53 protein-coding genes (2 of these 53 only partly in view) are annotated in these 56971 nt (G+C 68.8%); 31 read left to right on the forward strand and 22 right to left on the reverse strand.

The window, feature by feature from the left end; all coding sequences use genetic code 11:
* The 4 genes in view from OXM58_06375 to OXM58_06390 are tightly spaced (at most 47 nt apart) and all read left to right on the forward strand, a layout consistent with a single transcriptional unit that may run on beyond the window.
* Positions 1-960: the 3' portion of an ABC transporter ATP-binding protein gene (locus OXM58_06375; GenBank protein MDE0147980.1), read on the forward strand. Its footprint begins 939 nt before the window's first position; 960 of the gene's 1899 nt are visible here — the last part of the coding sequence; its start codon lies beyond the left edge, outside the window; the stop codon is at positions 958-960.
* On the forward strand, positions 957-2891 hold the full coding sequence (locus tag OXM58_06380; GenBank protein MDE0147981.1) for an ABC transporter substrate-binding protein: 1935 nt from the start codon (positions 957-959) through the stop codon (positions 2889-2891). Before OXM58_06375 ends, OXM58_06380 begins: the two co-directional genes overlap by 4 nt.
* A 47-nt stretch (positions 2892-2938) precedes the next feature.
* Positions 2939-3937, forward strand: coding sequence for an ABC transporter permease (locus tag OXM58_06385; protein ID MDE0147982.1), 999 nt, complete (start codon positions 2939-2941; stop codon positions 3935-3937).
* Positions 3934-5112, forward strand: coding sequence for an ABC transporter permease (locus OXM58_06390; protein ID MDE0147983.1), 1179 nt, complete (start codon positions 3934-3936; stop codon positions 5110-5112). Before OXM58_06385 ends, OXM58_06390 begins: the two co-directional genes overlap by 4 nt.
* Positions 5113-5128: 16 nt before the next feature.
* Here OXM58_06390 and OXM58_06395 read toward each other — a convergent pair whose 3' ends face one another.
* The 4 genes from OXM58_06395 to OXM58_06410 all read right to left on the reverse strand — a co-directional run bounded on the left by OXM58_06395 (position 5129) and on the right by OXM58_06410 (position 9149).
* A complete protein-coding gene (locus OXM58_06395; protein MDE0147984.1) occupies positions 5129-6538 on the reverse strand; it encodes an adenylate/guanylate cyclase domain-containing protein in 1410 nt (469 codons plus the stop codon).
* A gap of 155 nt (positions 6539-6693) precedes the next feature.
* Entirely contained in the window at positions 6694-7545 is an 852-nt protein-coding gene (locus OXM58_06400) for an MBL fold metallo-hydrolase (GenBank protein MDE0147985.1), read from the reverse strand.
* A gap of 58 nt (positions 7546-7603) precedes the next feature.
* The gene (locus OXM58_06405; GenBank protein ID MDE0147986.1) at positions 7604-8308 is read right to left on the reverse strand and encodes a response regulator transcription factor; all 705 of its coding nucleotides are present in this window, start codon (positions 8306-8308) and stop codon (positions 7604-7606) included.
* 157 nt (positions 8309-8465) lie between these two features.
* On the reverse strand, positions 8466-9149 hold the full coding sequence (locus OXM58_06410) for a YggS family pyridoxal phosphate-dependent enzyme (protein ID MDE0147987.1): 684 nt from the start codon (positions 9147-9149) through the stop codon (positions 8466-8468).
* Between the two features lie 130 nt (positions 9150-9279).
* Here OXM58_06410 and OXM58_06415 point away from each other — a divergent pair, with 130 nt between their 5' ends.
* From OXM58_06415 to OXM58_06430, 4 genes are all read left to right on the forward strand, one after another.
* On the forward strand, positions 9280-9831 hold the full coding sequence (locus OXM58_06415; protein MDE0147988.1) for a DUF3576 domain-containing protein: 552 nt from the start codon (positions 9280-9282) through the stop codon (positions 9829-9831).
* 70 nt (positions 9832-9901) lie between these two features.
* Positions 9902-12499, forward strand: coding sequence for a leucine--tRNA ligase (gene leuS, locus OXM58_06420; protein ID MDE0147989.1), 2598 nt, complete (start codon positions 9902-9904; stop codon positions 12497-12499).
* Positions 12500-12548: 49 nt separating this feature from the next.
* Positions 12549-13097 (forward strand): LPS assembly lipoprotein LptE, encoded by a 549-nt coding sequence (lptE, locus tag OXM58_06425; protein ID MDE0147990.1) that lies wholly within the window; start codon positions 12549-12551, stop codon positions 13095-13097.
* A 20-nt stretch (positions 13098-13117) separates the two neighbouring features.
* On the forward strand, positions 13118-14188 hold the full coding sequence (locus OXM58_06430) for a hypothetical protein (protein MDE0147991.1): 1071 nt from the start codon (positions 13118-13120) through the stop codon (positions 14186-14188).
* 20 nt (positions 14189-14208) lie between these two features.
* On the opposite strand, the gene OXM58_06435 is transcribed toward OXM58_06430, so the two are convergent.
* From OXM58_06435 to OXM58_06455, 5 genes are all read right to left on the reverse strand, one after another.
* A complete protein-coding gene (locus OXM58_06435) occupies positions 14209-15144 on the reverse strand; it encodes a ParB/RepB/Spo0J family partition protein (GenBank protein ID MDE0147992.1) in 936 nt (311 codons plus the stop codon).
* Positions 15141-15953 carry a ParA family protein gene (locus OXM58_06440; GenBank protein ID MDE0147993.1) on the reverse strand — a complete coding sequence of 271 codons (813 nt, stop codon included), beginning with the start codon at positions 15951-15953 and terminating at the stop codon, positions 15141-15143. Before OXM58_06440 ends, OXM58_06435 begins: the two co-directional genes overlap by 4 nt.
* 49 nt (positions 15954-16002) lie before the next feature.
* A complete protein-coding gene (rsmG, locus tag OXM58_06445; GenBank protein MDE0147994.1) occupies positions 16003-16650 on the reverse strand; it encodes a 16S rRNA (guanine(527)-N(7))-methyltransferase RsmG in 648 nt (215 codons plus the stop codon).
* A gap of 37 nt (positions 16651-16687) precedes the next feature.
* Positions 16688-18718 carry a tRNA uridine-5-carboxymethylaminomethyl(34) synthesis enzyme MnmG gene (gene mnmG / locus OXM58_06450; GenBank protein ID MDE0147995.1) on the reverse strand — a complete coding sequence of 677 codons (2031 nt, stop codon included), beginning with the start codon at positions 18716-18718 and terminating at the stop codon, positions 16688-16690.
* A 770-nt stretch (positions 18719-19488) separates the two neighbouring features.
* A complete protein-coding gene (locus OXM58_06455) occupies positions 19489-20685 on the reverse strand; it encodes a terminase small subunit (protein ID MDE0147996.1) in 1197 nt (398 codons plus the stop codon).
* A gap of 417 nt (positions 20686-21102) precedes the next feature.
* On the opposite strand from OXM58_06455, the gene OXM58_06460 reads away from it, so the two are divergent.
* Complete coding sequence (locus tag OXM58_06460) at positions 21103-21945, forward strand: hypothetical protein (protein ID MDE0147997.1); 843 nt, start codon at positions 21103-21105, stop codon at positions 21943-21945.
* 22 nt (positions 21946-21967) lie between these two features.
* Here the strand turns inward: OXM58_06460 and mnmE are convergent, their stop codons facing one another.
* Positions 21968-23290: a tRNA uridine-5-carboxymethylaminomethyl(34) synthesis GTPase MnmE gene (mnmE, locus tag OXM58_06465; GenBank protein ID MDE0147998.1), complete on the reverse strand. Its 1323-nt coding sequence runs from the start codon at positions 23288-23290 to the stop codon at positions 21968-21970.
* 266 nt (positions 23291-23556) lie between these two features.
* On the opposite strand from mnmE, the gene OXM58_06470 reads away from it, so the two are divergent.
* The 5 genes from OXM58_06470 (at position 23557) to OXM58_06490 (ending at position 28981) form a co-directional block, all read left to right on the forward strand.
* Positions 23557-25617, forward strand: a complete 2061-nt coding sequence (locus OXM58_06470; protein ID MDE0147999.1) for a thioredoxin domain-containing protein — start codon at positions 23557-23559, stop codon at positions 25615-25617.
* 73 nt (positions 25618-25690) lie between these two features.
* Positions 25691-26266 (forward strand): methylated-DNA--[protein]-cysteine S-methyltransferase, encoded by a 576-nt coding sequence (locus tag OXM58_06475; protein ID MDE0148000.1) that lies wholly within the window; start codon positions 25691-25693, stop codon positions 26264-26266.
* A 109-nt stretch (positions 26267-26375) separates the two neighbouring features.
* Positions 26376-27068, forward strand: coding sequence for a dienelactone hydrolase family protein (locus OXM58_06480; GenBank protein ID MDE0148001.1), 693 nt, complete (start codon positions 26376-26378; stop codon positions 27066-27068).
* Positions 27069-27145: 77 nt separating this feature from the next.
* The gene (locus OXM58_06485; GenBank protein MDE0148002.1) at positions 27146-28123 is read left to right on the forward strand and encodes a quinone oxidoreductase; all 978 of its coding nucleotides are present in this window, start codon (positions 27146-27148) and stop codon (positions 28121-28123) included.
* A gap of 60 nt (positions 28124-28183) precedes the next feature.
* Entirely contained in the window at positions 28184-28981 is a 798-nt protein-coding gene (locus OXM58_06490; protein MDE0148003.1) for a hypothetical protein, read from the forward strand.
* Between the two features lie 299 nt (positions 28982-29280).
* On the opposite strand, the gene rho is transcribed toward OXM58_06490, so the two are convergent.
* From rho to hemE, 4 genes are all read right to left on the reverse strand, one after another.
* On the reverse strand, positions 29281-30546 hold the full coding sequence (gene rho, locus OXM58_06495; GenBank protein ID MDE0148004.1) for a transcription termination factor Rho: 1266 nt from the start codon (positions 30544-30546) through the stop codon (positions 29281-29283).
* Positions 30547-30852: 306 nt separating this feature from the next.
* Positions 30853-31281, reverse strand: coding sequence for a protoporphyrinogen oxidase HemJ (gene hemJ, locus OXM58_06500; GenBank protein ID MDE0148005.1), 429 nt, complete (start codon positions 31279-31281; stop codon positions 30853-30855).
* A gap of 11 nt (positions 31282-31292) precedes the next feature.
* The gene (hemH, locus tag OXM58_06505; GenBank protein MDE0148006.1) at positions 31293-32339 is read right to left on the reverse strand and encodes a ferrochelatase; all 1047 of its coding nucleotides are present in this window, start codon (positions 32337-32339) and stop codon (positions 31293-31295) included.
* Positions 32336-33364, reverse strand: coding sequence for a uroporphyrinogen decarboxylase (gene hemE, locus OXM58_06510; protein MDE0148007.1), 1029 nt, complete (start codon positions 33362-33364; stop codon positions 32336-32338). The genes hemH and hemE overlap by 4 nt, the downstream gene beginning before the upstream one ends.
* 493 nt (positions 33365-33857) lie before the next feature.
* Between hemE and OXM58_06515 the strand changes: the two genes are divergently transcribed.
* The 5 genes from OXM58_06515 to dnaQ are packed head-to-tail and all read left to right on the forward strand — an operon-like array spanning position 33858 to position 37619.
* Positions 33858-34757: a kinase/pyrophosphorylase gene (locus OXM58_06515; protein MDE0148008.1), complete on the forward strand. Its 900-nt coding sequence runs from the start codon at positions 33858-33860 to the stop codon at positions 34755-34757.
* On the forward strand, positions 34750-35391 hold the full coding sequence (locus OXM58_06520) for a Maf family protein (GenBank protein MDE0148009.1): 642 nt from the start codon (positions 34750-34752) through the stop codon (positions 35389-35391). Before OXM58_06515 ends, OXM58_06520 begins: the two co-directional genes overlap by 8 nt.
* Before the next feature lie 5 nt (positions 35392-35396).
* Complete coding sequence (locus OXM58_06525) at positions 35397-36284, forward strand: shikimate dehydrogenase (protein ID MDE0148010.1); 888 nt, start codon at positions 35397-35399, stop codon at positions 36282-36284.
* On the forward strand, positions 36284-36940 hold the full coding sequence (coaE, locus tag OXM58_06530) for a dephospho-CoA kinase (GenBank protein ID MDE0148011.1): 657 nt from the start codon (positions 36284-36286) through the stop codon (positions 36938-36940). The genes OXM58_06525 and coaE overlap by 1 nt, the downstream gene beginning before the upstream one ends.
* On the forward strand, positions 36933-37619 hold the full coding sequence (gene dnaQ, locus OXM58_06535; GenBank protein MDE0148012.1) for a DNA polymerase III subunit epsilon: 687 nt from the start codon (positions 36933-36935) through the stop codon (positions 37617-37619). Before coaE ends, dnaQ begins: the two co-directional genes overlap by 8 nt.
* Positions 37620-37939: 320 nt before the next feature.
* On the opposite strand, the gene secB is transcribed toward dnaQ, so the two are convergent.
* Positions 37940-38413, reverse strand: coding sequence for a protein-export chaperone SecB (secB, locus tag OXM58_06540; protein ID MDE0148013.1), 474 nt, complete (start codon positions 38411-38413; stop codon positions 37940-37942).
* 161 nt (positions 38414-38574) lie between these two features.
* Positions 38575-39078, reverse strand: a complete 504-nt coding sequence (locus OXM58_06545; GenBank protein MDE0148014.1) for an FxsA family protein — start codon at positions 39076-39078, stop codon at positions 38575-38577.
* A gap of 285 nt (positions 39079-39363) precedes the next feature.
* Here OXM58_06545 and OXM58_06550 point away from each other — a divergent pair, with 285 nt between their 5' ends.
* The 5 genes from OXM58_06550 (at position 39364) to OXM58_06570 (ending at position 43738) form a co-directional block, all read left to right on the forward strand.
* Entirely contained in the window at positions 39364-40035 is a 672-nt protein-coding gene (locus OXM58_06550) for a Tim44/TimA family putative adaptor protein (protein ID MDE0148015.1), read from the forward strand.
* Between the two features lie 95 nt (positions 40036-40130).
* On the forward strand, positions 40131-40931 hold the full coding sequence (locus OXM58_06555; protein ID MDE0148016.1) for a (Fe-S)-binding protein: 801 nt from the start codon (positions 40131-40133) through the stop codon (positions 40929-40931).
* Complete coding sequence (locus OXM58_06560) at positions 40928-42367, forward strand: LutB/LldF family L-lactate oxidation iron-sulfur protein (protein MDE0148017.1); 1440 nt, start codon at positions 40928-40930, stop codon at positions 42365-42367. The genes OXM58_06555 and OXM58_06560 overlap by 4 nt, the downstream gene beginning before the upstream one ends.
* A complete protein-coding gene (locus tag OXM58_06565; protein ID MDE0148018.1) occupies positions 42364-43050 on the forward strand; it encodes an LUD domain-containing protein in 687 nt (228 codons plus the stop codon). Before OXM58_06560 ends, OXM58_06565 begins: the two co-directional genes overlap by 4 nt.
* Positions 43031-43738 (forward strand): Smr/MutS family protein, encoded by a 708-nt coding sequence (locus tag OXM58_06570; protein MDE0148019.1) that lies wholly within the window; start codon positions 43031-43033, stop codon positions 43736-43738. The genes OXM58_06565 and OXM58_06570 overlap by 20 nt, the downstream gene beginning before the upstream one ends.
* Before the next feature lie 215 nt (positions 43739-43953).
* Here OXM58_06570 and hslU read toward each other — a convergent pair whose 3' ends face one another.
* Positions 43954-45282 carry an ATP-dependent protease ATPase subunit HslU gene (hslU, locus tag OXM58_06575; protein ID MDE0148020.1) on the reverse strand — a complete coding sequence of 443 codons (1329 nt, stop codon included), beginning with the start codon at positions 45280-45282 and terminating at the stop codon, positions 43954-43956.
* Positions 45279-45827 carry an ATP-dependent protease subunit HslV gene (gene hslV / locus OXM58_06580; GenBank protein ID MDE0148021.1) on the reverse strand — a complete coding sequence of 183 codons (549 nt, stop codon included), beginning with the start codon at positions 45825-45827 and terminating at the stop codon, positions 45279-45281. Before hslV ends, hslU begins: the two co-directional genes overlap by 4 nt.
* Before the next feature lie 191 nt (positions 45828-46018).
* Here hslV and hisB point away from each other — a divergent pair, with 191 nt between their 5' ends.
* The 6 genes from hisB to OXM58_06610 all read left to right on the forward strand — a co-directional run bounded on the left by hisB (position 46019) and on the right by OXM58_06610 (position 50773).
* Positions 46019-46663, forward strand: coding sequence for an imidazoleglycerol-phosphate dehydratase HisB (gene hisB / locus OXM58_06585; GenBank protein MDE0148022.1), 645 nt, complete (start codon positions 46019-46021; stop codon positions 46661-46663).
* A 24-nt stretch (positions 46664-46687) separates the two neighbouring features.
* A complete protein-coding gene (gene hisH / locus OXM58_06590; GenBank protein ID MDE0148023.1) occupies positions 46688-47377 on the forward strand; it encodes an imidazole glycerol phosphate synthase subunit HisH in 690 nt (229 codons plus the stop codon).
* Between the two features lie 125 nt (positions 47378-47502).
* Positions 47503-48084 carry a GNAT family N-acetyltransferase gene (locus OXM58_06595; protein MDE0148024.1) on the forward strand — a complete coding sequence of 194 codons (582 nt, stop codon included), beginning with the start codon at positions 47503-47505 and terminating at the stop codon, positions 48082-48084.
* Positions 48081-48809, forward strand: a complete 729-nt coding sequence (hisA, locus tag OXM58_06600) for a 1-(5-phosphoribosyl)-5-[(5-phosphoribosylamino)methylideneamino]imidazole-4-carboxamide isomerase (protein MDE0148025.1) — start codon at positions 48081-48083, stop codon at positions 48807-48809. Before OXM58_06595 ends, hisA begins: the two co-directional genes overlap by 4 nt.
* A 225-nt stretch (positions 48810-49034) precedes the next feature.
* Complete coding sequence (locus tag OXM58_06605) at positions 49035-49481, forward strand: DUF2147 domain-containing protein (protein MDE0148026.1); 447 nt, start codon at positions 49035-49037, stop codon at positions 49479-49481.
* The gene (locus tag OXM58_06610; protein MDE0148027.1) at positions 49478-50773 is read left to right on the forward strand and encodes an MFS transporter; all 1296 of its coding nucleotides are present in this window, start codon (positions 49478-49480) and stop codon (positions 50771-50773) included. Before OXM58_06605 ends, OXM58_06610 begins: the two co-directional genes overlap by 4 nt.
* A 9-nt stretch (positions 50774-50782) precedes the next feature.
* Here OXM58_06610 and purH read toward each other — a convergent pair whose 3' ends face one another.
* Positions 50783-52360 carry a bifunctional phosphoribosylaminoimidazolecarboxamide formyltransferase/IMP cyclohydrolase gene (purH, locus tag OXM58_06615; protein MDE0148028.1) on the reverse strand — a complete coding sequence of 526 codons (1578 nt, stop codon included), beginning with the start codon at positions 52358-52360 and terminating at the stop codon, positions 50783-50785.
* Positions 52361-52763: 403 nt separating this feature from the next.
* Between purH and OXM58_06620 the strand changes: the two genes are divergently transcribed.
* Positions 52764-54029 (forward strand): nucleotide sugar dehydrogenase, encoded by a 1266-nt coding sequence (locus tag OXM58_06620; protein MDE0148029.1) that lies wholly within the window; start codon positions 52764-52766, stop codon positions 54027-54029.
* 57 nt (positions 54030-54086) lie between these two features.
* Here OXM58_06620 and OXM58_06625 read toward each other — a convergent pair whose 3' ends face one another.
* From OXM58_06625 to OXM58_06635, 3 genes are all read right to left on the reverse strand, one after another.
* Positions 54087-55733 (reverse strand): heparinase II/III family protein, encoded by a 1647-nt coding sequence (locus OXM58_06625; GenBank protein ID MDE0148030.1) that lies wholly within the window; start codon positions 55731-55733, stop codon positions 54087-54089.
* 16 nt (positions 55734-55749) lie between these two features.
* The gene (rpe, locus tag OXM58_06630; protein MDE0148031.1) at positions 55750-56412 is read right to left on the reverse strand and encodes a ribulose-phosphate 3-epimerase; all 663 of its coding nucleotides are present in this window, start codon (positions 56410-56412) and stop codon (positions 55750-55752) included.
* A 129-nt stretch (positions 56413-56541) separates the two neighbouring features.
* Positions 56542-56971, reverse strand: the final stretch of a protein-coding gene (locus tag OXM58_06635; GenBank protein ID MDE0148032.1) for an MFS transporter. 893 nt of this gene lie beyond the right edge of the window; 430 of the gene's 1323 nt are visible here — the last part of the coding sequence; its start codon lies off the right edge, out of view — the gene reads right to left on this strand; the stop codon is at positions 56542-56544.

Genomic DNA, 56971 nt, shown 5'->3' on the forward strand with positions numbered 1-56971 from the left:
GACCTGGTCAAGAGCTACCGCATCCGCAAGGGCGGCAGGGCGGCGGCGGTGCGCGCGGTCGACCGCGTGAGTTTCGAAGTCCGTCATGGCGAATGCCTGGGCCTGGTCGGCGAGAGCGGCTGCGGCAAGACAACCCTGAGCAAGACGATCATGCGCGCCCTGACACCGGATTCGGGCCGGGTCGTCTACAACAAGGGCGGCGAATGGCGGGACGTGTTGACCCTGAAGGGCGAAGCGCTGAACGAATACCGCCGGGACGTGCAGTTCATCTTTCAGGACCCGTTCAGTTCGCTCAACCCGCGCATGACGGTGTTCGATATCGTCAGCGAGCCTTTGAAAATTCACCGCATCGGCGACGCCGGACACCGGCGGGAATTGATCGCCGAACTGTTGCGCCGGGTCGGCCTCGATCCGCGCTTCCTGAACCGCTATCCGCATTCCTTCTCGGGCGGCCAGCGCCAGCGCATCGGCATCGCGCGCGCCCTTGCGCTCAAGCCCGAACTGCTGATCTGCGACGAGCCGGTTTCGGCGCTGGACGTTTCGATCCAGGCGCAAATCCTGAACCTGTTGCGCGACTTGCAGACGGAGCTTGGCCTGACCTACCTGTTCATTTCACACAACCTGGCGGTCGTGAACTATGTCGCCGACCGGATCGCCGTCATGTGCGCCGGCCGCATCGTCGAAGTCGCCCGGGGCGAGACACTGTTCCGCAACCCGGTGCATCCCTATACCAGGGCGCTGGTCGCGGCCGTGCCGGAACCCGACCTGAACCACCAGCTGGATTTCGCCGCCCTGATGGAAGGCAAGGCCTCCCTCCCCGAAGCCTGGCCGGAGCCGTTTGCGCTGCGCGGCCCCGAACAGGCTGAAGTCTTCCACGATGTCGGCGGCGGGCACCTCGTGCGCGCCTGGGAGAACGCCGTGCTGGACACCGGCAGCGACCGGGCGCAGGCAGGCCGATGACGCTGTATCAGCGATGGATTGCCGGTGCGGCGCTGGCGGCGACAAGCCTGGCCGGCGCCGGCAGCGCGGCCCGGGCACAGCCCTATATCGAGCCGCCCTGGCTCAAGCCAAAAATTGCAACAGGCGTCCTAGCGCCGATCGCGCTGCGATTGCCGGCGACGCCGTCGGTCGTATCCTATGCCGGCACGGCGAAAGAGCCGGGCCGTTACGGCGGCTCGCTGACCATGCTGATGGCACGGGCCAAGGATACCCGGATGGCTGTGGTCTATGGTTACGCCCGTCTGGTGGCCTATGACGCCGAATACCGGCTGAAGCCCGATATCCTGGAGCGGTTCGAGGTGAAGGACGGCCGGACCTTCACCTTCACCCTGCGCAAGGGCCATCGCTGGTCGGACGGCGCGCCCTTCACCACCGACGACTTCCGCTATTGGTGGGAAGATGTCGTTCACAACAGGGTGCTGTCGCGATTCGGCGTGCCCCAGGCCTTGCTGGTCGACGGCCGGAAGCCGAAGGTCGAGTTTCCCGACCGTTACACCGTTCGCTACAGCTGGACGAAGCCGAACCCCTATTTCCTGCCCGCGCTGGCCGGGCCGCGGCCGCTCTATCTGTACATGCCGCGCCACTATATGCAGCGCTTCCACATCGATTACGCAGAGAAGAAATTTCTCCGCAAAATGACGAGGAACGGCCTGAAGCCGGACGGCTGGGCCAAGTTCCACCGCAAGCGCGGCCGGATGTACCGGTTCCAGAACCCGGCGCTGCCGACATTGCAGCCCTGGATCCCGACCACCGCGCCGCCGGCGGACCGTTATGTCTTCGTCCGCAATCCCTATTTCCACCGGATCGACCGCAATGGCCGCCAGCTGCCCTATATTGACCGGCTGGTCTTCATCATCGCCGACAGCAAGATCGTCGCCGCCAAGGCCGGGGTCGGCGAGACCGACCTGCAGGGCCGCTATCTGCGCTTTACCGACTTCACCTTCCTCAAGCGCGGCGAAGCGCGGGGCAAGCACAGGGTCTATCAATGGCAGACCGCCGTCGGCGCCCAGATTGCGCTCTATCCGAACCTGAACCACAAGGATCCGGTGTGGCGCGGATTGTTCGGCGATGTCCGCTTCCGCCGTGCGCTTTCCCTCGGCATCGACCGGCGGGAGATCAACAGGGTGATGTATTACGGGCTCGCCGCCGAGGGCGGCGATACCGTGTTGCCGAGCAGTCCGCTGTTCCGGCCGGAATACCGCAACGCCTGGGCACGCTTCGATCCCGACCGGGCGAATGCCCTGCTGGACGAGATCGGCCTGATCCATCGCGACGGCGAGGGCTATCGCCTGCTGCCCGACGGACGGCCGCTCGAAATCATCGTCGAGGCGGCTTCGGAGGGCAGCGAATATACCGACGCGATGCGCCTGATACAGGATTCCTGGCGCCGTATCGGCGTCCGCCTGTTCCAGAAAAACACGCGGCGCGAAATGTTCCGCCGCCGCGTCTACGCGGGCCTGACCCATATCGCGATGTGGACGGGGATGGATTACGCCGACGTCCGGGCAGACACGCCGCCGCTGGCGTTGGCGCCGACTGACCAGGTCCAGCTCCAGTGGTCTCAATGGGGCCTCCATTATGCGAGCAAGGGCCGGTCGGGGCAGAAGCCGACCGATCCCGGCGCACTCCGGCTGATCGAGCTGCTGCGCCGGTGGGAGGCCGCCGGCTCGATGGCGCAACGGCGCAGTATCTGGCACCGGATGCTGAAGATTTCCGCGGACCGGGTCTATTCGATCGGCCTGGTCGGCGGCGTGATCCAGCCGGTCGTCGTGAACGTAAGCCTGCGCAACGTGCCGAAAACCGGGGTCTGGGCCTGGAACCCCGGGGCCCATCTGGGCATCTATCGGCCCGATACGTTCTGGTTCGCCAAGCCGTCCGGGGCGACCCGCTGACGATGCCGCACCGTCGCTCCGCCCGCCCGCGCTGACCGGCAAGGCCGATGCTCCGCTATATCGCCCATCGCCTGCTGATCATGGTGCCGACCCTGATCGCGATCAGCTTCATCGTGTTCGTCGTCATCCAGCTTCCGCCCGGCGACTATCTGACGACACTGATCGAAGAGCTCCGGGAACTGGGCGAGCCGGCCGACCTGAAACAGATCGAGGCGCTGCGCGAGGAATACGGCCTCGACCAGCCCTTCCTGGTCCAGTATGTCCAGTGGGTCTTCGGGCTGGTCCAGGGCGATCTCGGTTATTCCTTCGAATACGAGCAGCCGGTGGCCGACGTGGTGGGCGACCGGTTGTGGCTCTCCTTTATCGTCTCGGTCGCGACCATCATTTTCACCTGGATCGTCGCCTTCCCGATCGGCGTCTACTCGGCGACCCACCAGTACAGCTGGGCCGACAATTCCCTCACCTTCATCGGCTTCCTGGGGCTGGCGACGCCGAATTTCCTGCTCGCCCTAGTCATGGTCTATTTCGCCAACGTCTGGTTCGGAACCGAGATCGGCGGCCTGATGGACGAGCGGTATATCGGCCAGCCGTGGGGTTGGGGGAAGATCGTCTCGGTCCTCGAGCATCTGTGGATCCCGGTCATCGTGATCGGCACGTCCGGCACCGCCGGTATGATCCGCCGCCTGCGCGCCAACCTGCTGGACGAGCTTCAGAAGCAGTATGTCGTGACCGGCCGGGCCAAGGGCCTGCCGCCGTTCCGGCTACTGGTCAAATATCCGCTGCGCATGTCGCTCAACCCGTTCATCTCGGATATCGGCGACCTGCTGCCCCAGGTGATTTCGGGCGCCGTCATCGTGTCGGTGGTGCTCAACCTGCCGACCACCGGCAAGATGCTCTATGAAGCGCTGCTCAGCCAGGACATGTATCTGGCCGGCTCCTTCCTGATGTTCCTCGCCCTGCTGACCGTGCTCGGCGTGCTGGTCTCCGATCTGGCGCTGGCCCTGCTCGATCCACGGATCCGGCTCCAGGGCCGGGCGGAAAAATGACCGGGCGCACCGCCTCGTCGCCGGGCCCGGCCAACGAACGGTTCGTTTCCGAAGCGCCGTTCAATCCGCATTCCATCGAGGCCCTGACCCCGGAACAGGAGCGCTATTACCTGGCGGGCCAGTGGAAGCTGATGTGGTGGAAGCTGCGCCGCCACAAGATCGCGGTGTTCTGCGGCGGTCTTCTGCTGTTCATGTATGTGTGCGCCATGGTTGCCGAACTGCTGGTCCCCTACAACATGGCGGCGCGGCACACCGGTTTCATCTATGCGCCGCCGCAGGCCGTGCGGCTGTTCCACGAAGGACGATTCGTCGGGCCGTTTGTCTACGGGCTGAACTACCAGCTCGATCGCGACACGCTGCAGCGGATTTATACGGTCGATCATTCAAAAATATATCCGATCCGCTTCCTGTGCCGCAGCGAGGCCTACCGGTTCTGGGGCCTGATCGAGATGGATGTCCGCCTGTTCTGCGCCGCGAGGGGCGGCACCCTGTTCCTGCTCGGAACGGACCGGATGGGGCGCGACATGTTCTCCCGCCTAGCGATCGGTTCGCGAATATCGCTAACCATCGGCTTTGTCGGCGTCGCGATCAGCTTTCTCCTCGGCATCGTCATCGGCGGGCTGGCCGGATATTACGGCGGTTGGGTCGATTCGATCGTCCAGCGCGTCATCGAGGTGCTGCGGTCCTTCCCGGTGCTGCCGCTGTGGATGGCGTTGTCCGCCGCGCTGCCAGTCACCTGGTCGCCCCTGTGGATCTATTTCGGTATTACCCTGATCCTCGGCCTGCTGGACTGGACCGGCCTGGCCCGCGCCGTGCGGTCCAAGCTGTTCGCCCTGCGGGAAGAGGACTTCGCGACGGCTGCGCAATTGATGGGCGCCAGCCCGAGCCGGATCATCGGGCGGCATCTGCTGCCCAGCTTCACCAGCCACCTGATTGCCTCTGCAACCCTCTCAATCCCGGCGATGATCCTCGGCGAAACGGCGTTGAGTTTCCTGGGCCTCGGCCTGAAGCCGCCGATCACAAGCTGGGGCGTGCTATTGTCGGAGGCGCAGAATATCAACGTTGTCGCGCTTTACCCCTGGTTGATGCTTCCGGTGGTGCCGGTCATCGTCACGGTGCTGACGTTCAATTTCCTCGGCGACGGCTTGCGGGACGCCGCCGACCCCTACAAGTGACGCCGGCCGGCCGGAATCAGTCGGCGGTGAGGTAGAGTAGATCGACCGGCCCGGAAACGCCGGCAACATCGGAAGCCGCGGCACGCCGGTATCGCCGGGATGTCCGGAAGCCCTGGCGGACCGCGCAATCCATGGTCTCCACCGTCATAACGATACTGGCATTCAGGCTCTTGCCATGCTTGTCAAGCTTGGCCGCCAGGTTCACGGGATCGCCGATCACCGTGTATTCAAGGCGGCTCGCGTCGCCGACCGCACCGAAGACGACAGGCCCCGCGGTCACCGCGACAGCCACCGGCAGCGCCGGTTTGCCCGCCGCCCGGCGCGCCGCGGTCCACTGAACGGCAGCGTCGGCAACGGCTTCGGCGGCCCACAGAGCATCGGCCGCGTAGGTCGCCGCCGGCAGCGCGGCGCCGAAGGTTGCGAGAATTCCGTCGCCCATGAATTTGTCGATCGACCCGTGGTGTCTCTGGATCTCCGGCACCAGACGGGACTGGTACTCGGTCAGAATCTCGATCACCTCGTTGGCCGGCAACGTCGCCGCCCGGTCTGTGAATCCGCGGATATCGGTTGTCAGGATGGCGGCGTCGCGCTGCTGGCCCTCGCCGGCACGAATTTCTTCCTGTGCCTGGACGATCTGGTCCGCGATTTCGGGGCTGAAGAAGCGCGCCAGCGACGCGGCCGCCGCATGCTCCTCCGCGCCGCGTACCAGAGTCCGGCGGGCGCGCATGATGGCGACCGCCAGAATCGCGGTGACCAGCGCGATGGTGATGATCTTGTCGAATTCGGCGCCCAGCAAAATCCGGTTCGTCGTCAGGTATTCGACGTAGTCCCGGGTAACGGCGGACATGCCGCCGGTATAGAAAATCGCGTAACCGATCATGAACATCCAGCCTGCGGCTGCCGCGCAGCCGGCCAGCAAGACGTAGCGCGAATCGAACCGGAGCGCGCGGATCGAGATGAACAGGAACACATAGAGCAGCGTTGGCGCCTTCAGATAGAAGGCGGGCGGCTGGTTATAGTCGATGTGAAACGACCAGATGATACCCAGCAGCAACAGCATATCCGCCACGACGGAGAGGGCGAGGAACCAGGCGGGGAGCCTGATCCGGTAGGACAGGGTGAGTCGCAGAAGGGTAAACAGGAAATAGGCCAGCAGCGCCCAGCCGATCGGTCGTTCAAAAACTGCGGTTTCGTGGGTTTTCGGCGACAACAGGAACAGCACGCCCAGGCCGACGATCACGGAGAGCTGGATCCAGCCGATCAGGCGCTCGCTGGCGTCGCGCTGGCGATCGATCGCTTCGCGGATGCGCGGAGCGACGTCGGCTTCGCCGCGGCCCCTCAGTTGCGCAGTTGCCGATCGGACCGCGGCAACGGCCCGCGATATCGGGCTCTGCGGCGCTTCCTGTCGATCCCATGAATGCTGCATACGCATTGAATCCAGTATGCTCTCTGAATTGGACGAGGGATACATCCCGGATTCCGTCCGGGCGGTACGCGCCAAGGGGTCGATTCCCGCCTCTGTTTCTCGTCTCCCCTGGGGAATTCGATCCCGACACTCTCCCCCGGCGCAGCACCGTCGCGCTACGGGTGCAGCACCAGTCCTTCGCGGGCGACGACCGTCGACGCAAAGACACCCTGCGCCTCGTCTGCTATCCGGTCCATATCGTCGTCGGTATGTTCCGGCGCATGGTGAAATATGACGTAGCGGCCGACACCGCCGCGCCGGGCGAGCGCAGCGCCGGCCTCCCATGTCGAATGGCCCCACCCCTTGAAGGCCGGGTATTCCGCCGCCGTGTAGGTCGCGTCGTAGACGAAGAGGTCGGTGCCTTCGATCAGGCCGAGAATGTTGGTGTCGATTTCGCCTTCGACATGTTCGGTATCCGTGACATAGCAGATCGACCGGCCGCCCCATTCGATCCGGTAGCCGGTCGCGCCGTTGGGGTGGTTGAGCGGCGCGGTAAGGATGGAAACGCCCGGGCGCAGGTTAAGCCGGTCGCCGGCGCGGAATTCCTCGAAGCTGATTTCCGCGCCTACAGCCTCCAGCGGCACCGGGAAGATCGGCGCCTCGATCAAGCGAAGAAACACGTCGCGCAGGCGGACATCGTTGTCCCACAGGTGACCGGCATGGATGCGCAACCGGTTGCCGGTCTTGAACAGCGGGATGAAGAAGGGCATCCCCGCGATGTGGTCGATATGGGTATGGGTCAGCAGAATGTCGGTATCGACCGTCCCCGCAGCATCCAGCTCCGCCCCCAGAGCGCGCAGACCGGTGCCTGCATCCAGAATGAACAGGTGGCCCGCACAGCGGATTTCGAGGCAAGACGTGTTGCCCCCGTAGCGGGCGTACTCGGCGCCTGGACAGGCGACCGTGCCGCGGACGCCGCGGAAGCGGACGAAAAAGTCTTCGCGGCTCGTGGCGCTTGCTGCGCTCATCGGTGCATGCGTTCTTTCGCGGGCCGGCGCCGGTTTCGGCAAACCACCGGGCCGCCGCTCAGGGGGCCAGCCGGTACCCGCCCGGCTCGGTCACCAGAATTTCGGCCTGGCCCGGGTTCTTTTCGATTTTCTGGCGCAACCGGTACACGTGGGTCTCCAGCGTATGGGTGGTGACGTTGGCATTGTATCCCCACACGTCGGTCAACAGCGTCTCGCGCGACACCGTTTCTCCGTTGGCGCGATAAAGGAATTTGAGAATCGCCGTTTCCTTTTCGGTGAGTCTCACCTTCTGCCCCGTCTCATCGGCAACCAGAAGCTTCATCGCCGGCCTGAACGTGTAGTGGCCGATCGTAAAGACCGCGTCCTCGCTCGCCTCGTGCTGCCGCACATGGGCCCGGAGCCGCGCAAGCAGCACGCCGAGCCGGAACGGTTTGGTGACATAGTCGTTGGCGCCGGCGTCCAAGCCCAGAATGGCGTCGGCGTCGCTGTCGGCGCCGGTCAGCATGATGATGGGCGCCTTGACCCCGTTGCGGCGCAACAGGCGGCATAATTCGCGGCCGTCCATGTCGGGCAGGCGAACGTCCAGCAACACGGCATCGTACCGCGCATCCTTGACCCTGCTCAGCGCCTCCTCCGCGCTGACCGCAACATCGGTCGCAAATTCCTCGTGCAGCCGGAATTGTTCAACCAGCGATTCCCGGAAGTCGGTATCGTCATCGACCAGGAGAAGTTGCTTACCGGGACCGGGCTGGCGTTTGTTCACTGGCTAGGCCTGCAAATTCCGCTTATCGATCAGGTACGGGCGACCGCAGCCGCGCCGATGAATATCGGTTAACAAGATAGGCACGGAACCCCCTTCTGCACAATAAATTCCGGCGATATTGCGACCCCATTTGCCGACGTACTTCATATGGGAGGCACTACGCGGGGGCCGCCGGGCGCGGCGCCATTCTGGGACCGAAAATGGCGGTGCCGATGCGGACATGGGTTGCGCCCTGTTCGACAGCGGCGCCGTAATCGGCGCTCATGCCCATGCTGAGGCACGGCAAGGCCTGCACCCGGGCGAGATTGGCCAGAAGAGCGAAATGGGGCCCAGGCTCCTGGTCGACCGGAGGCAGGCACATCAGGCCGGTGACGGACAGACCCAGGCCGCGGCAATGCGCGACGAACGACTCCGTTTCGCCTGGCTCGACGCCGCCCTTTTGCGGCTCTTCTCCGGTATTGACCTGAACGTAACAGCCGATCCGACGGTTCTGCCGCGCCTGTTCCCGGGCGATCGCCGCTGCGAGCCTCGGCCGGTCGACCGTTTCGATCGTATCGAACAGCGCCACAGCGTCAGCGGCCTTGTTGGTTTGCAGGTGGCCGATCATGTGGAGCCGTATGTCTGGAAAGCGGCATTTCAGTTCGGGCCACTTGCCCTGCGCTTCCTGGACGCGGTTCTCGCCGAACAGCCGGTGGCCGGCATCCAGAACCGGCCGAATGGCCTCAGGACTCCACGCCTTCGTCACGGCAACCAGGGACACCGCGTCGGCGGGCCGCCCGGCCTGCCGGCACGATTCGCGGATCGCGTTCAGGACGTCGACGAGATTTTCTCGAGCGCTCATCTTCCGGTTAGCTTGAAGCCGCCGGCTCCATAGTCAAGCGTGCAGCCGGAACGGTCCGGCATGGCGCCCGGACCGGACTTTGCCGCAAGTCGCGATATCGGATATACCGAGTGCGCCGCCGACCGCTGGATTGGCCGGCGGCGGCGATTTCCACCGCTTGAAAGTGAACGCCATGATCGGACGCGGCACCCGTACCGAACCGAAAATTGCGGACAGGCCGGGGTTTTTGCCTGTGCGCCGCCTTTGCCCGGCCGCAGCCGTCGCCACGCTGTCTCTGGCCCTGCTTCTGACCGGGTGCGCCAAGGAGGAGCCGCGGACGGGCACTGCCGTGAATATTTTCGAGCGATACGCGCACGCCCGGGCGATCCGCCCCAACCCGGATCTGTGGGTCGCGGCCGATAACCAGCTCGGTTTCGTCCGGAAGAGAATGTCCGATCCGTTCGGCGGGGTGCTGGCGACGGACTGGTACAGGCCAAAAGATGCGCCGGGCGAACGGCTGCGCGTGACGATCAACATTCTCGGCCCGGACCTTGAGGCCAGGAATCTGCGGATCGCCGTCATCAGACAGGTGCGACGCGGCGGAGTCTGGCGCAACCGGCCGGTCAGCGCGTCCACTGTCGCCACGTTGCATACGACGATCATGCGGGCCGCGCGTTTCCGCGCTGCCGCAAAGGGCACCTGATTCGGCAGCATTCGCGGCGGCAGCAGTGGACGGGCCCGCCGGAAGGCCGACAAGCGGAGTTTCGCCGAAAATGGCGCGCTACAGTTTCCGAGAGGCGGAGCCGAAATGGCAGAAGGCCTGGGACGAGGCCGGCTGTTTCGCGGCTGAGGCCGATCCCGGCAAGCCGAAATATTATGTCATGGAGATGTTCCCCTATCCGTCGGGGAAGATCCACATGGGTCATGTCCGCAACTACACGCTGGGGGATGCCGTGGCCCGCTACCGCCGGGCCCGGGGGTATAACGTCATCCACCCCATGGGATGGGACGCCTTCGGCCTGCCCGCGGAAAATGCCGCGATCGAGCGCGGCGTCCACCCGCGCGACTGGACCTACGACAATATTGCCACGATGCGGCGCCAGCTGAAGCGGATGGGGCTGTCGCTCAACTGGGACCGCGAAATCGCCTCCTGTCATCCCGGCTACTACGTCCACCAGCAGAGCATCTTCCTGGATTTTCTCGAAAAGGACTTGGCGTATCGCAAGGAATTCTGGGTCAACTGGGATCCGAAGGACGGAACCGTTCTCGCCAACGAGCAGGTGATCGACGGAAAGGGCTGGCGTTCGGGCGCGGTCGTGGAGCGGCGCAGGCTGTCGCAGTGGTTCTTCCGCATCACCCGCTATGCCGACGAGCTGCTCGATGCGCTCGAATCGATGGAGCGTTGGCCGGAAAAGGTCCGGACGATGCAGGAAAACTGGATCGGCCGGTCCGAAGGCGCCCGGGTCCGGTTCCCGATCGTCGGCCGGGACGGCGAGGCGCTCGAGGTCTTCACGACCCGGCCCGACACCCTGTTCGGCGCCTCTTTCTGCGCGCTGGCGCCGAACCATCCGTTGAGCGAGGAGCTGGCGCGGAACGATCCCGCGCTGCAGGCCTTTGTCGCCGAATGCCAGCGCATCGGCACCAGCGAGGCCGCCATCGAGGCGGCCGAGAAAACGGGCTACCGGACCGCGGTCGAGGTCGAGCATCCGTTTGTCGAAGGCATGACCCTGCCGGTCTACGTCGCCAATTTTGTCCTGATGGAATACGGCTCAGGAGCAATTTTCGGCTGTCCGGCCCACGATCAGCGCGATCTGGAATTCGCCCGGAAATACGATCTGCCCGTGCTCCCGGTTGTCGCCCCTCTTGTCGAGGGCGAGGCGCAGCCCATCGAAATCGGCGGCGAAGCCTATCTCAGGAAGGACAGCGGCGCCGTTGTCGTCAATTCGGACTTCCTCAACGGTCTCGAGGTGCCCGCCGCCATCCGCGCCGCCATCGACCGGCTGGAAGCCGAGGGCACGGGCACGGGCACGATCCAGTACCGCCTGCGCGACTGGCTGATTTCCCGCCAGCGCTACTGGGGCTGCCCGATCCCGACGATTCATTGCGATGCGTGCGGCATCGTGCCGGTGCCGCGCGATCAACTGCCGGTGATGCTGCCCGAGGACGTGACGTTCGACGCGCCCGGCAATCCGCTGGACCGCCACCCGACCTGGAAGCATGTCGACTGCCCGCAATGCGGCCGGCCGGCGCGGCGTGACACGGACACCATGGATACCTTCGTCGATTCGTCCTGGTATTTCGCGCGCTATTGCTCGCCGCGCCATGAAGGAGCGCCGGCCGACAAAGCGGCGACGGATTACTGGCTGCCGGTCGACCAGTATATCGGCGGCGTGGAGCACGCGATCCTGCATCTGCTCTATTCGCGCTTTTATGTCCGCGCCATGTCCGACACAGGATCGCTGAACGGCCTCGAAGAGCCGTTCGCCGGCCTCTACACCCAGGGCATGGTCTGCCACGAAACCTATCGCGACAGGGCGGGCAACTGGCTGTACCCGGACCAGGTCGTCAGGGACGGCGAGACGGCGCGTCTCGCCGATTCCGGCGAGCCGATCACGATCGGCCGGTCGGAATCGATGAGCAAGTCGAAGCGGAACACCGTCGACCCGGAGGCCATCATCGAAACCTACGGCGCCGATACGGCCCGGCTCTTCATGCTTTCGGATACGCCGCCGGACCGGGACATGGACTGGACCGAGGCCGGCATCGACGGTGCCTGGCGCTATATGAACCGGTTGTACCGGATGGTCGTTGATCCGCCCGTTGCGGTGCCGCCGCCCGGGACGCCGCCGCCGGCAGCCTGGAGCGATGCTGCATTGGCGCTGCGCAGGGCGGCCCACAAGACCATCGCCGGCGTGACCGACGATTTCGAGCGGTTTCATTTCAACCGGGCGGTCGCCCGGATCCGCGAGCTGACCAACACTCTTGCCGACACCGCGCCGGCCGGCGGGGCGGCCGATGGCGCCGACATGGCCTGGGCGATGCGCGAGGGACTGGAAACGGCGGTTCGCCTGATCGCCCCCATGACCCCGCATGTCGGCGAGGAACTGTGGCGGAGTCTGGGACACGAGACGCTGCTGGCAACCCGCCCGTGGCCGGAATGCGATCCGTCGCTCACGGTCGACGACACGGTCACCATCGCCGTTCAGGTCAAGGGCAAGCTGCGCGGTACGATCGACCAGCCGGCCGGGGCGGACCGGACGGCGGTCGAAGCCGCCGCGCTGGCGCTGCCGGCGGTTGCCCGGCAGGTTGTGGGGCGCGACATCCGCAAGATCGTCGTTGTGCCCGACAGGATTGTGAATATCGTGGTCTGATACCACGGTGCCGGCCCTGTCTGCCAGCGGGCGAAGGACGATGGACGGAGTGAAATTGAGGACAACGCGCTGCCGCGTCGCCGTCGCCGGGTCGATCCCGGCAACGGTTCTGGCGATGGGCCTGGCGGGATGCGGTTTTGAGCCGCTCTACGCCGACAGGACGGCGCGCGGCGGCGTCTCGGCCGATGTTGCATCGGTCCGCATTGCCCCGATTCCGGACCGGACCGGACAGATCCTCCGCAACGAGCTGATCGACCGGCTCAACCCGTCCGGCGCGCCGGCCGATCCGCGCTTTACCCTGGATGTGCGCGTCGCTGTGGCCAAGCTCGAACTCGGCATCCGCAAGGATGAAACGGCGACCCGCACGAGCCTGCGTTTCCGGTCGACATTCCGCCTGCGGGACAGGAGCTCGAACGCAATAGTATTTTCCAGTCGTGCGGGCACCGTCACCTCCTACAATATCGTCGACAGCGAATATGCCACGATCGCTTCGGAACGCGCGGCACGGCGGCGGGGCCTGGCCCTGATCGCGGACAGCATCGCCCTGCGCGTCGCGGCCTATTTCAACCGGTTGCGGTCGCTGCGCCGGCGCCAGTAGCCCGCACCGGGGCGTCGAACATGGAGGTCAAGCCTGCCGGGGCGAAGCGCTTCATCGCGAAGCCGCCGTCCGACATGCGCCTGTTTCTCCTGTTCGGGCCCGATGAAGGGCTGATCCGCGAACGCGCCGATGCGCTGGTCCGGCAGGTCGTTCCGGAACCCGGAGATCCGTTCCGGATCGCCGATCTGGACGGCGAAGCAGTCAATGCCGATGCCGCGCTGCTCTATGACGAGGCGACCGCGCTTGCCTTCGGCGGCGGGCAGCGGGCGGTCAGGGTCCGGCGGCTGACCGGCCGGATCGCTGAAGCGGTGATCGACATGGTCCGGGAACCAGCCGGGGAGGCGCGGATTGTCCTAGAAGCGCCCGGCGCCAACCGAAAGAGCGCGATCGTTGCGGCTGCAATCGGATGCGCCGCGGCAGCGGCGGTGCCCTGCTACCATGACGACGGCCGGGCGCTGCCGGATCTGGTGCGGGAAATCATGAAGGAGGCCGGCCTCCGGCCCGGACCCGGCGTCGTCGACTATGTCGCGGACCGCGCCGGCGGCGACCGCGCGCTGACACGGCGCGAAATCGAGAAACTGGCGCTTTTCGTCGGCGCTGTCGCCGAAGAGCGGCCGGGCGCTGGATCGGGCGGCGGGCAGGCGGCGGAGCCGAAGCCGGTCGATCTCGCACAGGCGCAGTCCGTGGTCGGCGATACGGCCCTGCTGACCCTCGATTCTCTGGTCGATGCAACCTTCGAAGGACGGATGCCCGATGTCGAGCGGATGCTCCAGCGGGTCCGGCAGGAGGGCGTGGCATCCGGGACGATCCTGAGGGCCATGGCGGGCCATGCGGTGCGGCTGGCGCGCCTTCGCGGCCTGGTGGGGACGGGCCTCGATCCGGTTTCGGCGGCCCGCCGGCTCAGGCCGCCGGTGCACTTTTCCCGCCAGGGAAGCCTGGCGCGGCAGGCGCGCATACCGCAGCGCGTGCTGGCTGCCGCGATGGAGCGCATTGCCGAGGCGGAACGGCTGACCCGGCGGTCCGAACTGCCCGATACGGCGGTCTGCGACCGGGTCCTGAGCGGAATCGCGGCGGCGGTGCGCCGGGGCTGAACCCGCGCTCTGCGGCCGGCTCAGGATTTTCCGAGCAGCCGGGCGAGCAGATCGTCGAGCTGTTCGAGGGATGCGTAGCGGATCGCGACCTGGCCGCCGGGGCCCTTGTGGTCGATCGCGACGCCCAGGCCCAGACGCGCCTCCAGTTCGCGTTCGAGGGCCAGCGTATCGGCATCCTTCCCGTCCGGCGGCGCGGTCCGGCCAGCGGAACGCTTCGCGGATTTCCGGCGGCCCGATTGCGCCAGCCGTTCGGCCTGGCGCACCGACAGGCCGTCTTCGGCGATTGTTGCAGCAAGGGCATCCGGATCGTCGGCGGACAGCAGCGCCCGGGCATGGCCGGCGGTCAGGGCGGCGGAATCGAGCAATCGCTTCACCCCGTCGCTCAGGTTGAGCAGGCGGAGGCTGTTGGCGACATGGCTGCGGCTCCTGCCGACGATCTTGGCCAGCGCCTCCTGGGTATAGCCGAATTCGGCGATCAGCCGGCTGTAACCCTCGGACTCTTCCAGGGGCGTCAGGTCCTGGCGCTGGACATTTTCGACAATGGCGGCTTCGAGCGTCTCCCGGTCGGACAAATCGTGAACAATTGCCGGAATGTCGTGCAGGCCGGCGCGTTGCGCGGCCAGCCAGCGCCGCTCGCCGGCAACGAGCTCCCAGCATCCCGCCTCATCGGGGTGGCGCCGCACGAGGACCGGCTGAAGCACGCCTTTCTCGCCGATTGACGCCGCGAGGGCCTGCAACTCTTCCTCGCCGAAATTGCGGCGCGGCTGAAACTTTCCCGGCCGGACATCGCCGATCGGCAGCCGGTGGACGCTTTCACCCGCCGCGCCAGGCGGCGCCCCGGGTGGTTCCGGCGTTTCCCGCTGGGCCCGGCCCGGCTCCTGCGCAAGCCCCTCGCTGCCGAGCAGCGCGTCGAGGCCGCGTCCCAGGCCGCGGCGGCGGCTTCCGCCCTCATTCATTGATGGACGCTCATTTTACCAAGGTCCCGCTCGCGCAAAACCACCTCGCGAGCCAGGTGGGCATAGGCCATCGCGCCGGCGCAGCGCAGGTCGTAGAGCAGGACGGGCTTGCCGTGCGACGGTGCTTCGGATACCCGGACATTTCTTGGAATGATTGTTTCATAAACTTTCGAACCGAAGCAATTCCGTACATCCTCGGCCACCATACCGCTTAGTCTGTTGCGCCTGTCATGCATGGTCAGCACAACGCCCTGAATGTCGAGATTGTTATTGAATGAGGCCTTGACCCGATTGATGGTGCGAACAAGATGGCTGACACCCTCCAGGGCGTAATACTCGCATTGCAGCGGGACGAGGACGCCATCGGCGGCAACCAGCGCGTTGAGGGTCAGCAGGCCGAGCGCGGGCGGGCAGTCGATCAGCACATAGTCGTAGGGCGCCGTGTGCCCCCCGAGCGCATCGGCGAGCCGGTATTCCCGGCGCTCCGCCTGGACCAGCTCGATTTCGGCGCCGGACAGATGCATCGAGGTCGGCGCGAGAAAGAGGTCCGGAACCTCGGTCTCGATGACGACCTCGTCCAGCGCCGCCTCGCCGATGATCAGGTCGTAGCTGTCCGGCTCCCGGGTGCCGGGCGCGGTGCCGAGGCCGGTCGTCGCATTGGCCTGGGGATCGAGATCCAGGAGCAGCACCCGCAGGCCGCAGGCGGCAAGCGCGGTGCCGAGATTGATCGCCGTCGTCGTCTTGCCGACGCCGCCTTTCTGGTTGGCGACCGCCAGGATTCGCGCCGGCCGGCCGGAGGCGCCGCCCAAGCGCCGGGCCGGCTTTTTTTGAGCGGCCGTTCCGTTTTCCGGCGTGGCATCAAATTTTAACACGGGCGATCCTTTCAATGCTCAGCAGGCGTCCGCCCGGATGGGTGACGCTGTCGAATTGCGTGATCGCCATTTTCCAACATTTAGTAGCTGAAATCAATTCTTTCTCAACATTTTGTCCCTTGAGGAGCAAAAACTGCGGGTTATCCACAGACCAGCCGCTCGCCAGATCGAGCAGGTCCGGCAGCGGCGCCAGCGCCCGGGCGGTCACGACATCCGCTTCCGGCCGCGCCGGGCCCCGCGTGACGTCTTCGATGCGCGCGGCGAGCACCGCGACATCGGCCGACAACTCCGCCGCCGTTGCCGAAAGAAACGCAGCCTTCCGCGTATCGGCTTCGATCAGCGTCACGTCCAGGTCCGGCCGCAGCAGCTTCAGGACCAGGCCGGGAAATCCCGCGCCGCTGCCGAGGTCGACGACGCGGCGCGCGCCCTTGCGCAGATGGACGGCGAGCTGGGCGCTGTCGGCGAAATGGCGCCGCCAGATATCGTCCAGCGTCGACGCCCCGACCAGGTTGATCCGGCGCTGCCAGCGACGCAGCGCCGTTTCGTAGCGGACGAACCGCGCGCATGTTTCACGTGAAACACCGAACGCGGCGGCGAAGTCCTCCGGCCCGTAGCCGGTCCTGGGTCCGGGCATTACCGGGCGCGGGACCGGGCGCGGGCGACGCGGCCGTTCACGCGGCCCGGCGGCGCTCGACGACCTGCAGCAGGGCGGTCAGCGCCGCCGGCGTCACGCCGGAGATCCGCGCCGCAGCCGCGAGCGTCGCCGGCCGCGCCGCGCCCAGCTTTTCCCGGATTTCGCTCGACAGGCCGCCGATCGACCCGTAGTCCAGGTCCGCCGGCAGCTTGAGCGCCTCGTCGTTGCGGAACGCCCGGATATCCGCCACCTGGCGGTCGAGATAGCCGGCATAGCGGCCCTCGATCTCGATCTGCTCGGCCACGTCCCGGTCGAGCCCGCCCAGCTCCGGCCAGACCGCCGCCAGCCGGGACAGATCGACATCCGGATAGCGCAGCAGGTCGAGGGCCGAGCGGCGCACGCCGTCGCGATTGACCGCGAAACCCCGCGCGGCCAGGGCGTCCGGCGTCATCGCCAGCCGCTGCGCCAGCGCGCGCGCCCGGTCGAGCCGGGCCGTCTTGTCCGCGAAGCGCCGCGCCCGCTCCGACGACACGAAGCCCCGGTCGATGCCCCGTTGCGTCAAGCGCAGATCGGCGTTGTCGGCGCGCAGCAGCAGCCGGTACTCGGCGCGCGAGGTGAACATGCGATAGGGCTCGCGCGTCCCCAGCGTCACCAGGTCGTCGATCATGACGCCGATATAGGCGTCGGCCCGGTCGAGCACGAACTCGCCGCCGCCGGACGCCGCGAAGGCGGCGTTGAGCCCAGCGACCAGGCCCTGGCCCGCGGCCTCTTCGTAGCCGGTCGTGCCGTTGATCTGGCCGGCGAGATACAGCCCGGGCAGCGCCCGGCATTCCAGGGTCGGCAACAGCGCCCGTGGATCGACGAAATCGTATTCGATGGCATAGCCAGGCTGCAGGATCGCCGCCTTTTCCAGCCCGCGAATGGCGCGAACCATACGGAATTGCACATCTTCCGGCAGGGAGGTCGAGATGCCGTTCGGATAGACCGTGTGGTCGTCCAGCCCTTCCGGTTCGAGAAAGATCTGGTGGCTGTCGCGCTCCGGAAAGCGCACGACCTTGTCCTCGATCGACGGGCAATAGCGCGGCCCGACTCCCTCGATCTGGCCGGAAAACAGCGGCGCGCGGCGGATATTGGCCCGGATTTCGGCATGGGCCGCTTCGTTGGTGTGGGTGATGTGGCAGACGGTCTGCGGCACGTCGATCCGGCCGGTCATGAAGGAGAAGGGGGTGGGCGGATCGTCGCCGTCCTGTACCTCCAGGCAGTCCCGGTCGATCGTGCGGCCGTCGAGGCGCGGCGGCGTGCCGGTCTTGAGCCGGCCGAGCGGCAGGCCGAAGCGGTCCAGCGTCGCCGCCAGCCGGGTCGCGGGCGGCGCGTCGATCCGGCCGGCCGGCCAGCTCTTCTCGCCCAGATGGATGACGCCGCGCAGGAAGGTTCCGGTCGTGATGACGACGGCGCCGGCGCGGATCGTCCGGCCGTCCTCGAGCATGACGCCGGCGCAGCGGCCCGCGCCGTCGATCGCCAGGTCGCCGGCGGCGCCCTCGACGATGTCGAGGTTTTTCTGTTCCGCCAGGATTGCCTGCATCGCCCGGCGATACAGCGTCCGGTCGGCCTGGGCGCGCGGGCCGCGCACCGCCGGGCCCTTGCTGCGGTTGAGGATGCGGAACTGGATGCCGGCCCGGTCGATCGCCCGGCCCATGACGCCGTCCAGGGCGTCGATCTCGCGCACCAGATGGCCCTTGGCGAGCCCGCCGATCGCCGGGTTGCACGACATGACGCCGATGGTCTCGCGGCTGTGGGTCAGCAGCACCGTGCGAGCGCCGGCGCGCGCCGCGGCCGCCGCCGCCTCGCAGCCGGCATGGCCGCCGCCGATGACGACCACATCCGCGTTCAGGGTGCCCGAAATGCTCATGGGCGCAGACATTGCACCGCCGGCCGCGGAGTCAAGGACGGCGGCCGGTCCGACGCCGCGCCGCCGGCCGGGCCCGGACCACTGTCCGCCGCCCTGTTTCACGTGAAACACGGCCCGGCGGCGTCCTTCGACGCCATCGAAAATGTCATGAAATGTCATGATCCGCCGCCCCCGGCCGGCCCGGCTCACCAAGACAGACCGGTCTATATTCTTGCATTTTTTTCGCCCCCGAGCCGCTTTCCCGGCCAAAAATCCGCAGAAATCCACCATTCCCGCCAGACGGCCGCGCGCAAGCGGCGAAGTCCTGTGCATAATTTCCCAGATCGCCACCATCAGACGGCCACGCGAATGGGGCAGCAAGGCCGCGGCGCCGGCGGGGCGGTTTTCGGCAAGCGTCGCGATTCGTCATGTCCGGCATTTCCGCTCTTCTTGCCGCCCCGGACCCGATCCGGGCCCAAGTGACGACCCGAACGGCATCAGCCTGCGGGCCCTGGGCCCCGGATCGTCGCTGCGCTCCGTCCGGGGCGGCACAGGGGAGTGGCGGTGAGTCCGGAATGTGTCAGGAAATGTCATGATCCGTCATGTTGCTCCGTTTTCTGCCAAATTCCGGGCCTCAATGTGCCCCTCCCGCAAGGGAAAGGGGTTCGAGCGGCGCCCTTGGGGGATGCGCTGCAATGTCCTGTTTTGTCATGATCGGCCGCGATCAGCCGTCCGCTTCGCCCCAACCCGTCATTCCGACCGGAGCCGCCCACAGGGCGGTGAAGCGGAGGCATCTCGGCGCGATATCCTGGATCCTGTTGTCGGGATCGAGCCGAGATTCCTCCACTCGCTTCGCTCGGTCGGAATGACGGCGTGGGGATTGCGCCCGGTCGCGATGACGGTCGAAGGGACGGGCGGTTGGGAAAACGGCGGTGACGGGACGGGAAAGCTCACGGTCCGGCAGGAGCCGCCGGCTCGCCCGCGGGGCCGGCCGGCGCAAGGCCGGCATCGCGGCCGGGCGCGCGGTCCATTGCCCCGATCTCGGCCTGGGCGGCGGCGAACCAGTCGTCCTCGGGTGCGGCCGGCGGTTCGTCTTCCGGATCGTGCATCGCGTCGTCCGCCGGGGCCTGCGCCGCCTCTTCCGGCGCCGGATCGCCCCCGGCCGGTTCGTCCGCCGGTTCGTCCGCGGAGCCGGCCGGCGATTCGGCGGGCGGCGATTCGGCGTAACGCGCCTTGATTTCCTCGTCGATTGCCAGTTCCGCCTCGCTCCACGGGTCTGTCGGCCGGTCGCCGGCACGCATATCCTGCATCCAGAAGCTCTCGGACAGGTCGACTTGCGCATCGTCGCCCGGCTGGAGGTCCGGGCCGGTCCGCGGCACCGGGAGCCCGCCGCGCGCGTAGCGGTCTTCCGGCGGATCGTCGGCCACCGGCCCGGCTTCCGGCGCGGCGTCCGCCACGGCCTGCAACACGGTCGGCCTCGGCGCGGTTACGAGCGCGCGCCCGAGCGCCCGGCGGTCTTCGATGGCGTTCTCAAGAATCCGGTCGGCTTCCGCTTCGGGTCCGGCGTCGGCACTGAGCTCCGGCACCGGCAGGCCGGCGGCGATCCGGCGGCGCGCACGCTCGCGCTCCGCCCGGTCCCGCCCCAGGCGCACCGCGCCGGCCAGCGGCCCGTCCGGCAGGCCGATCCCCGCGGTGGCGTCGAGGTCGGCATCCGGCGTGCCCAGTTCGCCGAACTCGTCCTCGCAGGGCACCGGCCACAGCGCGCCCCGGTTGGCCTCGCCCCCGCCGCCCAGGCCCGAAAGCGCCTCCTGCTTCCGGATGACCAGATACATGAGCCAGGCCGAACCCCGGGCGGCGGCCGCATCCCAGGCCTGTTCGAGGCGCGCCAGCAGGATCCGCGCCTCCGCCCGCTCCGCCTCGCGCCAGAGCATGCGGATCTGGCGCACCCGCGCGACGATATGGGGCCGCTGCAGCAGCGCGTGGCCGGTCTGCCGCGCCGAGGCCGGGGCATAGCCGGACCGGCGCGCGGCATCGGCGGCGTTGCCGGTCGCCACGAAATGCCGGCAGAAGGCCTCCTGCCGGCTCGACAGGACGGGATAGCGCTCCTCCACCGGATCAATCTCAGGCACTGGATAGGGATGCGTCATGATAATCCTCTGATTTTCGCTGTTTGTTCTATATCGGTAAGTACGCACTGTTTCCTATATTGTCAAGTATAATTTCTTTGATCAGGTAACAAAGTGCGCTGAAGCCCCGCCCCTTGAGGAATCCTCTGCGAAACGCCGCCCGGTGGGCGGCACAATCCTGCGTGCACCTTCATCCTTGCCGCCCCGGACGCCCCGGAGGGGCGATCCGGGGACCAGAGCCGACCCGAAAGCCTTCGGCCTGCGACTCTGGTCCCCGGATCGTCGCTCCGCTCCGTCCGGGGAAGCAATAGAGGGCGGCTGGTGGGCCGTGCACGCCTGCGGCGTTCGCCGTTCGACGGCGCCGTTGCACGACGCGCGCCGATACCGCTACGGTTGCCGCAGCGGGAATGCGCCGATCGATTGACACGGAAGATGAAGATGCTGCGAATCTGCGCCGCGCTGTCTGCGGCTCTGCTGGTTCCGGGGATGGCCTCCGCCAAGGAGTTGAAGCCGAAATTCGGCGATATCGACGGCGTCTACTACACCGACGTTGCCGAGAACCGCGAGGCCTGCCGGCAGGCGGTCCAGCGCAAAATTTACCTGTGCAGCCAGAACACGAGCTTCGTGAGCAACACGGAGGACCGGAAATATCCGGGCTGCCTGCCGCTCTTCCGGCGGCAGGCCGGGATCTGCGCGGACCATTTCCGCAGCGAGGCGTACAAGTGCCAGGGTGCCGGCTCCGTGCGGATCGCGGACTTCACCGGCTTCGCCTGCACGGTGACGGCGACCGTCGTCGAAGAGGGCGACGAGCCGGAGCGCCGCGAGCCGGAGGGCGGGACGGGCGCCCGGGAGCCGGCGCAGCAGGACCGCGGCGCGGTGGCGGGCCTGTCGCCGAAATGCGCGGGAATGGGCAAGGGCGCGAAGTGCTGGCAGGAGCTCGCCAACAGGCGTCGCTGCTACATATACAACCGCTTCAACGTTCCATCCGTACCGTTCACCTGGTCGGGCGCCTGTGAAGGCGGCGTCGCCGCCGGGCGGGGTACGCTAGTCCGGAAGAATCCCCGCTACTCCAATGAAGGCACAGGCAATCTCATGCGCGGCAAGAAGCACGGCCGGTGGGTCGAGCGCACCCGCGGGAGTAAGGCCTGGGACAAGGTAGTCTGGGAAATCGATTATGCGAATGGCGTGTATCACGGCCAAGTGGTCAGCCGCGAGGGCAGTTTTTGTCTGGTTACCCGGTACAGCCATGGGAAGAAGACATCCAAAACCAAGCCCTGCTGACCGCGCCGCGGCCCCCGCGTGCCTATTTCCCGATGCAGAAATCCCGGAAGATCAGGTCGAGCAGGTCCTCGACGTCGGTGCGGCCGATCAGCCGGTCCATGGCGCGCAGCGCAAGGCGCAGGTCTTCGGCGGTGAGTTCCGCCCCGGTGGCGGCGAGCGCGCGCTCCAGCGCGGCTGACGCGTCCTCCAGGCATTGCCGATGGCGCAGCCGGGTCAGCGCCGGGTGTTCGGCCGCGCCCATCGCCGCCGTCACCCGGTCTTCGATCGCCGCCAGCAGCCGGCCGATGCCGTCGCCGGTGCGGGCGCTGACGCCGAGCGGCACATCCGGCGGCGCGGGCGCGAGATCGGTCTTGTTGGCAACGGTCAGCACCCGGTCCGGACCCGCCCCGACATCCGCCGACGGCCCGGCGGCGGGCGCCGAGGCGTCGACGACGTGGAGCACCAGATCGGCATTGCCGGCCTGGAACCGGGCGCGGGCCATGCCCTCCCGTTCGATATCCCCGGCGGTTTCGTCGTCCCGCAGCCCGGCCGTATCGGCGAAGATGACGGCGTAGCCGGCGAGATCGGCCCGCACCTCGATCACGTCGCGCGTCGTGCCCGCGGTTTCGGCGACGATGGCGACGTCGCGCTGCGCGAGCCGGTTGAGCAGTGACGACTTGCCGACATTGGGCGCGCCGACGATGGCGACCCGGTAGCCCTCGCGCACCATGCGGCCGCGGTCCGGCGCGGCGAGCCAGCCGGCCAGCCCGGCGGCGACCGCTTCGACCGCGGGCCGGACCTGCGCCGCCAGGTCGTTCGGCAGCGCCTCGTCGGGAAAGTCGATCGCCGCCTCGAGCCAGGCCAGGCTGCGGCGCAGCTGCGCGCCCCAGTCGGCGCAGCGCTCCGCGAACGCGCCGTCCATCTGGCGCTGGGCCTGGACGCGCTGGGCCTCGGTCTCGGCGTCGATCAGGTCGGCCAGCCCCTCGGCCTCCGACAGGTCCATCCGGCCGTTCTCGAAGGCGCGGCGGGTGAATTCGCCGGGCTCGGCGGGGCGGACGCCGTCGAGGGCGCACAGGACCGACAGCAGCCTGCCGACGACCGCCGGGCTGCCGTGGACCTGGAATTCCGCGACATCCTCGCCGGTGACCGAGCCCGGACCGGGTAGCCAGAGCACGAGCCCGCTGTCGACGGTTTCGCCCGCCGCGCCGTCGCGCAGTACGCGCAATGCCGCCCGGCGCGGCGGCACGTCGGCGCCGGCGAGATGCCGGATACAGGCCGCCGCGCCCGGCCCCGACGCCCGGATCACCGCGATCCCGGCCTTCCCCGCCCCCGACGACAGGGCGACGATGGTGTCCCGCGGAGTCATGGTTGAGCGGCGGTGCCAAAAAACAACGATGCCGCCCCGGACTTGATCCGGGGCCCAGGGCCGCCCCGTGCGTCCGTGCCGGGCGGCTCTGGTCCCCGGATCGTCGCTGCGCTCCGTCCGGGGCGACAATTTTGCGTTATTCGAAGATACAGCGCTGCCATCCCGCATTCCCGCAGTCTGTCGCCCCCCAACATTGCCGGCGGCCGTTCCGCTACACCATATAGGCCGGACGCATCCCGCGCCCGCTTTCGCTGCCGACCGCCGCCATGACCGCACCCGACCCTGCCGCCACCAACGCCCTCGGCGACGAGACCAGCCCCTATCTGCTGCAGCACAGGGACAATCCGGTGCACTGGCAGCCCTGGTCCGACGCGGCCTTTGCGGCGGCGAAGCGCGACGGCAAGCCGGTGCTGCTCTCGATCGGCTATTCGGCCTGCCACTGGTGCCACGTCATGGCCCATGAGAGCTTCGAGGACGACGGCATCGCTGCGGCAATGAACCGCGACTTCGTCAACATCAAGGTCGACCGGGAGGAGCGGCCGGACGTCGACCAGATCTACCAGCACGCCCTGGCCCTGCTCGGCGAACAGGGCGGCTGGCCGCTCACCATGTTCCTGACCGCGGAGCGGGAGCCCTTCTGGGGCGGCACCTATTTCCCGCCCGAGGACCGCTGGGGCCGGCCCGGCTTTCCGCGGGTGCTCGACCGCATCGCGGCGATCTATCGCGACGAGGGCGACAAGGTGCGCGCCAACGCTGACACGCTGACATCCGCGCTCGCCGGCCTCGGCGTCAACCAGCCCGGCGGCGCGATCGCGCGCCAGACATTCCTCCAGGTCGCCGATTTCCTGCTCAGCCGGATGGACAACACCCATGGCGGCCTCGCCGGCGCGCCGAAGTTCCCGCAATGCGCCCTGTTCGACCTGATCTGGCGCGCGTACGCCGAGACCGGCAACCCGCAATACCGCAATGCCGTGCTGCTGCTGCTCGACCGCATGTCCCAGGGCGGCATCTACGACCATCTCGGCGGCGGCTATGCGCGCTATTCCACCGACATGTTCTGGCTCGCGCCGCATTTCGAGAAGATGCTCTACGACAATGCGCAGATTCTCGAACTCCTCGCCCACGCCTGGGCCGAGACCGGCGCCGACCTCTACCGCATCCGCGCCGACGAGACCGTGGCCTGGCTGACCCGGGAAATGCTTATCGAGGGCCGGGCCTTCGCCAGCGCGCTCGACGCCGACAGCGAGGGCGAGGAGGGCAAGTTCTACGTCTGGTCGCGCGCCGGGATCGAGGAGCTGCTGGGCGGCGACGCCGAGGCCTTCTGCGAGGCCTACGACGTGTCCGCGGACGGCAACTGGGAAGGCAAGGTCATCCTCAACCGCTCCCAGCGGCCGATGCTGGGCGACGCCGGGCACGAGGCGATGCTCGAGCGCTGCCGGGCCGTGCTGCTCGACGCGCGCGCGGGGCGGCCGCGGCCCGGCCTGGACGACAAGGTGCTGGCCGACTGGAACGGCTACATGATCCACGCCCTGGCGCTGGCCGGGGCGATCATGGACCGGCCGGCCTGGATCGAACTGGCGGCGGGCGCCTTCGATTTCGTGCTGGACGAGATGACCCTCGATAAGGACTCGGGTGGCGACCGGCTGATCCACAGTTGGCGTGCCGGACGGGCGGCCCATCCCGCGACCGCCGAGGACTATGCCAGCCTGATCCGCGCCGCGCTCACCCTGTTCGAGGCGACCGGCGAAGAGCGCTACCTGGCGCAGGCCCGGCGCTGGACCGACACGATCGACCGGCATTTCCTCGATTCTGCCGGCGGGGGCTATTTCCTGGCGGCCGACGACGTGCCGGGCCTCATCGTGCGCGCCAAGTCCGTGCACGACAACGCAACGCCGTCGTCCAACGGGCTGATGGTGCACAATCTCGCCCGCCTCGGCCTGCTCGCCGGCGATACGGCGCTGCTCGAGCGCGCCGACGCGCTGGTGCGGGCCTTTTCGGGCGAACTCAACCGCAACGCGCTGGCGGCCCCGCTGCTTGCCAGCGGCGCGCGACTGCTGGAAACCGCGCTGCAGACCGTGGTGGTCGGCCCGGCGGACGATCCGGACACGCAAGCGCTGGTCCGGGCGGCCTGGCAGGCTGCGGCGCCGGCGCGGGTCTTCCGCCGGATCGATCCGCAGGACAGGCTGCCGGACGGCCATCCGGCGCAGGGCAAGGGCCTCGCCGAAGGCCGGCCGGCGGCCTATGTCTGCCAGGGCATGACGTGCAGCCTGCCGATCGCCGACCCGGCGGCGCTGGCGGAGCGGCTGACGCAGCGCAGCCCGGCCTGACGGCGGCGCCAGCCGCCTGACCGTCCGGCTGACCGACCGTTTGGCCGCGCAGGGGCGAACGAAACGGATTCCGATGGCCGAAACGACCTATCGCAGCCCGCTGGGCCTCCTGCGCCTCCGCGAGGCCCATGGCCACATCACCCATCTCGACTGGGGGCCGGCGGCGCAGCCCGGCCCGATCGGCGCGCCCGAGGAGCAGCCCGATCTGCACCCCGATTCGCATAGGGACGATACGCCGCTGCTCAACCGGGCCGTTCACCAGCTGAACGCCTATTTTTTCTGCCAGTTGCGCCAGTTCGACCTGCCGCTGGCGCCCCACGGCACCGCCTTCCAGCGCGCGGTCTGGCGGCAGATGCAGGCGATCCCCTATGGCGAGACAAGGACCTACGGCGAAATCGCCCGCTGGCTGCGCAACGCGCCGCGCGCGGTCGGCGGGGCGTGCGGCCGCAATCCGATCCCGATCATCATCCCGTGCCACCGGGTCGTCGCCTCGGGCGGCCTCGGCGGCTATTCCGGCGACGGCGGGACCGACACCAAGACCTGGCTGCTGGAGCTCGAAGGCTGGTCCGCCCACGGCCCGCGGACCCTGTTCGACGCGCCGCCCGATGCGGAAATGGGGGACGCCGAACCCAGCCTCGGCTTGCAATAGCCGCGCCGGTTTTCTAGGACATCGTCCGCACGCTTTTTCGCGGTTCAGACAACACGGCCGCGCGCGCCGCCTTGCGGGGGCCGCGGCCCGGCAATTCAGGGAGGAAACCATGCCGGACATCACGATCAACGCCCCGGACGGGCAATTCATGGCCTATCGCGCCGATCCCGCCGGAGGGTCCGGCCCGGCCATCGTCGTCATCCAGGAGATTTTCGGCGTCAACCGGGTGATGCGCGATATCTGCGACTGGTGGGCCGGCCAGGGCTTCATCGCGGTCTGCCCGGACATTTTCTGGCGCCAGGAGCCGGGCCTCCAGCTGACCGATCAGACCGAAGAGGGCTGGGCGCGGGGCTTCGAGCTTTACCAGGGCTTCGACGAGGCCAAGGGCGTCGAGGATATCCAGGCGACGATCGACGCGATCCGCGGCGACGCCGCGTGCAGCGGCAAGGTCGGCGCGGTCGGCTTCTGCCTCGGCGGCAAGCTCGCCTATCTGTGCGCGACCCGCACGGATGCCGACGCCAGCGTCGGCTATTACGGCGTCAGCATCGGCAACAATCTCGACGAGGCGGACAACATCGCAAAGCCGGCCATGCTGCATATCGCCGAAGAGGACGGCTTCTGCCCGAAGGAGGAGCAGGCGCAGATCCACGCCGCGCTGGACGGCCACGGCAAGGTGACGATCCACGACTATGCCGGCATGGACCACGCTTTCGCCCGGTCCGGCGGCGAGCATTACGACGCCGGCGCGGCGCAGGCCGCCAACGACCGCTCGGCCGCCTTCTTCAACGCCCACCTGCGCTAACCGGCCCGGGACCGCCGGCCGCAGGGCCGGCGCTTCGCGGCAGGCGCGCCCATCACCGAACTTCGAGGACGAATTCCATGACCCATGCCATCGTCGTGCACGAAACCGGCGGACCCGAAGTCCTGCAATGGGAGGCCGTCGAGGTCGGCGATCCCGGCGAAGGCGAGGTGCGCATCCGGCACACCGCCGTCGGCCTCAACTATATCGACGTCTATTTCCGCTCCGGCCTCTACCCGGCGGCGGGCCTGCCCTTCACGCCGGGCTTCGAGGGCGCCGGCACCGTCGAGGCGGTCGGGCCGGGGGTCGCCGGCTTCGCCGAGGGCGACCGGGTCTGCTACGGCACCAGCCCGCCGGGCGCCTACGCCGAATCCCGCATCATCCCGGTCTCCCACCTGGTGAAGATGCCCGACGGCATCGACGACCGGACCGCCGCGGCGATGATGCTCCAGGGCATGACGGTGGAATATCTCATCATGCACACCTGCCCGGTCCAGGCCGGCCAGACCGTGCTGTTCCACGCCGCGGCCGGCGGCGTCGGCCTGATCGCCTGCCAGTGGCTGAACCATCTCGGCGTCGAGGTGATCGGCACGGTCGGCAGCGACGAGAAGGCGGAACTGGCGAAGGCCCACGGCGCGGCCCACACGATCAACTACCGGACCGAGGATTTCGTCGAACGGGTCAAGGAGATCACCGGCGGCAAGGGCGTGCCCTACGTCTACGATTCGGTCGGCAAGGACACCTTCATGGGCTCGCTCGACTGCCTCGCGCCGTTCGGCACCCTGGCGACCTTCGGCAACGCCTCCGGGCCGGTCGAGCCGTTCAACCCGGCGATTCTCGGCCCGAAGGGCTCGGTCTACGTCACCCGGCCGACCCTGTTCACCCACGCCTCGGTCCGCGCGCGGCTGGAGGAGATGGCCGGCAACCTGTTCGACGTCGTGCTGAGCGGCGCGGTGACGATCGAGGTCAACCAGACCTACCCGCTGAAAGACGCCAGCCAGGCCCACGCCGACCTCGAAGGCCGCCGCACGACCGGGAGCACGGTGTATACGGTATAGCGGCGCCCCGGACTGCGGCGCCGGCCGGGCGGCCGTATCAGGGCGGCAAAGGAGATCTCAATGACCGCATTCGGAAAACGCTTCGCCGCCCTGCTGATCGCGGGCCTGCTCGCCGCGCCCGGCGCGGGTGCCGAGACGCGCGCCGTACCCCTCGTCGAGTGGAGCTCCGGGGAAAGCGCGGAGCGGCTCTCCCGGTCCCGCCACAAGGCCGACTTCTTCCCGCTCAGCAACAACTTCGTCAGCCAGGACAACAAGATTTTCTGCGGCCCGGCCTCGGCGGCGACCGTGCTCAATGCGCTCCGGCTGCGGCGCAAGCAGAATCTTCCCCGGGACACGGCGTCGATCGCCGAAAGCGAACGCGCCTGGCTGCCCAAGGGCTTCAGCCCGTTCTTCGGCAAATACACGCCGGGCAACGTGCTCAACGACCGCACGAAGCGCCGGGTCGAGGTGCTCGGCAAGCCGATCGAGATCGGCGGCCGGCTGCGCCCGGATTTCGGCCTGCAGCTGCACCAGCTGGCGCAGGCCCTGCGCGTCCACGGCCTCAAGGCGGTCGTGCGGGTCGTGGACGATGGCGCCGATGCCGAGACCGTCCGGCGCGAGATCGCCGCGAACCTGGCGCGGCGGGACGACTATGTGCTGGTCAACTACACCCGCAAGGCGCTCGGCCAGCCTGGCGGCGGGCATATCTCGCCGCTCGGGGCCTACGACGCGCGCACCGACTCCTTCCTCATCATGGATGTCAACCCGAACCGCGCGCCCTGGGTCTGGGTGCGCGCCGCCGACCTGATCGCCGCCATGCGCACCTTCGACACGGTCGAGAACCGCGGCTACCTCCTCGTCTCCGACCCGCAATCCTGACGGGGGGGCGGGGGGCGGGGCCGACCGGCCGCCGCCGACCCAGAGGGGGGAACGCGACGGGGAGCGCGGTGTATGCGGTCTAGAGGCGACCAAGACGGATAAAGGCGCAATCCCATTGTGCCGCCCCGGACGGAGCGGAGCGGAGATCCGGGGTCCAGGGCCACAGGCACAGGCCCGTCGGGACGGCCCTGGTCCCCGGCTCTCCCTGCGGTCGGCCGGGGTGGCATCTAGTATTTTGCCGCTGCGGCGGCGCGGTTTGTGACGCGCCGGCCCCGATGAATGTCGAGGCCCGTCCCCCCTCACGTATTCATGCTGTCGTAGAATTCGTCGTTGGTCTTGGTGTCCTTGAGCTTGCCGATCAGGAACTCCATGGCATCGGTGACGCCCATCGGCAGCAGGATGCGCCGCAGCACCCACATCTTGGCGAGCGTCGCCTGGTCGGCCAGAAGCTCCTCCTTGCGGGTGCCGGACTTGCCGATGTCGATGGCCGGCCAGACCCGCTTGTCGGACAGTTTGCGGTCGAGGTTGATCTCGCTGTTGCCGGTGCCCTTGAACTCCTCGAAGATCACCTCGTCCATGCGGCTGCCGGTGTCGATCAGCGCCGTCGCGATGATCGAGAGCGAGCCGCCCTCCTCGATGTTGCGCGCCGCGCCGAAGAAGCGCTTGGGCCGCTGCAGGGCGTTGGCGTCGACGCCGCCGGTCAGCACCTTGCCGGAGGACGGCACCACCGTGTTGTAGGCGCGCGCCAGCCGCGTGATCGAATCGAGCAGGATGACGACGTCGTGCTTGTGCTCGACCAGGCGCTTGGCCTTCTCGATCACCATTTCGGCGACCTGGACATGGCGGCTCGCCGGCTCGTCGAAGGTCGAACTGATGACCTCGCCGTTCACCGTGCGCTGCATGTCAGTGACTTCCTCCGGCCGCTCGTCGATCAGCAGGACCAGCAGATAGACCTCCGGATGGTTCGACGAGATGGCGTGGGCGATGTTCTGCAGCATCATCGTCTTGCCGGTGCGCGGCGGCGCGACGATGAGCGCGCGCTGGCCCTTGCCGATCGGCGTGACGATGTCGATCACCCGGCTGGTCAGGTCCTTGCCCGTCGGGTCCCGCGGCTCCATGGTCAGCCGCTGGTCGGGATAGAGCGGCGTCAGATTGTCGAAATTGATCCGGTGGCGGACCTTCTCCGGCTCCTCGAAGTTGGTCTGGTCGACCTGGAGCAGCGCGAAATAGCGCTCGCCGTCCTTCGGGCCGCGGATCGGCCCCTGGACGGTATCGCCCGAGCGCAGCGAGAATTTCCGCACCTGGCCGGGCGAGACGTAGATGTCGTCCGGGCCGGCCAGATAGTTGGCCTCGACCGAGCGCAGGAAGCCGAACCCGTCCGGCAGCACCTCCAGGGTGCCCTGGCCGATGATCGGCGTGTCCTGAGCCGACAGCTCCTTGAGGATGGCGAACATCAGCTCCTGCTTGCGCAGGGCGCTCGCCGCCTCGATTTCCAGCTCCTCGGCATAGGCGAGCAGGGCGCCGGGGGTTTTGGCTTTCAGATCCTGTAGATCGACGGAAGTCATGGGCAAATCACCAGAAAAACGAAAAGGGGCAACGACGCTGGCCGGCGCGCCGGCGGCGCGGAGACGAAAGAGGGAAGCGGTTTTCCTGCGCGGAACGGCTGGGTGGGGAGATACGCCGGCGGCGCCGCAGCGCTCGCGCCGAAAGAAGGCGGCCGGTGTTCCGGGGGCGCCGTCTCGGGCGCCGTACCGCTTCCTTGGAAGGAGGGATTCCGAATATAGCAACGCACGGCGAGAAAGTAAGGTGGCGCGAATGCCGCGCCGCCAAACGGGGCCAGACCCCTGTCCGGAGTCGCCTCCGGAGCCGGGTCAAAAGGGTTTGACGATCACCAGCACGACGATGAGGATCGCGAACAGCGCCGGCACCTCGTTCCAGACCCGGTAGAAGCGGGCGGACCGGGCGTTCTCGTCCCGCTCGAAATCCCTGCGCCAGCGGGCGCAGGCGTGGTGCAGCAGGGTCAGCGCGATCACGCCGAGCCATTTCGCGTGCATCCAGCCTTGGGTCCAGAATTCGCTGGCGACATAGAGCGCAATACCGGTGGCCCAGACGACGACCATCGACGGGTTGGCGATCCCGCGCAGCAGCCGGCGCTCCATGACCTTGAAGGTCTCGGACTTGTCAGAACCCGGCGCGGCGTCGGCGTGATAGACGAACAGCCGCGGCAGATAGAGCAGCGCCGCCATCCAGGCGATCACCGAAAGGACGTGCAGCGCCTTGACCCAGGGGATCCAGTCCATCGTCTCTGCGCCTATGCGCCGCCGGCCGCGAGCTGGCAGCCCGTCCGGTCCGCGGGGCACAGCCGGCCGCCGCTCTCCGCTTCGAGGCCGCCGCGCGCCAGGATGGTTTGCACCATGTCGGCAAGACCGCCAATGAAAGCAGGGTGGGTGCCGACCGCCGGTGCCCGGAGATAGGCCGGCACCCCGGCGTCTTCCGCCACCTTGCGGTATTCGATGTCGAGCTCGACCAGGGTTTCGGAATGTTCCGAGACGAAGGCGATCGGCGCAACCAGCACGGGCTTGCTCTCAGCGCCCGCACGGCGGATTTCATCTTCGGTCGACGGCCCGATCCATTTCAGCGGCCCGACCCGGCTCTGGTAGCAGACGGTGCTGTCGGCGGCGGCATCACCAAGCGCTTCGGCAATCGCGGCAGCCGTCCGCTCGACCTGCCAGCGGTAGGGATCGCCGGCCGCGATCACCCTCTCCGGCAACCCGTGGGCCGAAAACAGGATGCGCGGCTGGTCTCCGTCATGGCCGGTCAGGGTTTCCGAGATCCTGTCCGCCATCGCCGCGATGAAGCCGGCGTTGACCGGGTAACAGCAGATGCCGCCGACCGCCGGGCCGAGTCCGGCCGAAGCGGCCGCGCCATTCCATTCCCGCACCGACGAGGCCGATGTCGTCGTCGAGAATTGGGGATAGAGCGGCAGCAGGACCGTGCGCCGGACGCCCCGCTGCGCCAGATCGCGCGCCACCGCCTCCGCTCGGCGGCCCCAATAGCGCATCGCGACATGGACCGACGGTGGCTCCGCCGCGCCGAACCGGTCCGCCAGCGCCGTTTCCAGCGCCGCAGCCTGGGCGTCGGTTTCTTCGTGGATCGGCGATTTGCCGCCGAGATGGACGTAGATGTCCTGCGCGACCGGCGCGCGGCGGCCCGCGATCAGCTTCGCCAGCAGCCAGCGCACCGGCTGCGGCGCGCCGACGATCGCCCGGTCGTTGAACAGGTTGAACAGGAACGGCTTTACGGTGTCCGGCGCGGTCGGGCCGCCGAGATTGAACAGGATGACGGCAGTATCGCTCACGCCGCGCCCCGCACGGCCGCTACCAGTTCCGCGACGTGATCCGGCGGCGTCTGCGGCACGATGCCGTGGCCGAGATTGAAGATATGCAGACCGCCGGCCAGGCCGGACACGATCTCCCCGATCCTTTCTTCGAGCGCCACGCCGCCGGCCGCCAGCAACAGCGGATCGAGATTGCCCTGGACCGGAACGGATTTCTGGATCGCCCGCGCCTGGGCGAGCGGGACGCCGGTATCGAGGCTGATGGCCGTGACGCCGGTCGCGGCGACGTAATCCCCGATCAGGCTGCCGGCGCCGCGCGGAAAGCCGATCACGGGCGCCGCCGGGTGCCGGGCGCGCAAGGCCTCGACGATCCGCCGGGTCGGGCCGACGACGTAGCGCCGGAACTCCGGCTCGGCCAGAACGCCGGCCCAGCTCTCGAAGATCTGCACGCAGTCCGCGCCGGCGTCGATCTGGCGCGACAGGTGCTCGACGGTTGCGTCCATCAGCATGTCGATCAGCCGCCCGAACCCCTCGGGATCGCGCCACATCCAGGCCTTGACCGTCTCAAAACTCCGACTGCTGCCGCCTTCCACGGCGTAGGTCGCCACCGTCCACGGGCCGCCGGCGAACCCGATCAGGGTCTTTTCCGGCGCCAGCGCCGCGCGGATCGCCGACACCGCCTCGTAGACCGGCGCACAATGCGCAACCGCCCGGTCCGGATCGAGCGCCGCCAGATCGCCGGCATTCCGCACCGGGACGAGGATCGGACCGTGCCCGTCCTCGAAGCCGACGGTCATTCCCATGCCGTCCGGCACGACCAGAATGTCGGAAAACAGGATCGCCGCATCGAAATCGAAGCGCCGGACGGGCTGCAGGGTAATCTCGACCGCCAGGTCCGGCGTGTAGCACAGGTCGAGGAAGGACTCCGCGGATTGCCGCAAGCGCCGATATTCCGGCAGGTAACGCCCGGCCTGGCGCATGAGCCAGACCGGCGCCGCCGCCGCCGGTTCGCCGGCCAGTACACGCATCATCGACTGATCGGTCATCGGGTCGGTCTGTCGGAATTCCGGTCGGGAGCCGTAACACCGCCGGGCGGTCCGTTACCCGGCGGCCAAGTTCATTATGAATCCCTTTATATAGAAAGGTTGTAGTTGTTTTTGTTGGGAAGGGGAGTCGCGGGGATTACTGGTTGATCACAGGCAACTGGATATCCCGCCCGGAAGCGCTGCCGCCGCGCGCCGATCCTGTGGAAAGCAGGGACAACCGGTCAACAGCCTGAAAGCGCCGGGAAAGGCGAGCGGCCGGCTGGGCATACTCCCGGTGCGGCGGGGGCGCCGGAGCCGGGAAAAGAAGATGCGCCGGGCAGGAAATCCACGCCGGGATTATCGGTCCCCAGCCGGAAATCCCGGTGGTGGTGACCGCGGTGTGCCGGGACAGAATTTTGCAGTCGCAGCCCGGCGGCGCCCGCGCGTATAACAGGCCCGGTTGCGCCGCAGTCCGGCGCCGCTTTTCCACAGGCTTGTCTCGCCCAATCCGACCATGAGCCGTCACCACCTCTATCTGATCTCCGATTCGACCGGCGAGACGGTCCAGACTATCGGCCGGGCCTGCGCGGTCCAGTTCGAGCAGGTCGAGGTCGTCGAGCATCTCTGGCCGATGGTGCGCAGCCCGCGGGCCCTGGAGATCGTCATCGAGGAGTTGGAGGAGGAGCCCGGCCTGGTGCTCTATACCCTGCTCGACCGGACGCTCGCCGAAACCCTCGAAGACTATTGCAAGCGCCGGTCGCTGACCTGCGTCTCGGTGATCGACCCCTTCATCGAGATGATGGCCGCTTACTTCGGCGAAAAGAGCGGCGACATGCCGGGCCGGCAGCATGAGCTCGACGACGAGTATTTCCAGCGCATCGACGCCATCACCTATGTCATGCAGCATGACGACGGCCAGCATACCGGCAACCTCGAAGAGGCCGATGTCGTGCTGGTCGGCGTCTCGCGCACGTCGAAGACGCCGACCTCGATCTACCTGGCGAACCGCGGCGTCAAGGCGGCCAACGTGCCGATCGTGCCGGATCAGCCGTTGCCCGAAATCCTCTTCGGCCTGACCCGGCCCCTGGTCGTCGGCCTGACCGAGGATCCGCGCCGGCTGGTCGATCTCCGGCGCTCGCGCATGCGCCAGTCGCTCGGCGATACCGAAACCGACTACACGGATATCGATGCGGTCAGGAAGGAGGTCGCCGACGCGCGCCGGCTGTTCGGGCGCTACGGCTGGCCGGTCATCGACGTCACCCGCCGGTCGATCGAGGAAACGGCGGCGGCTATCCTGCGCCTGGTGCGCGACCGGGCCCGCCGCCTCGAGGAAGGCGCCGACGCCGACCTGCTCAGCCTGGGCCGGCCCGGTTCAGGCGCACCGGGGGGCGCACCGGGGGGCGGCGGTGGGTGAGGCGCCGGCCCTGACCCGGCCGGGCGCGCCGGCGCTGATCCTGGCTTCGGCGAGCCGGACCCGGGCGCGCATGATGGAAAATGCCGGCCTGGCCTTCGAAATCCTGCCGGCTGCCGTCGACGAGGCGGCGGTCAAGCGGCGCTTGGCGGCGGCGGGCGCGCTGCCCCGCGAGGTCGCCGACACCCTCGCCGAAACCAAGGCCGCCGAGGTGTCGCAGCGCATCGCCGCAGACCGGCCCGGCGCGCTCATTCTGGGCGCCGACCAGGTGCTCGAATTCGACGGCGCGATCTTGGACAAGCCGGCGGACCGTCCCACCGCCGCGGACCATCTGCGGCTGCTGTCGGGCCGGCGCCACCGGCTTGTCTCCGCGGCGGTGCTGCTCAGGGACGGACAGCGAATCTGGGGCTGCGACGACCGGGCGAGCCTCGTCGTCCGGCCGCTGACCGACGGGTTCATCGCCGCATATCTCGATTGCACCGGCGACGATGCCTTGGACTCGGTCGGCGCCTACCGGCTCGAAGGCCTCGGCGCGCACCTGTTCGCGTCGGTCGAGGGCGATTTCTTCACCATCCTCGGCCTGCCGCTGCTCCCGCTGCTCGATTTTCTGCGCGGCCACGGAGTTCTGGAGGCATGACGGACCTGCCCAGCGGAAAGGCGGTCGTCGCCGGGGTCGCCGGCTGGCCCGTCGCGCATTCGCGCTCGCCCCGGCTCCACGGCCACTGGCTGAAACGCCATGGCATCGACGGCCTCTATGCGCCCTTCGCCATCGCGCCGGGCGATTTCGAGCGCGCCGTCCGGGGCCTTGCCGCGGCCGGCCTCGCCGGCCTCAACGTGACGCTGCCGCACAAGGAGGCGGCGTTTGCGCTGAGCGACCGGGCGGACGAGACGGCCCGCCGCCTCGGCGCCGTCAACACGCTGATCTTCGGGCCGGCCGGCGCAATCGAGGGCCGGAACACCGACACTTTCGGCTTCGCCGAGAACCTCAAGGACGGCGGCCTTGCACGCGCCGCCGGAAGCGCCGTCGTCCTGGGCGCCGGCGGCGCGGCCCGGGCGGTCGTTCTGGCGCTGCAATCCCTCGGCTACGGGCCGATCCGGGTGAGCAACCGCACGGCCGAACGCGCCGAAGCGCTCGTTGACGCACTCGCCGGGGCGCCCGGGTCGGGCGTCGAGGCCGTGGCCTGGGCCGAACGCGCCGCCGCGCTCGCCGGGGCCGCCCTGCTGGTCAACGCGACCTCGCTCGGCATGGCGGGCCAGCCAGCCCTCGACCTGCCGCTCGACGACCTGCCCGACGGCGCGGCCGTCACCGACATCGTCTATACGCCGCTCGAAACGCCGCTGCTCGCCGCCGCGCGGGGCCGCGGCTGCCGGACGGTCGACGGGCTGGGCATGCTGCTGCACCAGGGCCGGCCGGGCTTTCACGCCTGGTTCGGGGTCGATCCGGCGGTCGATGCCGATCTGCGCCGCGCCGTGGCCAGTGATCTCCTGGCGGGCGATCTCCTAGCCGGCGATCTCCCGGCGGGCGGCTGATGCGGATCGTCGGGCTCACCGGCTCGATCGGCATGGGCAAGTCGGCGGCCGCCGGTTATCTGCGGTTCCTGGGCGTGCCGGTCTACGATGCCGACGCGGCGGTCCACGCGGTCTATGCCCGCGGCGGCGCAGCGGTCGGCCCGGTCGGCGCGGCCTGGCCGGAGGCGGTGCGCGACGGCGCCATCGATCGCGACGCGCTCAGCGCGCTGATCGCGGCCGACCGGGCGGTCCTGCCCCAGCTCGAAAGCATCGTGCACCCCATCGTCCGGCGCCGGCAGGAACGCTTCCTCCTGGCGGCGGCGCTGCGCCGCGCGCCCGCGATCGCGCTCGATATTCCGCTGCTGTTCGAGACCGGCGGCGAGCGGCGCTGCGATGCCGTCCTCGTCGTCTCGGCCCCGGCTTTCGTGCAGCGCGCCCGGGTCCTGGTGCGCCCGGAGATGACAGCGGAAAAACTCGCGCTTATTCTGGGGCGGCAGATGCCGGATGCGGAAAAATGCGCGCGGGCGGACTTCGTGATCCCGTCCCATCGCGGCTGGCGGGCGATGCTCGACAGCCTGCGCCGGGCGGTGCGGCGCACGCTCGACGCGCCGGCCCGCCACTGGCCGCCCAATCCGCAGATGGCCCCGCCCCGCCCGACAGGAATGGACCATGCGTGAGATCGTGCTCGACACCGAAACCACCGGCCTCGACCCGGCCGCCGGCCACCGGATCGTGGAGATCGGCGCCCTCGAGCTGCAGCATCACCTGCCAACCGGCCGGGAATACCACGCCTATCTCGACCCGGAACGCGAGATGCCGGAGGATGCCTTCGCCATCCACGGCCTGTCCGACGATTTCCTTGCCGGCAAGGACAAGTTTGCCGACGTTGCCGATACCTTCCTGGACTTCATCGGCGACGCGCCGCTGGTCATCCACAACGCGGCGTTCGACCTGAAATTCGTCAACGACGAGTTGAGGCGGGCCGGCCGCGACCCGATCGACGAGGCGCGCGCCATCGATACCGTGCTGATCGCCCGGCAGAAATTCCCCGGCGCCCGCGCCAGCCTCGACGCCCTGTGCCAGCGCTTCGAGATCGATCTCGCCGTGCGCGATAAGCATGGTGCGCTGATCGATTCGCATCTGCTGGCGGCGGTCTATCTGGAGCTGGTCGGCGGCCGCCAGCCGGGCTTCGACCTGGCCGCCGATGCAGCCGGGCCGGGCACGGTCGACACCGCCGAGCGCCACCGCCGGGAGCCGCGCCGCCATCTGCCCGGCGCCGCGCCGAGCGAGGCCGAACGCGCCGCCCACCGGGCGTTCCTGGAGAAGCTCGACAACCCGATCTGGCTCGCCGAGTAGCCCGCATTTCTCACAATACTTGTCGCCCCGGCCCCCGAGCCGGGGCCCAGAGCCTGGGGTAAAGCGACAGATACGGAGCCGGGCGACGGCAAAGACCCGCGGCGCGGGTTCGATTGCAGAGCTGCGGCATCTCTGCCCCGGTCTCCGGGCGCACCGCTTGTCGTGCGCTTCTGGACCCCGGCTCGGGGGCCGGGGTAACACAATCCTTTGTGCTAACCCATTATTGTGAAACAATTTTGAAGTAATTCCCCAACCCCCTCATCCCGAGCAGGCGCGCCAGCGCCGTATCGAGGAGGCGGCCCCGTTAGAAGCGGATGCGCTCAGGCGGTGCCGGCGCCCTGGAGCATCTGCGCCTGGACGATGGCGTTGAAATCGATCGGCTGCAGCATGAGCGGCGGCATGCCGCTCTCCGAGGTTGCCGACGCGATGATGTTGCGCGCGAAGGGAAACAGGATCCGCGGGCATTCGACCAGCAGGATGGAGCCGATATATTCCTCGGGAATGCTGCTGTTCAGCTCGAACAGCCCGGCATATTTCAATTCGGCGACGAAGGCGGTTTCGTCGTCGACGGTGGCGCGAACCTCGACGAGCAGGACGACCTCGAACTCGCCGTCGCCGAGATCGTCCGGCTGGACGTTGATCTCGACCTCGATTTCCGGCTCGGTATTCAGCCGGCGGAAAATTTCCGGGGCGCCGGGAATCTCGAACGACAGGTCCTTGATATACTGCGCCTTGACGATCAGCGGCGGCGTGTCGTCGGCCTCGATGCCGGATCCGTTGTCGTCTGCCGCCATCGCGGAATCTCCTGAAAGAGGGGTGCGGGCCTGCTGCCGGGCGCGCGGCCCGCGCCGGGGCTAGGGGTGTACGGCATGCGCCGCGCCGCGGCAACCGCGCCGGAGCCGGGCGCCGGCCCGCGCCGGTTTCCGGACGAAACGCCGCCGGCGCCGTGACGGCGCTACCGCCTGCCGATCCGTGGCGCGTCGCCGGGCGTTTCCGGAGGGTCGGGGTCCGGCTCGACGGTTTCGAACTCGCCGTCGATCACCGTGTCGCGGCCACCGCCGCCGTCACGGCCGGGGCCGAAGCCCGCGACATGCACGGAGCCGCGCGCCTGCATCCAGGCCCAGAGCTGCGCCGCCAGCCAGCGGCGCGCCGCCGGCACCAGCAGGGCGAAGCCGACCCCGTCGGTCAGGAATCCCGGCGTCAGGAGCAGGGCGCCGGCGAGCAGCAGTCCGATTCCGTCCAGCAGGTCGGCGACCGGCGGCTCGCCGCGCCGCATCTTCTCCTGCGCCCGCGCCAGAACCCGCCGGCCCTGGGCGCGCAGCATGATCGAGCCGGCGACCGCCGTCAGCACGACCAGCCCGATCGTCGGCCAGGTGCCGATCAGCCCGCCAAGTTCGACGAACAGGTAGATTTCGATCAGCGGCACGCCGATCAACAGGGCGAGCAGTATCCAGCCCATGGCGATGCTCCGATCGCTCCGCACGGGCCGTCCCGGACACGCCGCCGGCGCGGCGGCCCGGCCCGGCGGGGCCGCTTGTTATCGGGAACCTGCCTGCCTATGTAGGAAAGGCCGCCGCCGGCCGCCAGTTCGGCTGCGCTCCGGTGCGGGCCGATCCGGTCCAATGCGGCGAAAAAGTGCGAAACAGGGCCACAACCCCGGCGATTCAGGTGTATAACCGAAGACATACGGCAAACGGCCGCAAGCCGGGCCCGTGGGCAATGTCCGGATAGCAACGCCGGTCCGATGAACAACGATCTGATCCTGACCCTGATTTTCGCGGCGGTCGCGGCCTTCGTGCTCTTCAAGCTGCGCTCCGTACTGGGCCGGCGCGAGGGCCACGAACAGCGGCCCCCGGACGTCTTTGCCGAAGCCGAGCGCAGCACGGCCGCCGACAACGGCAGCGACGCCGTCCTGCCGGCGCCGGGTCCGCAAGGCCGCGAAGCCGCCGATGTCGATCCCGAGTCGCCGGCCGCGGCCGGCATCCGCGATATCCAGGCCGTGGACCGCGATTTCGATCCCGGCGCGTTTCTGGAGGGCGCCAAGGCGGCGTTCGACATGATCGTCGAGGCCTTCGCCCGAGGCGACCGCGACGCGCTCGAACCCCTGCTGGCGCCGGGCGTGTATGCCAGCTTCGAGGGCGCCATCGCCGAACGCGAACGGGCCGGCGAAACGCTGGAAACCACGATCGTCGCCCTCAACTCGGCCGAACTGACGGCCGCCGAAATGCAGGGGCGGGACGCCCGCGTCACCGTGACTTTCGTTTCCGAACAGTCCAACACCGTCAAGGACGCCGAGGGCAACCTGGTGGACGGCGACCCGGCCGTCGTCGAAAAGATCACCGACATCTGGACCTTCGCGCGCGATACCCGCTCGCGCGATCCCAACTGGCAACTCGTCGAGACCGACGGCGGCTGAAGCCGCGCCGCCGCCCACCCATAGCCGCCGTGGCCGCCCTTGGCCGACGCGGCGCTTTGGCGTAAATCCTTCGGGCCGCCGCAACCGGGCCCGCCATGCCTGCCTCCCCGCCCGCCTCTTCTGCCGAACCGCCCGCCGTCGCCCTGTTCGTCACCTGTCTGGTCGACCTGTTCCGGCCGTCAGTCGGCTTCGCTGCGGCAAAGCTGATCGAACAGTCGGGCTGCCGGGTCGAGGTTCCGTCCGCCCAGGCCTGCTGCGGCCAGCCGGGCTACAACAGCGGCGACCGCAAGTCGGCGCAGGCCATTGCCAAGGGCGTCATCGCCGCCTTCGAGGGCTACGATTACGTCGTCGCGCCGTCCGGCTCCTGCGGCGGCATGATCGCGAAGCATTATCCGGAGCTGTTCGCAGACGATCCGGCCTGGCGGCCGCGCGCCGAGGCGCTTGCGGCGAAGACCCACGAACTGCTCGCCTTTCTGGTCGATGTCCGCGGCATGACAACGGTGGAGGGCCGGCTGGAGGCGGTCTGCACCTATCACGATTCCTGCTCCAGCCTGCGCGAGATGAAGGTGCAGGCCCAGCCGCGCCGCCTCCTGCAATCGGTCGAAGGCCTCGCCCTGCGCGAGTTGGACACGCCCGAGGTCTGCTGCGGCTTCGGCGGCGCCTTCTGCGTCAAGTATCCGGACATTTCCAACGCCATGGTCGCCGACAAGACGGCGGACATCGCGCAGACCGGCGCCGACACCGTGCTCGCCGGCGACCTGGGCTGCCTGATGAACATCGCCGGCAAGCTGAGCCGCGAGGGCTCTGCGATCCGCGCCTGGCACGTCGCCGAGGTGCTCGCCGGCGTCGAGGCCCCGCCCATCGCGCAAGTCGAACGCCCGGATTCTGCGCGATGACCGAGCTGTCCCCCGCCCGGTTCAAGGAACAGGCCGCCGCGGCGCTGAAGGACGCGCCGCTGCAGCGCGCCCTCGGCAACATGCGCGTCGGCTTCATCGAGAAGCGCCGCAAGGCGGCGGAGAAGCTGCCGGAATTCGAGGATCTGCGCGACCAGGGCGTGGCGATCAAGAACCACACGCTCGCCCATCTCGACCTCTACCTGGAGGCCTGGGAGAAGAAGGTCGTCGAGGGCGGCGGCCATGTCCACTGGGCGCGCGACGCCGGGGAAGCCCGGCAGATCGTCCTCGATATCTGCAGCAGCGCCGATGCCCGCACGGTGACCAAGGGCAAGTCGATGATCGGCGAGGAAATGCACCTCAACCCGTTCCTTGAGGCCAACGGCATCGAGCCGGTCGAGACCGATCTCGGCGAATACATCATCCAGCTGCGCCACGAGACGCCGAGCCACATCATCGCTCCGGCGATCCACGTCAACCGCGACCAGATCGCCGACGCCTTCCGCGAACATCACGCCGACCTGCCGCCGGACCGCCCGCTCGTCGAGGGGCCGGACCTGCTGGCCGAGGCCCGCACCCAGCTGCGCGAGCGCTTCATCGCCGCCGATGTCGGCATCACAGGCGCCAATTTCCTGGTCGCGGAGACCGGCTCGTCGATCATCGTCACCAACGAGGGCAACGGCGACCTGACCCAGACCCTGCCCCGGGTCCATATCGTGCTCGCCAGCCTGGAAAAGGTCGTGCCGACGCTGGAGGACGCGACGACCCTGATGCGCCTGCTCGCCCGCTCGGCGACCGGCCAGGAGATGTCGGTCTACACCACCGTCTCGACCGGCCCGCGCCGCGGAGGCGACCCGGACGGGCCGGAGGAATATCACGTCATCCTGCTCGATAACGGGCGCAGCGCCCTCTACGGCACCGAATTCCAGGAGGTCTTCCGCTGCATCCGCTGCGGCGCCTGCCTCAACCACTGCCCGGTCTATGGCGCCATCGGCGGCCACGCCTACGGCACGGTCTATCCCGGGCCGATCGGCAAGGTGCTGTCGCCGGCGCTCATGGGCATCGACAAGGCCGGCACGCTGCCCAACGCGTCGAGCTTCTGCGGCCGCTGCGAGGAAGTTTGCCCGATGCGCATTCCGCTGCCGAAGCTGATGCGCCATTGGCGGGAAGAGGAATTCGGCGGGAAACACAATCCGGCGCCGGTACGCTGGGGCCTCGGCCTGTGGGCCTGGGCGGTGCGCCGGCCGGCGCTCTACCGCTTCGGCGCGCGCTTCGCCATCGCCGGCATGGCCTTCCTCGGCCGCAGGCGCGGGCACCTGAAATCCCTGCCGCTGGCCGGCGGCTGGACGGGGCACCGTAACCTGCCCGCGCCCCAGGGCGGCACCTTCCACGATCTCTGGCGACGCCGAAACGCCAGTGGGCGGAGGGCGGGCCGGTGAGCAGCCGCGACGCGATTCTGGGCGATCTGCGGCAGAAGCTGAACCGCGCTGCCGATGGCGGCGCCGGCGCCCAGGCCGTGGCGGAGCGCCTGGCCGCCCACCGGCAGAACCTGATCCCGCAGCGCGGCCAGCTGGACCGGGCCCGCCGCATCGACCTGTTCGAGAACTACGCCGCCGGGGCGGACGCCACAGTGGCGCGGGTCGCCACGGCGGGCGATGTGCCGGCCGCGGTCGCGGATTTCCTCAAGGCGCACAACCTGCCGGCCAACCTGGTGCGGGCACCCGATGCAGACCTCGACAACATCCCGTGGGACACGCAGCCGACCCTGACCCTGGAGGCGCGCAAGGCCGAGGAGCCGGATGCGGTCTCCGTCACCGCGGCGTTCGGCGGCGTGGCGGAGACCGGCACCCTGGTCCTGGTCTCCGGCGACGACAGCCCGACGACCCTCAATTTCCTGCCCGAGAACCACGTCGTCGTGCTGTGGGCCGACCGGATTAGCGGCGACTACGAGGCCCAGTGGGCGGCGCTGCGCGAACGCTACGGCAGCGGCGCCCTGCCCCGCACCGTCAACCTGGTCACCGGCCCGTCGCGCAGCGCCGATATCGAGCAGACCATCCAGCTCGGCGCCCACGGCCCGCGCCGGCTCCACATCGTGATCGTCGATGAGCGGCCGGAAGGATAGCCGGGGCCGCAAGGCCACTGCCGGCCCCGCCGGAAACCCCGCCGGTCCGGGCCGCGAAGACGACGATGCCCGCCTGTGGGAGAACGTCACCCGGTCGGTGAAGCCGCTGGCGCGCAAAGGCCGCCTGCCCGAGGTCGCGGCGCCCGCGCCGCCGGCCCCGCGCCGTCCGGCGGCGGAGAAGGCGGCAGCCCCAGAGCCGGCCGATGCCGGGCGCGATTCGGGAGCGGCGCGCCAACGCGTCGACATTTCCGGCCTGAAGATCGGCGCGCAGGGCCGCCCGCCCGCCGCCGGCACGCCCCGCGGACCCGCCGGCCTCGACTACGGCGACGCGCCGGGCGTCGACAAGCGCACCGCGACCCGCTTCCGCCGCGGCCTGATGCCGATCGACGCCAGGCTGGACCTGCACGGCCACACGCAAAACAGCGGCCGCGCGGCGCTCGCCGGCTTCCTGCAGGCGCACCGGGCGGCCGGGCGGCGCTGCGTCCTGGTCGTCACCGGCAAGGGGCTGAAGGACGACTGGTCGGTCGGCGCCCTGCGCCAGGCCCTGCCCGGCTGGCTCAACAGCCCGGACCTGCGCCGCCTGATCCTCGCCTACTGCCAAGCCCAGCCCCACCACGGCGGCAGCGGCGCGGTGTATATCCTGCTGCGGCGGGAGCGCGGGAGGGGTGGCGCGCGCGAGGGCGATTGAGGCGGGCAGTTTTGCCGCTGCATTCCGGCCGCCCGCCGTTTGCAGAAACGTCGAAGAATCAAGAAACTTTGCCGCCCCGGACTTGATCCGGGGCCCAGGGCCGACCCGAAAGGCCCATGCCTGTGGCCCTTGGTCTCCGGATCGTCGCTCCGCTCCGTCCGGGGAAACAATGGTTGGTTTTCGGCCGGAGGCGGAAAACGCCTTCCCGCCACCCCCTACAAAATAAACCGGCTCAGATCCGCGTCCTTCGCCAGATCCGCGACCTGGTCGCGGACGTAGTCGGCGTCGATGGCGATGGTTTCGCCGCTGCGCTCGGTGGCCGAGAAGCTGATCTCCTCCAGGAGCCGCTCCATCACGGTGTGCAGCCGGCGCGCGCCGATATTCTCGACGCTGCTGTTGACCTCGGCGGAGTAGCGCGCGATCTCGGCGATCGCCTCCTCGCTGAACTCCAGGGTCACCTCCTCGGTCTGCATCAGCGCCTTGTATTGCAGGGGCAGGCTGTTCTCGGTCTCGCTCAGGATGCGCACGAAGTCGTCGACGTCGAGCGCCTTGAGCTCGACCCGGATCGGCAGCCTTCCCTGCAGTTCGGGCAGCATGTCCGACGGCTTGGCGAGGTGGAAGGCGCCCGAGGCGATGAACAGGATGTGGTCGCTGCGCACCGGCCCGTGCTTGGTCGCCACCGTCGTGCCCTCGATCAGCGGCAACAGGTCGCGCTGCACGCCCTCGCGGCTGACGTCGGCGCCGCCGATCCGCTCCGACCGGCCGGTGATCTTGTCGATCTCGTCGAGGAAGACGATGCCGTTCTGCTCGACCAGGTCGATCGCCTCGGTGACGACCTGGTCCTCGTCGAGCAGGTTGTCGCTCTCCTCGGCCATCAGCAGTTCGTAGCTCTCGCCGACGCTCAGCCGCTTGGTCTTGGTCGCGCCGCCCAGCGCCTTGCCGAGCATGTCGTTGAGGTTGATCATGCCCATCTGTGCGCCCGGCATGCCGGGAATGTCGAAGGTCGGCAGGCCGCCGCCGCGGCTGTCGCGCACCTCCAGTTCGATCTCCTTGCCGTCCAGTTCGCCGGCGCGCAGCCGCTTGCGGAAGCTCTCGCGGGTGTCCTTGCGCGCGTTCTCGCCGACCAGCGCGTCGAGCACCCGCTCCTCGGCCGCCATCTCGGCCCGGGCGGTGACCGACTTGCGCAGCCGTTCGCGGGTCATGCCGATGGCGATCTCGACCAGGTCGCGCACGATCTGCTCGACATCCCGGCCGACATAGCCGACCTCGGTGAATTTGGTCGCCTCGACCTTGAGGAAGGGCGCGTTGGCGAGGCGGGCGAGCCGGCGGGCGATCTCGGTCTTGCCGCAGCCGGTCGGGCCGATCATCAGGATGTTCTTGGGCAGCACCTCTTCCTTCATCGCGTCGTCGAGCTGCTGGCGCCGCCAGCGGTTGCGCAACGCCACGGCCACCGCCTTCTTGGCGTCTTTCTGGCCGACGATGAAGCGGTCGAGCTCCGAGACGATCTCGCGCGGGCTGAAGGCGGTCGGGGTATAGCCGGTCATACGCGCTCGATCACGATCTGGTCGTTGGTATAGATGCAGATGTCGGCGGCGATGCCCATGGCCCGGCGCGCGACCTCCTCGGCCGGCAGCTCGGTCTCCGCCATCAGCGCCTTGGCCGCCGCCAGGGCGTAGGGGCCGCCGCTGCCGATGCCGATCAGGCCGTCCTCGGGCTCCAGCACGTCGCCGTTACCGGTGAGCACCAGGGAGACGTCCCTGTCGGCCACCGCCATCATGGCCTCCAGCCGGCGCAGATAGCGGTCGGTGCGCCAGTCCTTGGCCATTTCCACGCAGGCCCGGGTCAATTGTCCCGGATGCTGCTCCAGCTTGCCCTCAAGCCGCTCGAACAGGGCGAAGGCGTCCGCCGTGGCGCCGGCAAAGCCGACCACCACCTTGCCGTCGCCCAGCCGCCGCACCTTGCGCGCGCCGCCCTTGAGCACGGTGTTGCCGAAGGTGACCTGGCCGTCGCCGGCCACCACGACGTCGCCGCCGCGCCGGACCGAGAGGATCGTCGTGCCGTGGAACAGGAGGGTGTCGGGATCGCTCATGCCGCCCTCTATGTGGCGAGACCGCGGCGCGGGTCAACATGGGCCGGATGCGGCCCCGTCCCGGTTGGGGCCTCGGCCCGCGGCCCGGGACGACCTACATTGGGGCGCGAGAGCCGGCGCGGCGCGCTTCAAACGTGGCCCGCCGGCCCGCCGGAATGGTATGAACGGGCCAGGACTGCCGGAGACCGACGATGAACCAGGCCATCAGCCCCGAACCCGCCCCCGGAACCGTGGCAGCGCGCACCGCATCGGTCGCGCGGCGGACCAAGGAAACCCAGATCGAGGTGTCGCTCAACCTCGACGGCAGCGGCGACTACAGCGTCGATACCGGGATCGGCTTCCTCGATCACATGATGGAGCAGCTGTCGCGCCATTCGCTGATCGATCTCGAATTGAAGGCGGTCGGCGACCTGCACATCGATTTCCACCACACTACCGAGGACACCGGCATCGCGATCGGCGAGGCGGTCAGCCGGGCGCTTGGCGACCGCAAGGGCATCCGGCGCTACGGCGACGCGCTGATTCCGATGGACGAGACGCTGACCCGGGTCGCGCTCGACTGCTCGAACCGGCCCTACCTGATCTGGAAGGTCGGTTTCTCCAAGCCCAAGCTCGGCGAGATGGATACGGAATTGTTCAAGGAATGGTTCCAGGCCTTCGCCCAGGCCGCCGGCATCACGCTCCATGTCGAGAATCTCTATGGCGAGAACAACCACCATATCGTCGAGAGCTGCTTCAAGGGGCTGGCCCGGTCGCTGCGCAGCGCCATCGAGCCCGATCCGCGCAAGGCGGACGCCGTGCCCTCCACCAAGGGGGTGCTGGGTGGTTCCCTGTAGCGCCGCGGCGGACCGGAGGCCCTAGTGGCCGGCGGCGTCGCCATCGTCGATTACGGCGCCGGCAATCTGCGCTCGGCGGAAAAGGCCTTTATCCGCATGGCCGGAGAGACGGGCGCCGGCCTGACGGTCGTCGCGACCGGCGATGCCGACCGGGTCGCGCGGGCGAGCCATGTCGTGCTGCCCGGCCAGGGCGCCTTCGCCGACTGCCGGGCCGGCCTGCACGCGCTGGACGGCATGGTCGAGGCGCTGAGCGAGGCCGTTAAGGGGCGCGGCGCGCCCTTCCTCGGCATTTGCGTCGGCATGCAGCTGCTCGCCGACCGCGGACTGGAGCATGGCGAAACGCCGGGCTTCGGCTGGGTGCCGGGCGAGGTCGCGGCCCTCGAACCCGGCGATCCGGACCTCAAGATCCCCCATATGGGCTGGAACGACCTGAGATTTCACGACAACGGTCGCGGCAGCAGTCACGACGGCGGGGCGAACCGCGGCGGCCATCCGGTGCTGGCCGGCCTGGCGGACGGCGACCATGCCTATTTCGTGCATTCCTACGGCTACCGATGCGCGGACGAGGCCGACCTGCTGGCGACCTGCGACTATGGCGGGCCGGTCGCGGCCATCGTCGGGCGGGACAATCTGGTCGGCACCCAGTTCCATCCCGAGAAGAGCCAGCAGGCCGGCCTGCGCCTGATCGCCAACTTCCTGGCGTGGCGGCCGTGAGCGGCGCTTCGCGCAAGGGGCGGCAGAGCGGGCGCGCCGCCCGGCGCAGCGCCCCGCCGCCCGCCGGCGTCTTGCCCACCGGCCCGCCGCTCCCCGGCCCGCTGGGGCGGGTTGCGCCCAAGTCGATCCTCGGTGTCGAGGTCGTCACCCGCTTCGAACCGGGCGATCTGCACGATATCTGCGACGCCGCGGAGAGCGCGATCGACGCCGGCGGCGGCTTCGGCTGGCTGCGCGCACCGGAGCGCAACGTGCTGGAGAGCTATTGGAAGGGCGTTCTGGTCGTGCCCGAGCGCATCCTGATCGTCGCCCGGATCGACGGCACGATCTGCGGCGCGGCGCAGCTGGTCCGGCCGCCGCCGAACAACGAGGCGCGGGCCTTCGCCGTGCAGCTCGAACACGCCTTCATCGCGCCCTGGGCACGCGGCCACGGCCTCGCCCGAATGCTGATGGAAAAGGCCGAAGTGCTGGCGCGCAACGAAGGGTTCGACGTCATCGCCCTCGATGTCCGCGCGACGCAGAAGCGGGCGATCCGGCTGTACGAGACCCACGGCTACGTCCGCTGGGGCCGCAATCCCTTCTACGCCCGGGTCGAGGGCAAGCCGGTCGCCGGCCTGTATTACTGGAAGGACCTGAACGCGGCGCCCGACGCGACACCCAACACGACCCCCGACGCGACATCCGGCGAAGGAACCGGCGGGCCGGGATGATCCTGTATCCGGCCATCGACCTCAAGGACGGCCGCTGCGTCCGGCTGCTCAAGGGCGATTTCGCGCAGGAAACCGTCTTCAACGACGACCCGGCCGACCAGGCGGCGCGCTTCCAGGCCCAGGGTTTCCGCTGGCTGCACGTCGTCGATCTGAACGGCGCCGCCGAAGGCCGGGCCGTCAACCGGGCGGGCGTCGAGGCGGTCCTCGGCGCGGTGTCGATCCCGGTCCAGCTCGGCGGCGGCATCCGCGACATGGCCGGGATCGAGATGTGGCTGGATCGCGGCCTGGCCCGGGTCATCCTCGGCACGGCCGCGCTGCGCGAGCCTGCCCTGGTGCGGCAGGCGGCGCGCGCCTTTCCCGGCCGGATCGCCGTCGGCATCGACGCGCGCGGCGGCCGGGTCGCCACCCAGGGCTGGCTCGAGACCTCCGACGTGACGGCGGTCGATCTCGCCCGGTCGTTCGAGGATGCCGGCGTCGCCGCCATCGTCTATACCGATATCGAGCGCGACGGCGCGCTCCGGGGGGTCAACGTCGCGGCGACGGCGGCGCTCGCCCGGGCGGTCGGGGCGCCTGTCATCGCCTCGGGCGGCGTCGCCGGGCTGGGCGATCTCCGGGCGCTGAAGCAGGAAGCGGCGAGCGGCATCGCGGGCGTCATCTGCGGCCGGGCGCTCTATGACGGAAAAATCGATCCGGCACAGGCACTTGCGCTGCTCGACGATACATAAACGAGCGAACATATAAAAAGAGCGATCCAGGACCGCGCCGCGGCTGCAGGCGCCGCGCGCTCGGATTTCCGTTTTTGTCGTCGGCCGGAATGCCTTATAACCGGAGGCCCCATAACCGGAGATTGTGCGCCGCCCCTCCCGCCTTCGTCGTGTCGGCGCCCCCCTGTCTTCGAGGAGCGGATCCGCCGTTCGGGCGGGCGGCTGCGATCCGAGGAGATACAGTCCATGATGCCGGCAAGATATCTGCCTGCATTTGCGGCAGTTTTCTGCCTCGCTTTCGGCGCCGCTGCCGCAGCCGATCCCGGCGCGGATCCCAGAGGGGTCTGGCTCACCCCCGGCGGTAACTCGCATGTCGAGATCGCGCCGTGCGGCGACAGGCTGTGTGGCCGGATCGTCTGGCTCAAGGAGCCGAACAACAAGAAGGGCCAGCCGCTGCGGGACGCCAGGAACGAAGAAGAGTCGCTGCGGTCCCGGCCGATCCTTGGGCTGCCCGTGCTGACCGGGTTCCCGCAGGAACCGACGGACGGCGTATGGGACGACGGCAAGATTTACAGTCCGAAGACCGGTAAGACCTTCAGGTCGGAAATGGAAATGAACGACCGCGATACCCTGAAGGTCAGCGGCTGCAAATGGATACGCTGCAAGTCCCAGATCTGGAAGCGGGTGAGGTGACGGCCCGCCCGATCTGGACCGGCGGGCGCAAATCCGCCTTCGGCTGGGCGCTCTACGACTGGGCGAACTCGCCGTTTACCACTGTCGTCACGACCTTCATCTTCGCGGCCTATTTCGCCGGCGCCATCGCGCCGGACAAGACGACCGGCGCCTCGCAATGGGCGTTCACCCAAGGCGCGGCGGCCTTCGTCATGGCGATCCTCAGCCCGATCCTCGGCGCCATCGCCGATCACGGCAAGGGCCGCAAGGCCTGGATCGTGTTCTGGACTCTGGTCATGGTCGCCGCGTCGGCCGCGCTGTGGTGGGGCGCGCCGGGCGTCGACTCGACGGTCCTCGTGCTCACGGCGGCCTTCATCGGCGTGATCGGGTTCGAGATGGGCCTCGTCTTCTACAACGCCATGCTGCCCGGCCTCGCCCCGGCGAGCCATATCGGCCGGCTCTCCGGCTGGTCGTGGGGGCTGGGCTATATCGGCGGCCTGGCCTGCCTGGTCCTGCTGCTGTTCGTTTTCGTGCAGCCGCAGGTCGCGCCCTTCGGGCTCGACAAGTCTGCCGCCGAGCATATCCGGATCGCCGGGCCGATCGTCGCCGCGTGGGCGCTGGTCTTCAGCCTGCCGCTGTTCTTTCTCACCGCGGATACGCCGGGGGCAGGGCTGCCCATGGGCCGGGCGGTCGGCGCCGGGCTGCGCACGCTGGGCAACACCCTGGCCAATGTCCGCAAGCACGCCAACATCGCGCGCTTCCTGATCGCCCGGATCTTCTATGTGGACGGACTGAACACGATCTTCGCCGTCGGGGCGATCTACGCCGCCACGGTCTTCGGCATGGGCACGGCGGAGGTCCTGATATTCGGCATCATCGTAAATGTCACGGCCGGCCTCGGCGCCTTCGCCTTCGCCTGGCTGGACGACCGGCTGGGCGCCAAGTCGACCGTGCTTCTGGGCGTCGCCGGCGTCACGGTTTGCGGCATCCCGATGCTGTTTGTCGGCGACAAGACCTGGTTCTACGTCCTCGGCGGGATCATGGGCCTGTTTTTCGGCCCGGCCCAAGCGGCAAGCCGCTCGCTGATGAGCCATCTCGCGCCCCGGGGGCAGGAGGCCGAGATGTTCGGGCTCTACGCCTTTGCCGGAAAATGCACGGCCTTTCTCGGCCCGTGGATTTTCGGCGCCGTCACCCTGGCCGCGGGCCCGCGTTGGGGCATGGCGACCGTCGTGCCATTCCTGGTGATCGGCGCCGTGATCCTGCTGAAGGTCGATACCGGGAAGGTTGCGCCGGAGGAGGCGGTCCCGGAATAACCGGCGCGCTCAGTGCCGGAAGTGCCGCAGGCCGGTGAACACCATGGCGAGGCCGCGTTCGTCGGCCGCCGCGATCACCTCGTCGTCGCGCACCGAGCCGCCGGGCTGGATGACCGCCGTCGCGCCGGCGTCCGCCGCTGCGAGCAGCCCGTCGGCGAACGGGAAGAAGGCGTCGGAGGCCACGACCGAGCCCTTGGCGGGCGATTCCTCAAGCCCGGCGGCGCGGGCGGCGTCCGCCGCCTTCTGCGCCGCGATCCGGGCGGAATCGACCCGGCTCATCTGGCCGGCGCCGATGCCGACGGTCCGCCGGTCCTTCGCATAGACGATGGCGTTGGATTTGACATGCTTGCACACCGTGAAGGCGAACAGCATGTCCGCCACTTCGGTCTTGGTCGGCACCCGGCGGGTCTTCACGGCGAGGTCGCCCGCGGTCACGGCGGCGTCGCGCGACTGGACGAGGAACCCGCCGCCGACGCTGCGCACTGTCAGCCGGTCCGCCGCCGGATCGGGCATGTGTTCGGTCAGCAGCAGGCGGAGATTCGGCTTGTCGCCCAGGATGCGCCGCGCCTCGGTGTCGGCGTCGGGCGCGACGATGACTTCGGAGAAAATTTCCGCGATCCGCTCCGCCGCGGCGCCGTCGAGCGGCCGGTTGCAGGCGACGATGCCGCCGAAGGCGCTGACCGGGTCGCAGGCGAGCGCCAGCGGCCAGGCGTCGGCGACCGAATCGGCGCTGGCGACGCCGCACGGGTTGGCGTGCTTGATAATGGCGACCGTCGGCCGGTCGAATTCCGCCGCCAGCTCCCAGGCCGCGTCGGCATCGTTGATATTGTTGTAGCTTAGCGCCTTGCCCTGGACCTGCACCGCGTCCGCAATGCCGTAAGGCGCGCTACCGTCTGCATAGAATGCGGCTTCCTGGTGCGGGTTCTCGCCGTAGCGCAGAATTTGCCGGCGGCGGCCGGAGACGGTCAGCCGCTCCGGAAACGGCTCGCCGTCCTGCGCGGCGAACCAGCGGGAAATCGCCGAATCGTAGGCCGCGGTCCGGGCATAGGCCCGCGCCGCCAGGCTCCGGCGCAGTTCGGCGGAAATCGCCCCGTCGTTTTCATTGTAATCGTTCAAGAACGTCGGATAGTCGGCCGGATCGGTCAGGACCGTCACGAATTCGTGGTTTTTCGCCGCCGCCCGGATCAGCGCCGGGCCGCCGATATCGATATTTTCGACGCAGGCCGCAAAATCGCCGCCGCCGGCGACGGTGTCCTCGAACGGGTAGAGGTTGACGGCGACCAGATCGATCGCGCCGATGCCGTGCGCCGCCAGCGCCGCCCGGTGATCCGCGTCGTCGCGCCGGGCGAGGATGCCGCCGTGAATCGCCGGATGGAGCGTCTTGACCCGGCCGTCGAGGATTTCCGGATGGCCGGTATGGGCGGACACGTCGGTCACGGCGATGCCGGCGTTGCGCAACGCCTGCGCCGTGCCGCCGGTCGACAGGATCTCGACGCCCCGCGCCGCCAGCGCCTCCGCCAGGCCGGCGAGGCCGGTCTTGTCGGACACCGAGATCAGCGCGCGGGCGATGGGAAGGGGGTCGGTCATCGGTCCTCGGCCGGGAAACGGCGGGCGGAAAGGGGCACCGAATCTAACCCGGATTGCGCATTGCGGTCACGACCCCCATCGCCACCGACCGATTCCCCCACCCCTTGGGGGAGGGGCTAGGGGAGGGGTCGTCAGCCGCCGCACCGACGTCCGATCCCGACGCAGCGTCAGGTTCCGCGGACCCCTCCCCCTAACCCCCTCCCCCAAGGGGAGGGGGAATGCGTTGCTTTCTCTGTCGAATTCGGTTTGCAGCCATTTGCAGAAGAAGCCCTTGGAGAAAGGAGATCCGGCCAACGCGCCCGGCGAAGAAAATGCCGCACATGCCGGATGGCGCGGGCGGCGCATAACGGCTTTGGCCGCCGTGCGGCGGCCGCACCCTCGACGCAGGAGACGTTTCGCCAGCATGGAACTTCCCGACCGGATCGCCGTTATCGGCCTGGGCTATGTCGGCCTGCCGCTTGCCGTGGCGCTGGCCCGGCATTTCGACGTTGCCGGGATCGACCGGGACCCGGAGCGGATCGCCGCCCTGCGCGCCGGGCGGGATGTCACGCGCGAAGTGCCGGACGAGGCGCTAGCGGCGACATCGGCACGCTTTTCCGCCGATCCCGCGGCGATGGCCGGCGCCGGCCTGTTCATCGTCGCGGTGCCGACACCGGTCGATGCGCGCAACGCGCCGGACCTGGGCGCCGCCCGGGCTGCCATGGAGGCCGTCGGCGCCCATCTGCGCCCCGGCGCAACCGTCGTCCTCGAAAGCACCGTTTATCCGGGCGCGACCGAAGAAGTCTGCCGGCCGATCCTGGAGCGGGCCTCCGGCCTCGCCGCCGGCGCCGATTTCTTCCTCGGCTACTCGCCGGAGCGCATGAATCCGGGCGACCGGGAGCACGGGCTGGCCGAGCTCACCAAGGTCGTGGCCGGCGAAACCGCCGAGGTCGCCGGCATGCTGGCCGCCGTCTACGGCAAGGTGACCGGCGGCAAGGTGTTCGTCGCCCGGGATATCAGGACCGCCGAGGCGGCCAAGGTGATCGAGAACGCCCAGCGCGACATCAACATCGCCTTCGTCAACGAGGCGGCGATGATCTTCAACAAGCTGGGCCTGTCCGCCTACGACGTGCTCGATGCCGCGCGCACGAAATGGAACTTCCTGCCCTTCGCGCCCGGCCTGGTCGGCGGCCACTGCGTCGGCATCGATCCCTACTATCTGGCGCACAAGGCGGCGCAGGTCGGCCACGATCCGGAGATCACCCTGGCCGGCCGGCGGATCAACGACGGCATGGGACGCTATGTGGCGCAATCGGTCCACGCCGCACTCGGCAAACCGTCGGACATCCTGATCCTCGGGCTTGCGTTCAAGGAGAACGTGCCCGACCTGCGCAACACCGGCGTCATCGATATCGTCCGCGCGCTGTCCGCCGCCGGCCACACCGTCCGGGTCCACGACGCCTTCGCCGATCCGGAAGAGGCGCAGCGGGCGCACGGCATCGCGCTGGTGCCGGATCTGGCCGGCGGGCCCTACGACGCCGTCGTCGGCGCCGTCATGCACGATCCCTACCGCGACCTGGGCGCCGCCGATCTCCGCCGGCTGCTGCGCGACGGCGGCCTGCTCGCCGATATCAAGGGGATGTGGCGCGGGCTCGCCCTGCCGGAGACCGTCCGCCGCTGGTCGCTCTGAGCCGCCGGGCGCCGCAACTGCCCCGGCGGGAACCGACCCGCCGGAATTCACAGCGCGTCAGCGCCGCCGGATCGCCCAGCGCACGGAGCGGGGCTCCGCGCCGCGATATTCGCCGGACAGGACGATCTGGCGGGTCCGCTGCCGCTCGTTGCGCATGCCCTGGTAGAAGCTGTCCTCGACCCCGATCGTGACGCCGCTCTCGGTGTGGAATTGCCAGCTTCCCGCGCCCGGGCGGCTGAAATCGATGATCCGGCCGCCCTTTTCCCAGATCGACATCGAATCGATGGAAACGTCCGGGTGCAGATGGAAGCGGACGGCGAACTCGACATCCGCATTGCGGCGCGATTGCTCGGGGCGGGAGAGGATATCCTGTCCGCGGACATCCTCGCCGTTGGCCGAGACGTAAAGGCGCCGCCTGTGGACCACGGCGAAGGCCGGCGCATAGCCGTCATGGCTTCCCTCGATCAGGATGGCGCCCTGCAGGTCCTTCCGGTCGGCGTCAACCTTGGCCGGCCGCCGGCCCAGACCGCCGTTGCGGTGCAGTTGCGACGAATTGCGGTTCGCGACGACCAGCGTCGAATGGGCCGCCGAGATCCGCCCGGCGAAGGCCCAGTCGCTGTTGCGTTTCCAATAGCTGCCGCAATTGACGATCAGACGGGACCGCCCGGCGCTCATCTCGAAGCTCAGGAGGCCGGCATGGGCCAGATCGTCATGGCCGGGCGCCGGCGGCATGCCGGTGTCCATGACGACCATCGTGCGCCCCGCGATGACGCGCTGGAAGCCGGTATGGGGCGGATGCTCCGGCGGGTTCCCGGTCGAGCCGGACTGGTTCAGCGTCATGTCGATCTGCCAGTCCTGCTCTTCGAAGCTGCCGTTGAACACGGCAAGCGCGCCGTCGCCCAGGCGCATGCCGCGCAGCATCGGCGCCGCCCGGTCGATGGCGCCCTGAACCACGGGCGACGCGTCCTGATGGCTCGACGCCAGCACGCTGCGCACGTCGATCAGGTCGCGCAGGATTTCGTGCTGCAGGGTCGGACAGCGTTCGGCGACGCCGCCGTCGGCATGGATCCGGTGCTCGATTTCATGCTCCAGCAGCGTAAGGCCCCTGAACAGCCGGGCATGGGCGCTGGGCAGGCAGGCGCCGACATAGATCAGGCCCTTGGCGGCCCGTACCCTCCTGGCGCCGCGGGTCGTCTTGCGCGTCACGTTCGACAGATGCCTGGCCTGCCGGTGGACGCTCTGGAGAACCCGGTCGCGAAACCGGTCTTCCGCGCCCCGGCAGAAATAGTCGTACTGGCTCAGCCAGTTGATCAGCCGCTCGGCGGCGATATCGGCGCGCCAGCCATGATGGTGGTACCGGCCGAACCGGTCGATCCAGTCGCTCATCAGTTCGCGGCCCAGCCGGCGGCCGGCGTCGGACCCGGTCGCCCGCAGGTCGCGCAGCCATGCGAAATCGTGGGGCTCGAGCGGCAGTTCCTCGCCGCGCCAGATCCTGTCGTTCCTGAAATTGAAGGCGCCGCGCAGGATCGCCTTGCCGACCTCCGAATCGCCGGGCCACGGATCGTGCGGCACCAGCAGGACCTGGGTCGCCCGCGTACCGCCGAGCCGCCACTGGTAGAGGGCGCTGCGGTACCAGGCGCCCGCAAGGTGCATGCGCAGGCTCTCGACGCCGCGCCGTACCGATATCGAATAGCCCCTGGCCACGAAGCGCCGCCGCACGTCAGTGACCGCGCAGGCGGCGGATGTTCGCCGCGTAACGCTCCGGCCCGCCCTCGAAAACGGCGGTGCCGGCAACCAGGACGCTGGCGCCCGCGGCAATCGCCAGCGGCGCCGTTTCGGCGTTGATCCCGCCATCCACCTGGAGGTCGATCGGCCGGTCCTGCCCCTCGATCATGCGGCGCAGCGTGCGCAGCTTGTCGAGCTGGGAGGCGATGAAGCTCTGGCCACCGAAGCCGGGGTTGACCGACATGACCAGGATCAGATCGACCATGTCCAGCACCGGCTCGACCGCCGCCGCCGGCGTGCCGGGATTGAGGGACACGCCCGCCTTCCGGCCCAGGCTCCGGATTTTCTGGAGGGTCCGGTGGAGGTGCGGTCCGGCCTCGGCGTGGACCGTGACGATATCGGCGCCGGCCTCGGCGAAGGCGTCGATGAACGGATCGGCCGGCGTGACCATCAGATGGACGTCGAAGGGCCTGTCGGAATGCGGGCGCAGCGCCTTCACCACGCCCGGCCCGATGGTCAGGTTCGGTACGAAATGGCCGTCCATAATATCGATATGGATATAGTCCGCGCCGGCGGCGTCGATGGCGCGCACTTCCTCGCCCAGGCGGGCGAAGTCGGCCGAGAGGATCGAGGGGGCGATGAGCACGGGTTCTGCCATGACGGGCGCTTTCCCGGACGAGCCGGAGGGGAGGTCGCGGATTCCTCCTCTAATTGAATGAAGTGGCGGCGAAAATGAAGCGAATTGGCCCGGTGCGGTTCATGGCCCCGTCAACAGGCCGGATTTCGCTCAGGCGCGCCGCCTGAGCCGGGCGATGAAGAAGCCGTCCATGCCGCCCGTCTGCGCCAGATGGCAGGGCAGGGTCTGCACGTCGCCCTCCGGCGTCGCGGCAGGGGCCATCGGGCCGAGCGCCGACGCCTCGACCGGCACGCGCTCCAGCGCCGGGTTTTCGGCCAGCAGGCGGGCGATCCGGTCCGGCCCCTCCTCGGCTTCCAGCGAACAAACGGTATAGACGAGGATGCCGCCGGGCCGCAGTTGCGCCGCCGCGTTGGCGAGCAGCCCCGCCTGCACGCGGGCCAGCGCGGCGATATCGGCCGCCGTCTTGGTCCACGCGACGTCGGGCCGGCGCCGCAGCGTGCCGGTGGCGCTGCACGGCGCATCCAGCAGGATTGCACCGACCGGCTCCGGATGCCGCCACGAAACGGCGTCGGCCGGCACG

The organism is Rhodospirillaceae bacterium, from assembly GCA_028819475.1.
Classification (GTDB): Bacteria; Pseudomonadota; Alphaproteobacteria; order Bin65; family Bin65; genus Bin65.

What these genes read in the sequence shown, in the direction of transcription:
- OXM58_06435 (MDE0147992.1), bottom strand. Translation starts at nt 15,144, where the DNA reads ATGAATGAGGGCGGAAGCCGCCGCCGCGGCCTGGGACGCGGCCTCGAC.
- hemE (MDE0148007.1), bottom strand. Translation starts at nt 33,364, where the DNA reads ATGACCGATCAGTCGATGATGCGTGTACTGGCCGGCGAACCGGCGGCG.
- OXM58_06460 (MDE0147997.1), top strand. Translation starts at nt 21,103, where the DNA reads ATGCTGCGAATCTGCGCCGCGCTGTCTGCGGCTCTGCTGGTTCCGGGG.
- rho (MDE0148004.1), bottom strand. Translation starts at nt 30,546, where the DNA reads ATGACTTCCGTCGATCTACAGGATCTGAAAGCCAAAACCCCCGGCGCC.
- rsmG (MDE0147994.1), bottom strand. Translation starts at nt 16,650, where the DNA reads ATGCCCGGACCCAGGACCGGCTACGGGCCGGAGGACTTCGCCGCCGCG.
- OXM58_06550 (MDE0148015.1), top strand. Translation starts at nt 39,364, where the DNA reads ATGAACAACGATCTGATCCTGACCCTGATTTTCGCGGCGGTCGCGGCC.
- OXM58_06410 (MDE0147987.1), bottom strand. Translation starts at nt 9,149, where the DNA reads ATGAGCGCTCGAGAAAATCTCGTCGACGTCCTGAACGCGATCCGCGAA.
- OXM58_06485 (MDE0148002.1), top strand. Translation starts at nt 27,146, where the DNA reads ATGACCCATGCCATCGTCGTGCACGAAACCGGCGGACCCGAAGTCCTG.
- coaE (MDE0148011.1), top strand. Translation starts at nt 36,284, where the DNA reads ATGCGGATCGTCGGGCTCACCGGCTCGATCGGCATGGGCAAGTCGGCG.
- OXM58_06560 (MDE0148017.1), top strand. Translation starts at nt 40,928, where the DNA reads ATGACCGAGCTGTCCCCCGCCCGGTTCAAGGAACAGGCCGCCGCGGCG.
- hemJ (MDE0148005.1), bottom strand. Translation starts at nt 31,281, where the DNA reads ATGGACTGGATCCCCTGGGTCAAGGCGCTGCACGTCCTTTCGGTGATC.
- OXM58_06470 (MDE0147999.1), top strand. Translation starts at nt 23,557, where the DNA reads ATGACCGCACCCGACCCTGCCGCCACCAACGCCCTCGGCGACGAGACC.
- mnmE (MDE0147998.1), bottom strand. Translation starts at nt 23,290, where the DNA reads ATGACTCCGCGGGACACCATCGTCGCCCTGTCGTCGGGGGCGGGGAAG.
- OXM58_06390 (MDE0147983.1), top strand. Translation starts at nt 3,934, where the DNA reads ATGACCGGGCGCACCGCCTCGTCGCCGGGCCCGGCCAACGAACGGTTC.
- rpe (MDE0148031.1), bottom strand. Translation starts at nt 56,412, where the DNA reads ATGGCAGAACCCGTGCTCATCGCCCCCTCGATCCTCTCGGCCGACTTC.
- purH (MDE0148028.1), bottom strand. Translation starts at nt 52,360, where the DNA reads ATGACCGACCCCCTTCCCATCGCCCGCGCGCTGATCTCGGTGTCCGAC.
- leuS (MDE0147989.1), top strand. Translation starts at nt 9,902, where the DNA reads ATGGCGCGCTACAGTTTCCGAGAGGCGGAGCCGAAATGGCAGAAGGCC.
- OXM58_06515 (MDE0148008.1), top strand. Translation starts at nt 33,858, where the DNA reads ATGAGCCGTCACCACCTCTATCTGATCTCCGATTCGACCGGCGAGACG.
- OXM58_06620 (MDE0148029.1), top strand. Translation starts at nt 52,764, where the DNA reads ATGGAACTTCCCGACCGGATCGCCGTTATCGGCCTGGGCTATGTCGGC.
- mnmG (MDE0147995.1), bottom strand. Translation starts at nt 18,718, where the DNA reads ATGACATTTCATGACATTTTCGATGGCGTCGAAGGACGCCGCCGGGCC.
- hslV (MDE0148021.1), bottom strand. Translation starts at nt 45,827, where the DNA reads ATGAGCGATCCCGACACCCTCCTGTTCCACGGCACGACGATCCTCTCG.
- hisB (MDE0148022.1), top strand. Translation starts at nt 46,019, where the DNA reads ATGAACCAGGCCATCAGCCCCGAACCCGCCCCCGGAACCGTGGCAGCG.
- OXM58_06555 (MDE0148016.1), top strand. Translation starts at nt 40,131, where the DNA reads ATGCCTGCCTCCCCGCCCGCCTCTTCTGCCGAACCGCCCGCCGTCGCC.
- OXM58_06475 (MDE0148000.1), top strand. Translation starts at nt 25,691, where the DNA reads ATGGCCGAAACGACCTATCGCAGCCCGCTGGGCCTCCTGCGCCTCCGC.
- OXM58_06455 (MDE0147996.1), bottom strand. Translation starts at nt 20,685, where the DNA reads ATGACGCATCCCTATCCAGTGCCTGAGATTGATCCGGTGGAGGAGCGC.
- OXM58_06545 (MDE0148014.1), bottom strand. Translation starts at nt 39,078, where the DNA reads ATGGGCTGGATACTGCTCGCCCTGTTGATCGGCGTGCCGCTGATCGAA.
- OXM58_06430 (MDE0147991.1), top strand. Translation starts at nt 13,118, where the DNA reads ATGGAGGTCAAGCCTGCCGGGGCGAAGCGCTTCATCGCGAAGCCGCCG.
- OXM58_06605 (MDE0148026.1), top strand. Translation starts at nt 49,035, where the DNA reads ATGATGCCGGCAAGATATCTGCCTGCATTTGCGGCAGTTTTCTGCCTC.
- OXM58_06385 (MDE0147982.1), top strand. Translation starts at nt 2,939, where the DNA reads ATGCTCCGCTATATCGCCCATCGCCTGCTGATCATGGTGCCGACCCTG.
- OXM58_06490 (MDE0148003.1), top strand. Translation starts at nt 28,184, where the DNA reads ATGACCGCATTCGGAAAACGCTTCGCCGCCCTGCTGATCGCGGGCCTG.
- OXM58_06400 (MDE0147985.1), bottom strand. Translation starts at nt 7,545, where the DNA reads ATGAGCGCAGCAAGCGCCACGAGCCGCGAAGACTTTTTCGTCCGCTTC.
- dnaQ (MDE0148012.1), top strand. Translation starts at nt 36,933, where the DNA reads ATGCGTGAGATCGTGCTCGACACCGAAACCACCGGCCTCGACCCGGCC.
- OXM58_06570 (MDE0148019.1), top strand. Translation starts at nt 43,031, where the DNA reads ATGAGCGGCCGGAAGGATAGCCGGGGCCGCAAGGCCACTGCCGGCCCC.
- OXM58_06395 (MDE0147984.1), bottom strand. Translation starts at nt 6,538, where the DNA reads ATGCAGCATTCATGGGATCGACAGGAAGCGCCGCAGAGCCCGATATCG.
- OXM58_06380 (MDE0147981.1), top strand. Translation starts at nt 957, where the DNA reads ATGACGCTGTATCAGCGATGGATTGCCGGTGCGGCGCTGGCGGCGACA.
- OXM58_06480 (MDE0148001.1), top strand. Translation starts at nt 26,376, where the DNA reads ATGCCGGACATCACGATCAACGCCCCGGACGGGCAATTCATGGCCTAT.
- hisA (MDE0148025.1), top strand. Translation starts at nt 48,081, where the DNA reads ATGATCCTGTATCCGGCCATCGACCTCAAGGACGGCCGCTGCGTCCGG.
- hslU (MDE0148020.1), bottom strand. Translation starts at nt 45,282, where the DNA reads ATGACCGGCTATACCCCGACCGCCTTCAGCCCGCGCGAGATCGTCTCG.
- secB (MDE0148013.1), bottom strand. Translation starts at nt 38,413, where the DNA reads ATGGCGGCAGACGACAACGGATCCGGCATCGAGGCCGACGACACGCCG.